The organism is Azorhizobium doebereinerae UFLA1-100 (assembly GCF_000473085.1).
GTDB lineage: Bacteria > Pseudomonadota > Alphaproteobacteria > Rhizobiales > Xanthobacteraceae > Azorhizobium > Azorhizobium doebereinerae.
The window spans coordinates 92,389-148,942 of the sequence record NZ_KI421497.1 but is presented as its reverse complement, the minus strand read 5'-3'; the positions used below and the strand labels follow the sequence as shown (position 1 = coordinate 148,942).

The following is a 56,554-nucleotide window of genomic DNA, read 5'->3' as shown; positions in this document are numbered from 1 at the left end:
CGCTCCACCTTGGCCGGCAGCGCCTCGGCGTCCACCAGGTCGACGAGGCGGATGGCGCGGCGGCCAACCTTGTCCTCGTAGGCCGGGCCGATGCCGCGCTTGGTGGTGCCGATCCGGGTGCCCGAATTGGTGCCCTCGCGCAGCGCGTCCAGCTCCCGGTGCAGCGCCAGGATGAGCGGCGTCGTCTCGGCGATGCGCAGGCGCTCGGGGCCCACGTGCACGCCCTGGCTCTCCAGCCGCGCCAGCTCGTCCACCAGCGCCTGCGGGTCGAGGACCACGCCGTTGCCGATCATCGAGAGCTTGCCCGGGCGCACCACGCCCGAGGGCAGCAGGGAGAGCTTGTAGGTGACGCCGTTCACCACCAGCGTATGGCCGGCGTTATGCCCGCCCTGGAAGCGAACCACGACGTCGGCCTGCTCCGAGAGCCAGTCGACGATCTTGCCTTTACCTTCGTCGCCCCATTGCGAGCCGACCACGACCACGTTGGCCACGGTGTGGGGTCCTTCCAGCTATCGGCCCCGAAGGGCCGCGGCCTCAAGGGGCCGTGCGAACACAGGAAAGCCCCGGCTTTGGTTCCGGGGCCTCGTCCGTGGGTCTTAAGCGATCAGGGGGGGTGTGGCAAGGTTCGCGACCGCCCCGCCGTCGTGTGTCTGTCATCCGCGCGCATCAGCCGCTGTTCCTGAGGCCGGCGGAGATGCCGTTGATGGTGAGCTGGATGCCGTGCAGCACATGGTCGCTCGCCGCCTCGCGCCGGTGCGCCTTGAGCAGTTCGACCTGCACGTGGTTGAGCGGATCGAGATAGGGGAAGCGGTTGCGGATCGAGCGGTCGAGCAGCGGGTTGGCCTCCAGCAGCTTCTTCTGCCCCATGATCGCCAGCAGGCTGGTGATGGAGCTCTGATATTCCGACGAGATGCGGCTGAAGATGCGGGCGCGCAGCTCCTCGTCCGGCACCAGCTCGGCATAGCGCGAGGCCACCGCCAGGCTGCTCTTGGCCAGCACCATGTCCATGTTGGACAACAGCGTGCGGAAGAACGGCCAGTCCCGGTACATGGACTGGAGGAAGGCGATGCCGTCCGAGGGCCGGGCCTCCACGAAGGCGGCGACGGCGGCGCCGAAGCCGTACCAGCCCGGCAGCATCACCCGGCATTGCGCCCAGGAGAACACCCAGGGGATGGCGCGCAGCGCCTCGATGGAGCGCGTCTTGTTGCGCGAGGCCGGCCGCGAGCCGATGTTCAGCGTGGCGATCTCGCTGATGACGGTGGACGACCAGAAATAATCCTCGAAGCCGGGGGTCTCGTAGACCAGGGCGCGATAGGCCGCATAGGCTGTCTTCGACAGGTCCTCCATGGCGGCGAGGAACTCCGGCCGGGGGCTCGCCTGCTCGGCGTCCAGCAAGGTGGCCTCCAGCGTCGCGGAGACCAGGATCTCCAGGTTCCGCCGGCCGTTCTCGGGGGTGGAGTATTTCGACGAGATGATCTCGCCCTGCTCGGTGATGCGGATCTGGCCGTTCACGGCGCCGGCCGGCTGGGCGAGGATGGCCTCGTAGCTCGGCCCGCCGCCCCGGCCCACCGAGCCGCCGCGGCCGTGGAACAGGCGCAGCTTCACCTTGTGGCGGGCGAACACCGCGATCAGACCGATCTCGGCCTTGTACAGCTCCCAGCCGGAGGAGACGAAGCCGCCGTCCTTGTTGCTGTCGGAATAGCCGAGCATCACCTCCTGCACGCCGCCCCGGCTGTCCACCAGCGCGCGATATTCCGGCAGCGACAGCAGGCGGTCCATCACCTCGGCGCAGTTCTGCAAATCGGGGATGGTCTCGAACAGCGGGATGATGTGCACCGCGCTCGTGCCGTGGGCGGTGACGAGGCCGGCCTCCTTGAGCAGCAGCGCCACCTCCAGCAGGTCCGAGACGCCCTCGGTCTTGGAGATGATGGCATTGGGGATGACCGCCGCGCCGAGCCGGGCGTGGGCCGCGGCGGCGGTGCGCAGGATGGCGAGTTCCGAGCCCGTTTCCTCCGCATAGGCGAGGAACGGCGAGGCGAGGGGGCGGGGATTGGCCAGTTCCGCCCGCAGCAGGGCGATGCGGCCGTCCTCGTCGCGCTCCCGATAGGCGGTGCCGGGGGCGGCCTGCTCCAGCAGGTCGGCCACGGTGCGCTCGTGGACGTCGGAATTCTGCCGCAGGTCCAGGCTGGCGAGGTGGAAGCCGAAGCAGTCCACCGCCCGGCGCATCTGCCTGAGCCGGCCGCGCGCCAGGATCTTCGAGCCGTTCTGCATCAGCGAGCGATGCACGATGTCGAGGTCGGCGCGGAAATCCGCCGGGCCGGGATAGGGCAGGCTGGCGCCGTCCGCCGGCAGGTCGCTCGCGGCGGTGTCGGCCGCGTGCTGGGCCGCCGCCGTGGCCTTCAGCCGGCCGAGGATACCCACGAGGGCGAGGCGGTAGGGCTCGTCGCGATGCTCCAGCGCCCGGTCGCCGGAGCGCTCGGCGAGGCCCGCCAGTTCGTCCGAGACGGCGACGAGGCGCTTGGCGAGGGACAATTCGGTGATGAGCTGGCCGACCTGGTCCTCGTAGAAGGCCATGGCGCGGTCGCGGTGCCGGCGCACGGTCTCGCCCAGCACGTCGGCGGTGACGAAGGGGTTGCCGTCGCGGTCGCCGCCGATCCAGCTGCCGATGCGCAGGAAGGGCGGGACCTCGCCCGCCTCGGCCTCGGCGCCGTCCAGCTCCTCCAGGTGGTCCTCGATGGCGCAGAGCAGGCGCGGCACCTCCGCGAGGAAGGTGTAGTCGTAATAGGACAGGCCGTTCGACACCTCGTCGAGCACGGTGAGCTTCACCTTGCGCAGCAGGGCGGTCTGCCAGAGCGTCAGCACCGCGCGGCGCAGGCTCTCGTCCTGGGCCTTCGCCTCCTCCGGCGTCGCCTGCACCCGCTCCTTCAGGTCGAGCAGGCCGACGATCTCCATCTCCCGGTTCAGCGTGCTCTTGCGGCGCACCTCGGTGGGGTGGGCGGTGAGCACGGGGCTCACCAAAGCCTGCGAGAAGAAGGCGCGCAGGGCGGGCGCGTCGATGCCCGCCTTCTCGGCCCGGGCGAGGGCGTTGGCCAGCGTGCCCGGGCGCGGCGCCGAGCCGGCGACGGCATGGGCGCGGTTGCGCCGGCTGTGGTGCTGGTCCTCGGCGATATTGGCGAGGTGGGAGAAATAGCTGAAGGCGCGGATGATCTGCACCGCCACCTCCGGCTCCATGCCGTTCAGCAGCGTGTTCAGCTCCTGGCGCGCCGCCTCGTCGGCGTCGCGGTGGAAGCGGATCGAGGTCTGGCGGATGGTCTCCACCAGATCGTAGATCGCGTCCCCCTCCTGCTCGCGCACCGTGTCGCCCAGGATCCGGCCCAGCAGCCGGATGTCGTCGCGCAGGGGCTGGTCCTTGTCCCCCCCGCCGGTTTCGTTTTCAGCCACCACAGCCCAGACCGCGCTCGTCATGCGTCCCCCATCTGCGTCAGCCGGGGCGGTGACCACGTCCAGCCGGTCCATTTAGAAGAGTTTTCGGGCCGAACGAAAGAGCCGGCGTGGCGGGGCGGGGGCTTTCCGCCTAAGGAGGGAAATCATCGTTTCCCGTTCAGATCGGGCCATTCCTCCCTTTGCGCGAGCCAAACAAGGGTGCGATGGTAACTGCTGGCCGAGGAATGGCAGGGTGGGTGGATTCATGTCATTCGCGCAGATGCGCCAGCGGATGCCTGGCGCGAAGGTGGACACCGCCCTGAATGCGGCGGTGCGGGCGGCGCGCCCGGCCCTCGTGACGGCGGTGGTCTTCAGCCTGTTCATCAATATCCTTGGCCTCACCGGGCCGCTCTACATGATGCAGGTCTACGACCGCGTGCTGAGCAGCCGGAACATCGCCACGCTGGTGGTGCTGACCATCCTCATCGCCATCCTCTACGCGGTGTGCGCCTGGCTGGAATCCCTGCGCTCGCGCCTGCTGGTGCGGGCCGGGCTGAAGTTCGACGAGGAAGTGAACGACCATGTGTTCGACGCCGTGCAGCGCGCCTCGCTGCGCAAGGCGTCGGCCTCTCATGTGCAGGCCCTGCGCGACACCGACACGGTGCGCGAATTCTTCTCCGGCGGCGGGCTGATCTCGCTGTGCGACCTGCCCTGGGTGCCGATCTACATCCTGTTCGCCACCCTGCTGAGCCCCTGGTACGGGCTGCTGGCGGTGCTGAGCTGCGTCATCTCCGGCGGCCTCGCGGTCGCCAACGACCGGGCCACCCGCAAGCTGCTGGATCAGGCCACCAAGGCCAATATCGCCGCCGCCAACCAGGCCACCACCACCTTCCGCAATGCCGAGGTGCTCCAGGCCATGGGCATGGTGCCGAACCTGCGCCGCCGCTGGATCGCCAGCCATGGCGACGCACTCGGCTGGCACGCGGTCGCCTCCGACCGGGGCGGCGCGCTGATGGCCGCCACCCGCTTCAACCGCATGTTCATGCAGAGCCTGATCCTCGGGCTCGGCGCCTATCTCGCCATCAATCGCGAGATCACCCCCGGCATGATGATCGCCGCCTCGATCATCGTCGGCCGCTGCATCCAGCCGATCGAGATGGCCATCGGCAACTGGAAGGCCATCGTCAACATGCGCTCGGCCTATGGCCGGGTGCAGGAGCTGCTGCGCGGCCTGCCGCCGCAAGGCAGCCGGATGCGGCTGCCCGCGCCGCAGGGCGCGGTGCAGGTGGAGAACCTCATCGCCCATGCGCCGGGCACCGAGTTCCCGGTGCTGCGCGGCATCAATTTCGCCGTGCCGGCGGGCTCTGTGCTCGGCATCATCGGCCCGAGCGCGGCGGGCAAGTCCTCGCTGGCCCGCATCCTGGTCGGGGTCTGGCCGGCCACTGCCGGGGCGGTGCGGCTCGACGGCTCGGACCTGCGCCACTGGGACCCCGAGCAGCTCGGCGGCCATCTCGGCTACCTGCCGCAGGACGTGGAGCTGTTCGCCGGCAGCATCGCCGACAACATCGCCCGCTTCGGCGAGAAGGACGAGGCGCTGATCGTGCAGGCGGCGCAGATGGCCGGCACGCATGAGATGATCCAGCGCCTGCCGCACGGCTACAACACCGACATCGGCGAGAACGGCGCCTCGCTGTCCGGCGGCCAGCGCCAGCGCATCGCGCTCGCCCGGGCGCTCTACGGCCTGCCGGCGCTGATTGTGCTGGACGAGCCCAACGCCAGCCTGGACGCCGCCGGCGAGCAGGCGCTGATCCTCGCCGTCCAGGCGCTGAAGAAGGCCGGGCGGACGGTGATCCTCATCACCCACAAGACCAACAATCTCAGCCTGTGCGATCTGGTGCTGCTGCTGAACGAGGGCAGCGTGCACGGCTTCGGGCCGCGCGACGAGGTGATCGCCAAGCTGCTCGGGCCGCGCCTGGTGCAGCCCGCCGCCGCGCCGCAGGGCGTCACGCCCGCCGCGGCGGAGGCCTGAGGGAGGACGCCATGTCAGAGACCCACGACATCCAGCGCGCCGAACCCGCCGCGGCCCCGTCCCCACCGCCTGCCCGGGCGGCGGCGCCCCAGCCGCCCGTGCCGGCATCGGCCCCGGCGCGCACCGATTTCTCGGCTGCGGCGCCGGCGGTGAGCAGTGATTTCCGCCGCGTGGCGGCCATCGGCTACGGCGTCATCTTCCTGACCTTCGGCGTTGGCGGCGCCTGGGCGGCGCTGGCCAATATCGACAGCGCGGTGATCGCCCAGGGCGTCGTCTCGGTGGAGAGCAAGCGCCAGGTGGTGCAGCATCTGGAAGGCGGCATCATCGTCGAGATCGACGTGAAGGACGGCCAATTGGTGAAGGCGGGCGACCTGCTGTTCCGGCTCGACCCGACCAGCTCGCAGTCCAATTACGCCGCCTTGCGCGGCCAGCTCGACACCCTGCTGGCCAACGAGGCGCGGCTGGAGGCCGAGCGGGCGCAGGCGGACCGCGTCACCTTCCCGCCGGACCTGCTGGACCGCGCCGCCCAGCCGCTGGTGAAGGCGGCGCTCGCCGACCAGGCGGCGCAGTTCCGCGACCGCAAGGCCTCGCTCAACGGCCAGATCGACATCCTGAACAGCCGCGCGCGGCAGGGCGAGACCGAGCTCGACGGCCTGCGCCGCGAGCGCGAGGCGCTGGACAGCCAGCTGTTCTATATCGACGACGAACTGGCCGGCATCCGCGCGCTGAGCGACAAGGGGCTGGTCTCCAAGCCGCGCCTCGCCGAACTTCAGCGCGAGAAGGCGCGCCTCCAGGGCCTCGTCGGCCGCAATACGGCGGATGCGGCGAAGGCGCAGAACACCATCGGCGAGATGAAGCTTCAGATCCAGCAACTGCTGCAGAAGCAGCAGGAGGACGTGGCGAGCCAGATGGTGGAAACCCGCCAGAAGATCTCCGACGTGCGCGAGAAGCTGGCGGTTTCGGAGAACGTGCTGAAGCGCGTGGACATCCGCGCCCCGCGCGCCGGCATCGTCCAGAACATCAACCCGAAGATCTACACCATCGGCGCGGTGGCCAAGCCGGGCGACACACTGCTGGAGATCGTGCCGCAGAATGACGAGCTGATCGTCGATGCCCAGGTGCCGCCCACCGACATCGACCGCCTGCATGACGGCGTGACCGGGGTGGAGGTGCGCTTCCCCGCCTTCCATTCGCGCACCACGCCGCTGATCCTCGGCGAACTGCGCTCGGTGTCGCCGGACCGGCTGATGGACGAGGCGACGCGCCAGCCCTATTTCCAGGCGGTGGTGGCGGTGGCCAACACCGACATTCCCGACGCCATGAAGACCCGCCTGCGCCCCGGCATGCCGGCCGAGGTGGTGTTCTCCACCGGCGAGCGCAGCGTGCTGAGCTATCTCACCCGCCCCCTGGTGGATGCGGTGACGCGGTCGATGCGGGAGAAATAGCCGGACCCGGCTTCAGCGCGGCCCGGCCAGAGGGGCGTCGGGGAAGCTGAGGCGGTCGGCGTCGCGGACTTGGTTCCAACGCCCGAGGAAGGTGGCGGCATCCGTTTCCGGTGCGGCGCCGGAGGCGGGCCCGCGCGCCGCGGCGAACGGCGTGGCGAGAACCGAGAGGCCGAGCAGGCGCATGCGCAGCGCCGCGTCCGCCGCCAGGAAGGGCGCGGGAAGCCCCGCAACGAAGCCGTTCACCGCCTCGAGATTGCTGCGCCGCGTGGCGATGAGCGGCGAGATGGGCACGGCGAACTCGCGATGCACGTAGCCCTGCTCGGGCCAGGTGCGCGGGCTGAAGCCGAACAGCGCGGCTGCGGCGTCCGGACGGTCGCGCCCGTCCGCGAGCACACGTCCGCTGGCCATGCCCACGGTGGGGTCGGCGGCGAGCCCGGCCAGCGCGTCGATCCAGTCCGTCCGGTCCGGTTCCAGGCCGGCGTCCAGGAACAGCACCAGCTCGCTCTCCGCCGCCTGCCACAGGGCGTTGCGGCGGCCGGCCTCGCAGGCGCCGGCGGCGGTGTCCACGGTGCGCCAACGGATCGGCCCGGCTTCGGCGCCGGCGGTGTCGAGGCGGGAATCCGCCAGCACCTCGATGCTCTCGGCCGGCCATGCGCCCCGGGCGAGGGCCGCCAGCGTCGGCGCGAGGCGGTTCGCGCCGTCCGGCGCGGGCTGGACGATGACGCTCACCCGCGGCGGCGCGGCGAAGGCGCGGCGCACCTGCAAGGTGCCCGGCCGCGCGCCGGGGCTGATCCGCCAGGGCGCGCCCGTCTCCGCGTTCCAGCGTTCGAGCACCGCCCGCCGCACCGCGGCCCGGCCGATGGCGGGGGCCATGATGTGGGCGAAGTGCAGCGGCAGCTGCTGCGCCACGAGACCGCACGACAGCGCGCGCAGGCCGATGTCATAGGCGGCGCTCAGCCCGAATTCCGGCCGCAGGCCGCCGAGCGCGGCCAGCGCGGCGCCCCGGATCACCAGCGGCAGACCGAGCGGATCGTAGGCGGCCAGCAGCATGAAGCCCGCGGCGGGCTTGGCCGCCGGCTGCGGGCCGAAGGGCACGCCGTCGAAGCCGTAGAACAGGTCCACGTCCGGCCGGGCGACGGTGGCGTCCCACAGCACCCGCCGCAGGCGGCGGCGCAGGAAGGTGAACGGCGTCGTCAGCACCACGAAGTCACCCGGGCCGGAGGGAATCCGCGCGGGCAGCTTCCGGCAGGGCAGCGAAATGGTGATGAGGCGGATGCGGCCTCCCCAGATGACGCCCATCAGGCCAGCCCGACGCCGGCGGCGATCTGGGCGAGGCTGGCGTCGATCCGGCCGGCGACGGCGACGGGCGACAGGTCCTGCGCGATCCGCCGCCGGGCCTGCCCGCCGAGGCTGGCGTCGCCCGCCTCCGCCAGGGCCGCGGCGTCCAGCAGGGCGGTGGTGAGGGCCGGGAGGTCCACTTCCGCCCAGACGCCGCCCTTGGGATACGGGCCGTCGTTCCGGGCCAGGGACACCTGCTTCCAGGCCACCGGGAAGCCGCAGGAGGCATCAAGGAAGTCGCGGCTGCCGCCGTAGTCGGTCGCCACCACGATCTTGCCGCGCGCCATGGCCTCGGCGATGGTCAGGCCGAAGCCTTCCGAGCAATGCGGCGAGGCATAGATGGCCGCCCGTTCCACCAGCGCGGACATCTGGTCCTCGCGCAGCGGCATGGTCAGCAGCGTGATCGCCGGGTCCGCGTCGGTGGCGGCGATCAGCGCCGCCCCGGCCTCGGCCGCGTGCTCGAGGTTCTTGGTCTTCAGCACCAGCTGCCAACCGCGCGCGCCGAGCCCGGAGGCGCCGAACGCCTCCACCAGGGCCATGGGCCGCTTGCGCGAGAGGAAGCTGGCGCCGTCGAAGGCGTACAGGATGGTGTGCCGGCCGGCGGGCACGCCGAGGTCCGCCGGGCGCACCAGCGGCGGCGGCGTCACCGGAACCACATGGGGGACGACATGCACCGGCCGTGCGGTGCGACGGGCGATGGCGGCGGCACAGAAGCTGCTGGGGGTCCAGATGGCATCGAGCGTGTCCATCAGCCCCTTCCACTCCAGCGGGGCGGTGTCCATCTCCCAGACGAAGGCGCCGACCCGCGCCCGCGCGCCGCGGACCACCTGCCATTGCGCCTCGGTGAGGAGCCGGTCCCAGCCATCGGGATTGATGCTGACGATGGCGATGTCCGCCGGGCCTTCGAAGCTGGCGACGTCGCTGGAGACCGGCAGCCGGGCGTGCACATGGAATGGCTGGTGGATGGGATGCAGGTTGATTCCATGCGCCGTGTGCCAGAGCGCGGAGATATGGCCGCGCGCGCCGACACCCAGTCCATTTGAATAATTCCAAGGGCCGATGAAGGCGAGACGAAGGGGCATCCCGGAAGAAGGCGAGCCCGCATGCTTCATTCCCGCCGTTCCCTCTGTCGGCGCATGGTCCCCTGACGCTGTTGGCATATAGGGCCTTCCGCGCCCGGTTCCAAGCGCTATGGCAGTGGGTTGTTGGCGCGCGCTCATGCGTCGCCGTTCGGCGTTGACACCGTTTCGGGCCACTCCTAGGGTGCCGCCCCCAAGGCTTCCCATGTTGCAAGCGCTGCTTGGTTTCGCGCGCAAATGCAACGGGGATCGACTTCTTGCCATCAAGGTGGAGCTTACCTCGATGAAGGTCCTGGTACCCGTCAAACGCGTGGTCGATTACAACGTAAAAGTACGGGTGAAATCCGACGGCACCGGTGTCGAGCTCTCCCACGTCAAGATGTCGATGAATCCGTTCGACGAGATCGCCGTGGAAGAAGCGCTGCGTCTCAAGGAGGCGGGCATCGCCACCGAGGTGGTGGCCGTGTCCATCGGCCCGGCCCAGGCGTCCGAGACGCTGCGCACCGCGCTCGCCATGGGCGCGGACCGCGGCATCCTGGTGAAGACCGATGCCACGGTGGAGCCGCTGGCGGTGGCCAAGATCCTCAAGGCGGTGATCGCCGAGGAGGCTCCCCGGCTGGTGATCCTCGGCAAGCAGGCCATCGACGACGACGCCAACCAGACCGGCCAGATGCTGGCGGCGCTGCTCGGCTGGGGCCAGGGCACGTTCGCCTCGAAGGTGGTGATCGACGGCGATGCCGTGCTGGTGACGCGCGAGATCGACGGCGGGGCGCAGACCGTGCGCCTGGCGCTGCCGGCCATCGTGACCACCGACCTGCGGCTCAACGAGCCGCGCTATGCCTCCCTGCCCAACATCATGAAGGCCAAGAAGAAGCCGATCGACGAGAAGTCGCCGGACGGCTATGGCGTCGACGTGGCGCCGCGCCTCAAGGTTCTCACCACCGCCGAACCCGCGGGCCGCAAGGCCGGCGTGAAGGTCGGCTCGGTGTCCGAACTGGTGGCGAAGCTCAAGGACGAGGCGGGAGTGATCTGATGGCGACGCTGCTTCTCGCCGAACACGACAACAAGGCCCTTAACGGCGTCACCGCCAAGGCGCTGACCGCCGCCACGGCGCTCGGCGCGCCGGTGCATGTGCTGGTGGCCGGGCAGGATGCCAAGGCCGTGGCCGAGGCCGCCGCCGCCCTCTCGGGCGTGGACAAGGTGCTGCTGGCCGACGACGCGCTCTATGCGCATCGCCTCGCCGAGCCGCTGGCCGCGCTCCTGGTCTCGCTCGCCGGCGGCTACGACGCCATCGTCGCGCCCTCCACCAGCATGACCAAGAACGTGCTGCCGCGCGTCGCTGCACTGCTGGACGTGATGCAGGTGTCGGACATCATCAAGGTGGTCTCGCCCGATACGTTCGAGCGCCCGATCTACGCCGGCAACGCGATCCAGACGGTGCAGAGCACGGATGCCAAGAAGGTCATCACCGTGCGCACCGCCTCCTTCGCCGCCACCGGCGCCGGCGGCTCGGCCGCCGTCGAGGCGGTCGGCGCGCAGGCTGATCCCGGCGTGTCGTCCTTCGTGGACGAGAGCCTGGCTGTCTCCGACCGTCCCGAGCTGACCGCCGCTAAGATCATCGTGTCGGGCGGCCGCGCCGTCGGCTCGAAGGAGAAGTTCGGCGAGGTCATCGAGCCCCTGGCCGACGTGCTTGGCGCTGCCGTGGGCGCATCGCGCGCGGCGGTGGACGCGGGCTATGCTCCGAACGACTGGCAGGTGGGCCAGACCGGCAAGGTCGTCGCCCCCGAGTTGTATGTCGCCATCGGCATCTCCGGCGCGATCCAGCATCTCGCCGGCATGAAGGATTCGAAGGTGATCGTCGCCATCAACAAGGACGAGGAGGCGCCGATCTTCCAGGTGGCCGACTACGGCCTCGTGGGTGACCTGTTCGCCATCGTGCCCGAGCTGAAATCCGAAATCGCCAAGGTCAAGGGCTGACCTTGAGACTGGCGCGGGCCTCGCCCGCGCCGCCACCAAACAAGAGCCGAGAGACACCAGCACCATGCCGCTCGAGATCAAGAAGGTCGGAGTGATCGGAGCCGGGCAGATGGGCAACGGGATCGCCCATGTGTGCGCGCTGGCCGGCTTTGACGTGGTGCTGAACGACCAGGACCCGGAACGGGTCCGCTCGGGGCTTGCCACGATCAATGGCAACATGGCCAAGCAGGTGTCCAAGGGCACCGTCACCGAGGAGGCCCGGCAGGCGGCGCTGAAGCGCATCGTCACCGCCGAGGCCACCGAGCAGCTGGCGGAATGCGATCTGGTGATCGAATCCGCCACCGAGAAGGAAGACGTCAAGCGCAAGATCTTTGCCGGCGTCTGCGAGGTGCTGCGCCCGGACGCCCTGCTGGCCAGCAACACCTCGTCCATCTCCATCACCCGCCTCGGCGCCTCCACCGACCGCCCCGAGCGCTTCATCGGCATTCATTTCATGAATCCGGTGCCGCTGATGGAACTGGTGGAACTGGTGCGCGGCATCGCCACCGACGACGACACCTTCGAGAGCGCCAAGGCCTTCGTCACCAAGCTGCACAAGACCTATGCGGTGGCGGAGGACTTCCCGGCCTTCATCGTCAATCGCATCCTGCTGCCGATGATCAACGAGGCCATCTATACGCTCTATGAGGGCGTCGGCTCCGTGGACGCCATCGACCGGGCCATGAAGCTCGGCGCCAACCATCCCATGGGTCCGCTGCAACTGGCGGATTTCATCGGCCTCGACACCTGCCTCGCCATCATGCAGGTGCTGCACGAGGGGCTGGCCGACTCGAAGTACCGGCCGTGCCCGCTGCTGGTGAAATATGTGGAGGCCGGCTGGCTGGGCCGGAAGACGCAGCGCGGCTTCTACGACTATCGCGGCGAGAAGCCGGTCCCCACCCGCTGAGGCATCCTCAGCCCCGCCCGCAGCAAGCCCGCCGCACCGGCGGGCTTTTTGTTGGGGCTCAGATGCCCTTGCCCGTCGCCTGCCTGATCAGCGCCTGCGCGTCCGGCGAGGCCCATTCCGCAGGTCCCGCCAGATAGCCGATCTCGCAGCCCTTGGCGTCCACCAGCAGTGTGGTGGGCAGGCCGAAGCCGCGCCCGACGCTGCGCAGGGCCTGGAAGGTCTTGGTGTCGGGATCGGCATAGAAGCCGAGCGAGGCGACGCCGATCTCCGAGAGGAAGGCGTGCGGCTTCTTCGGGTCGCGCGTGTCGAGATTGATCGCCACCACCTGGAAATCCTTGCCGCCCTGCGCCTTCTCCAGCGCGTCGAGGGCCGGCATCTCCTTGCGGCACGGCACGCACCAGGTGGCCCAGAGATTGACCAGCAACGTCTTGCCCTTGAAGTCGGCCAGCGTCACCGGCTTGCCGGCGGCATCCGCGAAGGCCAGCGGCGGCAGGCGGCGGGGCGTGGTGGCGAGGCTGAGCGCGGCCAGTTCGCCCTTGGCCAGCGGGGCGAGACGCTTTGCCGCGTCTACCGCGCCCTGGCAGTCCGGGTCGGCGAGGGCGGCGGTGGCGGCCGGAATCGTGCCGTCGGCCTGAGGTTTCGTTGCGGACGCATTGCCCGGAAGGCCCTTCATCCCGTATAGGGCGAGCGCGCCGACCATGGCCCCCGCCACCGTCGCTCCCGCCACCAGACCGATCATGCGCCAGGGCCCACGGCGGGCCGGGCGTGCCTCGGCCGGGGCCGGGGCCGCTGCGGGGTCGCTGTCCGGGCGTGGGTTGAGATCGGTCATCGGAGGTCCGTCATGAGCAACAAGATGTGGGGCGGGCGGTTTTCCACCGGGCCGGACGCCATCATGGAGGAGATCAACGCCTCCATCGGCTTCGATCAGCGTCTTTACGCCCAGGACATCGCCGGCTCCAAGGCCCATGCCGCCATGCTGTCGGCCCAGAAGATCATCGCGGCGAAAGATGCCCAGAAGATCCAGAAGGGTCTAGACACGATCCTGTCAGAGATCGAGAGCGGCAAGCTCTCCTTCCGGCGCGAGCTGGAGGACATCCATATGAACGTGGAGTCCCGCCTCGCCGAGCTGATCGGCGCCTCCGCCGGCCGCCTGCACACCGCCCGCTCGCGTAACGACCAGGTGGCGACCGACTTCCGCCTCTACGTCCGCGACACGGTGGACGCCCTCGACGCCCAGCTGGCCGATCTCCAGACGGCGCTGGCGGAGAAGGCGCTCGCCCATGCGGCGACGGTGATGCCCGGCTTCACCCATCTGCAGACCGCCCAGCCGGTCACCTACGGCCACCATCTGATGGCCTATGTGGAGATGCTCGGCCGCGACCGCAGCCGCTTCGCCGACGCCCGCAAGCGGCTGAACGAATCCCCGCTCGGCTCGGCCGCGCTCGCCGGCACCTCCTTCCCCATCGACCGGGACGCCACCGCCGCCGCGCTCGGCTTCGACCGGCCGACCGCCAATTCGCTGGACGCCGTGTCCGACCGCGACTTCGTGATGGAGACGCTGTCCGCCGCGTCGATCTGCGCCATCCATCTGTCGCGCTTCGCCGAGGAAGTGGTGATCTGGACCTCGCCGTCCTTCAGCCTGGTGAAGCTGTCGGACGCCTTCACCACCGGCTCGTCCATCATGCCGCAGAAGCGCAATCCGGACGCCGCCGAGTTGGTGCGGGCCAAGGCCGGGCGCATCATCGGCGCGTTGACCGGCATCCTGGTGGTGATGAAGGGCCTGCCTCTCGCCTATGCCAAGGACATGCAGGAAGACAAGGAAGGCGCGTTCGATGCCTTTTCCGCCCTCTCCCTGGTTATCGCAGCCACCGCCGGCATGGTGCGCGACATCGAGCCCGACACCGCGCGCATGAAGACCGCCGCCGGCCAGGGCTATGCCACCGCCACCGACCTCGCCGACTGGCTGGTGCGCACGCTGGGCATCCCGTTCCGCGAGGCGCATCACGTCACCGGCCGCATCGTCGGCTTCGCGTCCGAGCGGAACCTGCCGCTGCACCGTGTCCCCTTGGAGGACATGCAGGCCGTCGAGAAGCGCATCACCCAGGATGTGTTCTCGGTGCTGACCGTCACCAGCTCGGTGCGCAGCCGCACCAGCTATGGCGGCACCGCGCCGAGCCGGGTGCGGGCCCAGGCGCGCCGCTGGCTGAAGAAGCTCGGCGCCGCGTGAGCGCGCCGCGCTTCTCCCCCGCCTTCCGCGAGCAGCTCCAAGCGCTGTTCGCCTGGCGGCGGGATGTGCGCGCCTTCCGCACCGACCCCTTGCCCGCGGGCCTGCTGGATGAACTGGTCGCCACCGCCTGCCTCGCGCCGTCGGTGGGTCTCAGCCAGCCCTGGCGTTTCGTCGAGGTGACGGAGCCGGGCCGCCGGGCGGCGATCCGGGCCAATTTCGAGGCCGCCAACGCCGCTGCCCTCGCCGCGCAGGCGCACCACCGGCAGGCGGCCTATGCCCGGCTGAAGCTGGCCGGGCTCGACGAGGCGCCCTGCCATCTGGCGGTGTTCGCCGATGCCGGGACGACCCAGGGCCACGGCCTCGGGCGGCGCACCATGCCGGAGGCGGTGGATTATTCCGCCGTGCTCGCCATCCATACGCTCTGGCTCGCCGCCCGCGCGGCGGACGTGGGGGTCGGCTGGGTCTCCATTCTGGATCCCGCCGGCGTGGCGGCGGCGCTCGACGTGCCGGAGAGCTGGCATTTCGTGGGCTATCTGTGCATCGGCTATCCGCAGGCCGAGCAGGAGACGCCGACGCTGGAGACCGCGGGATGGGAGCATCGCCGCCCCGCCGGGAGCTTTCTGCTGCGGCGGTGAGCGGCCCGGCGCGGCCGGGGGCTCGCCTTTGCAGTGCCGGTCGCTATAGTGGCGGCGATCTTGCCCGAGGTGTTCCGTGTCCCGACGCTTTCGCATCCCTGCCCTTGTCATGGTCCTGACCTGCGCCGGGGCTCTGGCCGGTTGCGGCGTGAAAGGCCCGCTGGAGCCGCCGCCGTCGAGCGCGACGACGCCCGGCGCCAAGACGTCCCAGGGCAGCGCCGCGCCCGCCGCGCCGGTGCAGCAGGCCACCACCTCGACGGACCAGAGCACCCCGACCGCCGACACATCGAGCTCCACCTGGGGCTTCCAGCCGGACACGGGGGTGAACAGCGCCACGTCCTCCACCGGCACGTCGCTCGCCACCGGCCGCTCCACCAGCGCCACGAGCAATGCCTCGACGGTGGGCTCGGCCAGCGGCCGGACGAAATCGACCAGCGGCACGACCAGTTCGGCGCCGGTCAATCTCGACCAGGTCAAGAAGCCGAACACCCCCTTCATCCTCGACGGCCTGCTCTGATCGCGCCTGCGCCGACATGGGTGGTGCAGATGATCGCGCCGTGAAGTCATCCCACACTCTGTGCTAGGGAACGCGGCACCGTTCAGCTCGCAGCGCCGGCTGGGCGGGCCGCGCTCCGGCCCCCGCGAGGCTCAGAGCGCCGTTCCAAGGCCGCTGGTGGAATTCGCGCAGGCTTGCCATGCACCATTTCGTTTATCACGACGGCCGTCTCCGGGCCGAGGACGTCGACCTGACCACCCTCGCCGAGGAGGTGGGCACGCCGTTCTATTGCTATTCCACGGCCACCCTGGAACGGCATTACCGCGTGTTCCGCTCCGCCTTCGCCACGCGCGAGATGCTGCTGTGCTACGCGCTGAAGGCCAATTCGAACCAGGCGGTGATCTCCACCCTGGCGCGCCTGGGCGCCGGCGCGGACATCGTGTCGGGCGGCGAGATGAAGCGGGCCCTGGCCGCCGGCATCCCCGCCGAGCGCATCGTCTTCTCCGGCGTGGGCAAGACCCGCGACGAGATGGCCGCGGCGCTGGAGGCGGGCATCCTGTGCTTCAACGTGGAGAGCGAGCCGGAGCTGGTGGCGCTGTCGCAGGTGGCCGGGGCCATGGGCCGCACCGCCCCGGTATCCATCCGCATCAATCCGGACGTGGATGCCAGGACCCACGCTAAGATCTCCACCGGCAAGTCCGAGAACAAGTTCGGCATTCCGATCTCCCGCGCCCGCGAGGTCTATGCCGAGGCGGCCAAGCTGCCGAACCTCGCCATTTCCGGCGTCGACATGCACATCGGCAGCCAGATCACCGACATGGCGCCGTTCGAGAATGCCACCGTGCTGCTGGCTGAGTTGGCCCGCGACCTGCTGGCCGCCGGCCACCGGCTGCACCATCTCGACCTCGGCGGCGGGCTCGGCGTCCCCTATGCCGCCTCGGACCCGGTGCCCCCGGCGCCGGAGGCCTATGCGGAGGTGATCACCCGCGCCCTGGGCGGGCTCGACCTGCCTCTGGTGTTCGAGATGGGCCGCATGATCGTCGCCAACGCCGGCATCCTGGTGACCCGCGTGCTCTATGTGAAGCACGGCGAGGGCAAGACCTTCGTGATCGTGGACGCGGCCATGAACGACCTGATCCGCCCGACGCTCTACGAGGCGCACCATGACGTGCAGCCCGTCCAGAAGCGGCCGGGCGCCGCCGTGCGGCGGGTGGACGTGGTGGGGCCGGTCTGCGAGACCGGCGACTATCTCGCCCTCGACCGCGAGCTGCCGGAAGTGATGCCGGGGGACCTGCTGGCGATCATGACCGCCGGGGCCTATGGCGCGGTGCAGGCCTCCACCTACAACACCCGCCCGCTGGTGCCGGAAGTGCTGGTGCACGGGCCGCAGGCGGCAGTGGTGCGCCCGCGCATCGATGCCGATGCGCTGATCGCGCTCGACCGCGTACCGTCCTGGCTGGCCTGAGGGCGAGCCGGCATCCGCCCGGCCTCAGGGCCGGGTGGAGCCCCGCGGCTTGAGCTGCATGAGGTCGGCTTCCGACTGCGGGCGGGCGAAGTGGAAGCCCTGCACCTCGTCGCAGCGGCCATTGCGCAGCCAGGCATATTGGGCGGCGGTCTCCACGCCCTCGGCAGTCACCGCGAGGCCGAGCGCCCGGCCGAGCCCGAGGATGGCCTCGACGATGCCCTGGGCGTCCCGGCTCTGGTCGAGATCGCCGACGAAGCGCCGGTCGATTTTGATCCGGTCGAAGGGAAAGTTCCGCAGGTAGTTCAGCGAGGAATAGCCGGTTCCGAAATCGTCCATGGCGAGCTGGACGCCGAGCTTCTTGATCTTCTGGAGCACCTCGAGCGCCTTCTCGGTGTTCGCGATCAGCACGTTCTCGGTCAGTTCGAGCTCCAGGCGCCATGGCGGCAGGCCGCTGTCCTTCAGCGCCGATTCGATGGCGCTCACCAATTGGTCCCCCTGGTGGAACTGTACCGGCGAGACATTGACCGAGACGCTGAGATCGGGCCATTTCGCGATCGTCGCGCAGGCACGGCGCAGCGCCCATTCGCCGAGCGGGACGATGAGGCCGGTGGTTTCCGCCAGCGGGATGAACTGGTCGGGGCTCAGCAGCCCGAAGCGGGGATGGAGCCAGCGCACCAGCGCCTCCACGGCCACCACCTCCAGGGTCGCGGTGTCATAACGCGGCTGGTACAGCAGCACGAAATCCTCGCTGCCGACGGTGCGCCGCAGGTCGTGCTCAAGGGTGCGCTTGGTGCGGACCTGCTCGTTCATGTCGGCGGTGAAGAAGGCGATGCCGCTGGGGTCCTCGGTTTGGGCGTGCTGCATGGCCAGCTCGGCGCAGCGCAGCAGCCGTTCCGGCTCCGCCGCATCCGCAGGCGCCAGCGCCACGCCGATGGCGCAGCCCACATGCACGTGCGCGGCCTCCGCCAGCGTGAACGGCGCGGTCACCGCGTCGCGCAGCCGGGCGCACATGGCCTCGATCGCGGCCACGCTGCTCGGCGCGCTGGCCACCAGCGCGAACTCCTCGGCGCCGAGCCGCGCCACGAGGTCGTTGTCATGGATGTTCTGGCGCAGCCGCTGGGCGGTCTCCACCAGCAGGTCGTCGCCGGCCGGCAGTCCGTAGCCGTCGGTCACCTGCTTGAAGTTCATGAGGCTGATGCGCAGGGTGGCGACCATGCGTTTGCCCTCGGAGGCGCCGCTGAGCGCCCCGGCGAGGAATTCCATCAGCAGCGCCCGGTTCGGCAGGCTGGTGAGGGGATCGTAGAGCGCCAGGTGCTCCACCTGCCGGTGGGCCTCCATCTCGGCGGTGATGTCTGTGGCGGTGCCGCGAAAGCCCGCCAGCGCGCCATCGGCGGTGCGCACTGCCTTGGCCGCCACCCGGCACAGCCGCATGGAGCCGTCGGCGGTCACATAGCGGCAGATGAGCGGCGTCAGCGGCCGGCCGGCCGGCTGGGAGATCCAGGCCGTCAGCGGGCCGTCCGTCGCGTTGAGCACGAGGTCGAGCGGCTGGCCCATAAGCTCCGCCGCCTTGCGGCCGGTCAGGATTTCGAAGCGCTCGGACAGATAGGTGAGGGCGAGGCGGGGGTCGGCCTCCCAGATCCAGTCGGACGCGGCCTCCGCCACGTCGCGGAAGCGGGCTTCGCTGGCGAGCAGCGCCTCGCGGTTGACGCGCATCTGGCGGTTGGCTTGCTCGATATTGCGGGCGTTGGCCGAGGCATGGGCCAGGGCCAGCCAGGTGAGTAGAACGAAGGCCCCACCGCAGGCCACCAGCCAGGGCATGACCGCCAGGGTGACGGAATAGCCTGGCGCGGGCGTGGTCCAGCTCAGCGCCACGGACGGCCCGTTCAGGGTGGGCAGGGTCATCGGCGGCGATGCCGGGTCCGAGGCCATGGAATCCACCAGCCGGAGGTCGAACAGGGCCGTCTGCCTGCTGATGCGGGCGAGGACGTCGCTGCCGAGGAAGCGGATGAAGACCAGTAGCGTCTGCGGCCCGCCGGTGAGCTGCACCGTGGGGTCGGCCCCTGGCGTGACCGGGGCGATGCCGAGGAGGGCGGGCTTGCCCTCGACCCAGAAGAGCCCGTGCACCGAGCCGGAGCGGGCCTCGGCGAACATGGCGGGCACGCCGATGGGCAGGTGGTCGGCATCGGGATCACGCTGGCGCCCGTTGCGCAGGTCATAGACGACCTTGTCGTCCGGCCCGACCACGTACACCTGATCGATGCCGATCAGGTGGTAGATCTTGGGGCCGAGATTGTCCCGCAGGTAGGTCCATTCCAGATCGAACGCGACATGCAGGTTGCGATAGCTCTCGCCGCTGTTGGCATAGGCGTTGAGCGTCCTCGTCAGGCGCACGTCCTCGGCGGCGAGGACGCCGCGGATCAGCATTTCGGTGCGTGCGCGTGAGCGGGCATCTTCCTGCTGCGCCGAATGCAGCAGGATGGCGGCGGAAACGACATAGGTCGCCGCCACCAGGATGGCGATGGCGGGCAGGGTCCATCTGGCAAAGATCGTCGCGCTCGCAGCGTCCCGCGACCCCAACCAAGAACGCAACATGAGCCATCCCGACCTTTGGAGGGTCGGTCATCCTAAGTGGCGGATGGAAGCCACCGCCAGTGGCGCCAGGGTTGCGTTGCGACAGAATGCCCCACAAAGCTGTCGCCCGGGAGCCGTGGCGGCGCCCGGGGCCTAGTCCCGCCGTCTCATCGCGCGGCGGGAACCATTGCGGTCGTTCCATTCGGTTTTGACGCTGCGTCCCACGGGGCGCTGTGCCATCCGTGTTAACCATGATGTGCGCCGCAGGCGGTTCTCTACGACAAAAATCATCCCGGTTGCGGCCGGTGATCCCGCTCGGCGCCCATTTCCGGCCAATGCCGTCAATCGGCGGGGCCAAAACCCCGCCGCAAGGCCGGCGATCAGGGATGGGCCGAGGTGGCGCCGGGGTCGGGCCGCGTGCGCGCGGCGAGGTCGAGGTCCACCCGGACCAGCGTCGGGTCGTCGCTGCCCGGGCTCACCTTGAAGCCGAGGTCCTGCGCCAGGTGCAGCATGGGCAGATTCTCCCGCAGGACGTCGCCGAAGATCCGGGCGAGCCCGCGCTCCTGGGCATAGTCGAGGATCTCGTTCATCAGCCGGTAGCCCAGCCCGCGCCCTTTCATGTCCGAACGCACCATGATGGCGTATTCCGCCGCCTCGTTATCCGGGTCGGCGATGATGCGGACGACGCCGAGGATCTCGCCATCCGGCGCCACGGCGACCAGCGCCATCTCGCGGTCGTAGTCGATCTGCGACAGGCGGGCGGCCATGAGGTGGGGAAAGTCCTTCAGCGAGCCGAGGAAGCGCATGCGCACGTCGCGCGGGTCGGAGCGGCGCACCATCTCGCCGAGCGCCGGCTCGTCCTCGGGGCGGATCGGCCGCAGCAGCAGATCCTGGCCGTCGGTGAGGGTGATGAGCCGCGTCATGGCGGTGGGGAAGGGCTTGATGGCGAAGCGTCCGGTCCCCGCGCTGCGGGCCGGATGCACGACGATGCGCGCGTCGAGCGCGATCACGCCGTGCTCGTCGGCGAGGAGGGGATTGATGTCCAATTCGCCGATCTGCGGCAGGTCGCCCAGCAGTTCGGCGATCTTCACCAGCGTATTGGCGATGGCGTCGATGTCGGCCGGAGGGCTGTCGCGGTAACCGGCAAGGCGCCGGGCGATGCGGGTGCGCTCGATCATCTCGCGGGCGAGGCGACCGTTGAGCGGCGGCAGGGCGACCGCGCGGTCGGCGATCACCTCCACCGCCGTCCCGCCCTCGCCGAACAGCACCACCGGGCCGAAGGTCTCGTCATTGGCGATGCCGGCGATCAGCTCCACCGCCCGCTGCCGGTGCACCATCCGCTGCACCGTGAAGCCCTCGATCCGGGCCTGCGGCAGGCGCTCCTTCACCGCCGCCAGCATCAGGCTGGCGGCTTCCTCCACCTGGATCGGCGAGCGCAGGTCCAGCCGCACGCCGCCCACGTCCGATTTATGAATGATGTCGTCCGACAGGATCTTGAGCGCCACCGGCCCGCCGAAATTGGCGGCGAGCACGGCGGCCTCCTCGGGGGTCCGGGCGATCTGGGTCTCCACCACCGGGATGTCGTAGGCGGCGAGCACCGCCTTCGCCTCCACCTCGGTGAGGATGCTGCGCCCCGCCGCGACCACCGCATCGACCACCTGCTGTGCCTTGCCCCGGTCGGGTTCGTCGAAGGAGCGCGCGGGCGGGGTCTCCATCAGCATGGTCTGGTTGCGCTGGTAGGAAACGAGGTGGCCGAACGCCCGCACCGCCTCGTCCGGCGTGTCGTAGGTCGGGATGCGGCGGGCGGCGAAGCGGCGGCGGGCCTCTGCGGCTGCTTTGTCGCCCAGCCAGCAGGTCAGCACGGGGGCGCGCGAACGGTGGGACAGGACGTCGATGACCGCGTCCGCCGCCTCGGCGCTGTCGGCCATGGCGGTCGGACAGTTGAGGATGAGCGTGGCGTCGGAGCCGGGGTCCTCCAGCAGCGCTGAAAGGGCGTCGGAATAGCGCTTGCCGGGCGCATCGGAGGCGATGCCCACCGGATTGCTGCGCGACCAGCGCGGCGGCAGCAGGCGTTCGAGGCGGGCCATGGTTTCGGGGGCCAGCACGGCGAGTTCGCCGGGGGCCTCCTCCAGCGCGTCGGTGGCGAGAACGCCGGCCCCGCCACTGTTGGTGAGGATGGCGAGGCGCCCGCCGGCCAGCCGGATGCCGGACGCCAGCGTGGTCACCGCCTCGAACAGTTCCCGCAATTCATAGACCCGCAGCATGCCGGCGCGCCGGAAGGCGGCGTCATAGACCGCGTCGGAACCGGCGAGCGCCCCGGTGTGGGAAAGCGCCACGCGGGCGCCGGCGACGCTGCGCCCGGCCTTGATGACGATCACCGGCTTGGCGCGCGCGGCGATGCGGCCGGCGGACATGAATTTCCGTGCGTCGGTGATGTGTTCCACATAGAGTACGATGGCCCGGGTGGCGGCGTCGAGGGCGAGGTGGTCCAGCATGTCGCCGAAGTCCACGTCCGCCTTGTCGCCCAGCGAAGCCACGTGGGAGAAGCCGACACCGCGCCCGTCGGCCCAGTCCAGCACCGCCGTGGCGAGTGCCGCGGACTGGCTGAGGAAGGCCACATCGCCCTTGCGCGGCATGATGTGCGCATAGCTGGCGTTGATGTGCGGCCCGGTGGAGATGAAGCCGAGGCAATCAGGGCCGATGATGCGCAGCAGGTGCGGCCGTGCGGCGTCCAGCATCTTCTGCCGCAGGACCGGCCCGTCGGGGCCATCGTTCGGGCCGAACCCGCCGCTCAGCACGATGGCGGCCCGGCAGCCCTTGGCGCCGAGCGCGGCGATGGCGGCAGGCATGCCGTCGGCGGGGCCGGTGAGGACGGCGAGGTCGACCGGGATCGGCAGGTCAGCGACGGAAGCGTAGTTGAGCGAGGAGCGCACCGCGCGCTCCTTGGGATTGACGCTCAGGATCGGTCCGTCGAAGCCGCCCTCGAACAGGTTCTTGGCGACGACCGCGCCAATGGAGCCGGGCCGGTTTCCGGCCCCGACCAGGGCAATGGCGCCGGGATGGAACAAGGCGTCGAGATTGCGCGTCGTCATGGGCGACCTCTGGTCTGGGCGCGGTGGCGGCCGGTGGACCGCCGACAGAATGCCGGATCCGCGCGCCGACCTTAAGCCCGCCCCGATGCCTGGTCCTTGAGGGGAGATAACTTCGCGGCCGGGCGGCGGCCGGTTGGCCCGCGCCATGCCCGGATTGTCGGAAAAGCGTGCGCTGCCAAGCCCGGGGAGGCGGTGAGGCCCTATTGGCCGGGGCGCCGGAAGGTGTCGCGGACCGCGTCGCTCAAGGCATTGGAGAACAATGGCTTCTCCACGATGGCGATGCCCGCTGACGTGGCACGCCGCCGCACTTGCTCGGTGGGGTGGCTGGTGATGAGGATGGCCGGCCAGGCGACATGGCGCTGCTTCAGTTCGCGCAGCAGGTCCAGGCCGTTGATGCCCGGCAGATTGTAGTCCACCACCAGGCAGCCGCTGAGCGGCAGGTCCGCCATGTTCTGATGAAGGATTTCGTCCGCCGTCGCGAAAATGCGCACGTCGAACCCTTCCAGCTCCAGGGCGAACTTCAGCGACCCGCGAACTGCGGGGTCGTCATCCACCACGACCACCACCGGAGAGGTGGGGCCTTCAGTGGCTTTCTCATCGCCAATCAAGAGCATACGGGCCTCATACGGGCTGTGCCTTCACGACACGCCCGGAGGCAGCAAGCATCATGGCGGCGGGGCATGCCGGCCTTGAGGTAGATCAAGTGCGGGAGGCCGATCTACTGACGGACCGAGGAATCGGTCGGCGCCACGCCGGCGAGCAAGGCCATGCGCACGAGTTCCGGGAGGCTGGCGGCCTGCATCTTGGTCATTACGTTGGCGCGATAGACCTCCACCGTGCGCGGGCTGATGCCGAGGTCGTAGGCGATGGTCTTGTTGGCGAGACCGCTCACCAGGCATTCCAGCACCTGGCGTTCGCGCTGGGACAATGCGGCGATGCGCCGGCCGACCTCGCTGCGCAGGTCCTCCTGCCGGCCTTCCTCCGCATTGCGACCGAGGCAGGCCTTCACTGCCGAGACGATCGCATAGTCGTCGAACGGCTTCTCGAGGAAGTCCGCCGCGCCGAGCTTCATCGCCTCCACCGCCAGGGGCACGTCGCCGTGGCCGGTCATCACGATCACCGAGATGCGGGCACCGCGCTCCTTCAGCTCCTTGAGCAGCTCGACGCCGCTCATGCCGGGCATGCGCACGTCGGTGACGATGCAGCCCCGGTCGAGCGGCACGCCCGCCTCCAGGAAGGCCAGGGCCGAGACATGCTGCTGGACGGTGAGGCCGGAGCTCTCCAGCAGGAAGGCGAGGGATTCGCGCACGGCATCGTCATCGTCGATCACATGCACCGGAAGCGCATCAGACATTTTGCATGGCCTCCTCGTCCACCGTGCGCAGGGTGAAGCGGAAGATGGTTCCGCCTTCCGGGTTCGGCTCGGCCCAGATGCGTCCGCCGTGCGCGTCGATGATGGTGCGGGAAATGGACAGCCCGACCCCCATGCCGTGGGCCTTCGTGGTGACGAACGGCATGAACAATTGGGACCGCATCTCCTCGGAGACGCCGTGGCCGGTGTCGGAGACGGAAATGGTGACCATGTCGTCGTCGGCTGCCTGGGTCTGCACGAGGAGCTGGCGGCGAGGGGCTTCCATCATGGCTTCAAGGGCGTTGCGCATAAGATTGAGCAATACCTGCTGAACCTGCACCTTGTCGGCGAGCACGAGGTCGCAGGCAGGGTCGAACTGGTAGCGCACCTGGATGCTGTGCTCCTTGGCGCCGACAAGGGCCAGCGCGCTTGCTTCCTCCACCAGCTTGGAGATGCTCTCCAGCCGCCGCTCGCTCTCGCCCCGGGACACGAAATCCCGCAGGCGGCGGATGATCTGGCCGGCGCGCAGGGCCTGTTCGGCGGCCTTGTCCAGGGCGCCCTGGAGCATGGGAATGCGGCGGGCGTCGCCTTCTTCCAGCAGACGGCGGGAGCCCTTGATGTAGTTGGCGATGGCCGACAACGGCTGGTTCAGCTCATGGGCAAGGGTCGAGGCCATCTCGCCGAGGGCGGTGAGGCGGGAGATGTGCACCAGCTCCGCCTGGAGTTCCTGGAGCCGGGCTTCGGTCTCCTGGCGCTCGGTCAGGTCGCGGATGAAGCCGGTGAAGAAGCGTCCCGAGACGGAATGCATCTCGCCCACCGCCAGCTCCATGGGGAAGGTGGCGCCATCCTTGCGCTCGCCCGTCACCACCCGGCCGATGCCGATGATGCGGCGTTCCCCGGTGGCGAGGTAGCGGCTCAGGTAGCCGTCGTGATGCTCGCGGTGCGGGCTCGGCATGAGCATCGCGACATTGTGCCCGATCACCTCCGAGGCGGCATAGCCGAACAGGCGCTCGGCGGTGATGGAAAAGGACTGCATGGTGCCCTGCTCGTCGATCACCACCATCGCGTCCGGCACGGTGTCGAGGATCGAGGACAGGTGCGCCTCGCGCGCCAGCAGGGCGCGGTCGCGGGCCACCGCGTCGATGCGGGTGCGGCGCAGCCGCTCGCCGAGGATCGCGACGCCCGCGCCCGCCAGGGTGAACAGGGCCAGGGTCTGCCAGTCCGCGATCGCGGTGTCGGCGGCGGCGATGCCGAGTACCAGAATGCCCGCGCTGGCGGCGAGCGTGGCGGTAAGGCCGGAGATCAGCCCCCGCCAGCTCGCCAGCACCACCAGCACGAGGAGCACGAGCAGGGCGCGGCTGTCGAACGGGGGGGTGCCGAGCGCGGCGGCGAGGGCGACCACGATGACGGCGGCCGCGGCCCCGGGCAGTGCGCGGCGCAGCATGGCGGGCAGGCTCTGCGCCATCTGCTTGGCCTTGGGGGGCAGCGCCTGGGTCGGCGTCTCGCTCATTTGTCCTCGTCTCGTCCACCAATCGGAAGGATCTGCGGCCGGCGCGGTCGCCACCGGAACCGGGCGATCACGACCAATGTCCTAAGTAGAACTACTTAAGGGCTGCGCCCTAAGGAGTGAATCCGAATTTTTGTAATCCCGTCAAAGAGCTATCCCTGAATTCACAGAAATTCGGAGATGAGTTCGATGTCGATCGCCCCCAGCGTCATCGCCCATATCGCTCCCGTGCCGCCCCAAGCCTATGCGCATCCGATGCCATCCGGAAGGTGGAATGAGATGGCGAAGGGTGCCTGCACCGAGGACAGCGCGCGGCCGGCCCATGTGGTTGCGGCGCTTGGCGCGCCAGTGACTTTCGCCCGCAACAGCGAGATTTTCGGCGACGATCAGGCTGCCGAGAATGTCTATGTGGTGGTTTCCGGCGTGGTGCGCATCTGCAAGCTGATGGGGGACGGTCGCCGCCAGATCGAAGCCTTCTGCCTGCCGGGCGATGCCTTCGGCTGGGAGACCGGCGAGCGCTACCGCTTCTCCGCCGAGGCCGTGAGCGAATGCCGTCTGGTCCGGGTCAAGCGCTCTGTGCTCTTCGCCCGCGCCGGCACCGACCCGGAGCTGGCCTGCGCCCTGTGGGCGCTGAGCTTCGCCGAATTGCAGCGGGCGCAGGAGCATCTGCTGCTGCTGGGCCGCAAGACCGCCCAGGAGCGCGTCGGCTCCTTCCTTCTCGACCTCGCCCGCCGCTCCGGCACCACCAATGCCTCGCACGTGACCGAGTTGCAGCTCGCCATGTCCCGCCAGGACATGGCCGACTTCCTCGGCCTCACCATCGAGACCGTGTCGCGCACGCTCACCTATCTGGAAGAGCAGGGCACGATCTCGCTTCCTTCCTCGCGCCGCGTTCTCCTGCGCGACCGTTCGGCCCTGCGCCGGCTGGACTCCTGAGCATCCATTTCCCGGCCGCCACGCGCGGCCGGTTCGGTTCCTCCCCACCTCAGATCGCCGCCGCGTGCCGCTTTGGCCCGGCGGCGTTTTCTTGTGCCGGCAGGTAAGCGTCGAACACGGCGGCCACGGTGCGGGTGAAGATGCGCGCCGGGGCGGGAACGGTCAGCACGGCATCGGTCCGCGCCACGAGGCCGTCCGCCTCCAGCGCCGCGAGGCGCGTGATCTCGGCGGCGAAGGTGTCGGCCGGGAAGCCGTGGCGGTCGAGGACGGCCGCCAGATCCACCTCCCCGTCGCACATCAGGCGCTCGATGACATCGCGCCGCAGCCGGTCCTCGGCGGTGAGCGCGAGGCCGCGCGCGATCGGCAGCCGGCCGGCCTCCAGCGCCGCGTGCCATGCGGGCGTCGCCGGCAGGTTCTGCACATAGCCCTGCGGCAGCATGCCGATGGCGGAGGCGCCGAAGCCCAGCAGGATCGGCGCGTCGTCGGTAGTATAGCCCTGGAAATTGCGCCGCAGCGTGCCTTCGCCGGCGCGCCGGGCCATGGCGTCGTCCGGCCGGGCGAAATGATCGAGGCCGATGGCCACGTAGCCTTCCGCCTCCAGCAGGGCGGTAATCGCCTGCGCCTGGGCGAGGCGCTCGGCGGCACCGGGCAGGCTCTGCTCGGGAATCAGCGCCTGGTGCTTCTTCATCCAGGGCACGTGGGCATAGCCGAACACGGCGATCCGGTCGGGCGCCAGGGCGAGCGCGGTGCGCACGGTCTCCAGCACCGAGGCGACGGTCTGGTGTGGCAGGCCGTAGATGAGATCGAGATTGAGCGAGCCGACGCCCGCCGCGCGCAGGGCTTTCGCGGCCTTCTCGGTCTCCTCGAATGACTGGTGGCGGCCGATCGCCTCCTGCACGGCGGGATCGAAATCCTGCACGCCGAGGCTGGCCCGCGTCAGGCCGGAGGCGGCGAGCGCGGCGACCATCTCGTCGCTCAGCACCCGCGGATCCACCTCGATGGCGAGCTCGGCGTCCGCGTCCACGTCGAAATGCGTGCGGATGTCGGCCATGATGGCGATCATGTCGGCGCCGGAGAGCAGGGTCGGCGTGCCGCCGCCCCAATGCAGATGCGAGACCTTGAGCCGGCCGGGGATGAGCGCGGCGACGCGGGCGATCTCGGTCCGGAGCCGCTCCGCATAGGCCGCCACCGGCGTATAGCGGCGGGCGACGGAGGTGTTGCAGCCGCAATAGAGGCACAGCTCGGCGCAGAACGGCACGTGCAGATAGATCGAGGCGCGCGCGCCATCAGGAAGCGCCGCCAGCCAGCCGGCATAGACCTCGCCATCCACCTGCGGGCCGAATTGCGGCGCCGTCGGATAGCTGGTGTAGCGCGGGACCGGGCGGCTGTAGCGCGCGACGAGGTCCTGCAACGGACGGGGGCCGGACGTGACGGCGACAGGGCCGGCAGCGCGGACGATGGCATGGGCGGCGGTCATGGGCATATCATGCCGGATCGCGCGCGAAAGCGCCTTGATGCAACGCAAGCGGGCTTCCGGCGGCGGGTGGGCGGGAGCCTTTCCGGCGCCTTACCAATCCAGCGCGGGCCGGAGGTCAGGGTCGTAGAGCGCGGCGAGCCGCCCCGCCGCGGCGCGCGCGAAGCGCAGGGTCAGTGCCTTGCGGGTGGCGGCGGCCAAGGGATGGACCGGCGGGGGGCGCAGCATCTCCGCGCCGAAGGCATCGCCCACCAGCAGCCCCACGTCGTCCGGCAGGATCTCCGCCGGGAAATCCAGCGGCACCGCGAACAGCAGGTGGTCGCAATAGGCCCGGTATTCCGGCCACTTGCCGTCGGTGCGGAAGTCGATCACCGAGGACTTGATCTCGATGATGGTGACGATGCCCTTGGCGTCGAGCGCGATGATGTCGGCCCGCCGGCCGCTCACCAGCGAGAATTCCGGAAGGCCGAATTGGCCGTGCGCGCTGAGGAAGCGCAGCACGCCCCGTTGCACGGCCTGCGCGGTGGGGGACTGGCGTCCGTCCGGACGGGGCGGAGGCTGGGACATGCTCAAAACCGGACCTGCTGCACGGCGTGCCGGGCCTTGCGCCCGCCCGCCGCGTGCCGCCGCGCCTCGCGGGCGCGCAGGATCGCGGCGTTCAGCTCGCCGCCGAAAATGAAAGCGGTGGCGGTGAGATAGAGGAAGACCAGCGCGATCATGACCGAGGCGAGGCCGGCATAGGTGGTGACGTAATTGCCGGAGAATTCGCCCAGATAGAAGCCGAAGGCGGTGGCGGCGACGAGCCAGAGCGTGAGCGTGACCGCCACGCCCGGCAGCACGTCGAGGAACCGGCGGTGGCCGGCTGGCAGCCACAGATGGGCCATCAGCAGCGCGGCGATGAGGATGACCGTCGTAGTGCCGAAGCGGGCGATGGTGACGACGCCGCCGAGCGGCTTCAGGGCTGGCAGGTTGTTCACCAGCGTCTGCCAGATCAGCGGGCCGAGAATCACCAGGAAGGACAAAGCCAGCATGGCGGCCGCGCCGACGATCACGAACAGCGTCGAGCCGAGGCGCAGGCGATACCAGGCCCGATGCTCCTTCACCCCATAGGCGCGGTTGAGGCCAATGCGCAGGCTCTCGATGCCGTTGGACGAGAAGTAGATGGCGAGCGCCACGCCGGCGGTCAGCACGTCGGCGCGCACCTGGTTGACCACGTTGTGGATCTCGCGGGCGATGGGCTCGGCCACCTGCTCCGGCCAAGTCTCCAGCATCAGCTGGATCGCCTCGTTGGCCAGCGGCCGCAGGTCGAGCACGCCGGCGAGCGCGGTGAGAAAGATGAGGAACGGGAACAGCGACATGAGCAGGGAGAGGGCGATGTGGCTGGCGATCGCCCAGCCGTCGTCCGCGAGGAAGGTCCATACCGCGTCCATCACCACTCGATAGGCCCGTAGCAGCATGGTTTCCCGTTCCGCGTGACATCCGTCGCGACGCATCATAAGCCAAGAGTACCCGGCGAGGATGCCCGGGTGCAGCCGCGCCCCTGGGAATAATCCGGGTTCGCCCGTTCCGGTTCACGCCTGCCATCTGGTTCGTGCCGCATGCCCCTCCCGTCGTGGTTCATGTCCTCCCTCCTGCCGCGCCTCAGGGCGCTGTGGCCGGCCTTCGACATCGCCCACCTGCGCCTTGCGGTGCGGGCGACGGTGGCCGCGCTGCTGTCCTATGGCATCGCCTGGTGGCTGGACCTGCCGAAGGGCTATTGGGCGGTGCTCTCCGCCATCCTGGTGGTGCAATCCTCGCTCGGCGCCAGCGTGGCGGTGGCCACCGACCGTGGCCTCGGCACCATCGCCGGCGGCATCATCGGCGTGGGGCTCGCCATGCTGGCGGGGCCATCGCAGAACCTCACCGTGCTGCTGCTTACGGTCGGCACCCTCGTCACCGCGCTGATGTCCGCCTACCGGCCGAGCTTCAAGCTGGCGCCGGTCACCGTGGTGGTGGTGATGCTGGCCGACCCCACGCATGCCCAGCCGGTGATCTCCGGCCTGCAGCGGGTGTTCGAGATCGGCCTGGGCGGCATGGTGGGCGTCGCCTGCGCCCTGTTCGTCTTTCCCACCCGCGCGCTGTTCCTGCTGTTTCCACATGCGGCCGACGCGCTGGATGCCTGCGCCGCTTTGCTGGAGCAGGGCCGGGCCGGCCTGCTGGACGGCACGCTCGATCCGGCGGAGGTGGACCGGCTGAACGCCGAGGCTCGCGTCACCCTGCGGGCCGCCGACCTGCGGGTGGGCGAGGCGCGGCGGGAGCGCGCCGGATGGCTGGCCGGGCAGCCGGACGCCGCGCCCATCGTGCGGCTGTGCCGCCGGCTCTGGCATTCCGTCATCATCCTGATGCGGGTGGCGGACCAGCCGCTGCCGGAGACCCTGTCTGCCCCCGTCCGTCCCGCCCTCCAGGCGGCGCTGGCGGCGCTCGCCACCGAGTGCCGCGATCTGGCGGAGAGCCTGCGCAGCGGCAATCCGGTGGGCCTCGGTGCACCCAGCGACAGCGCCGCGGCGATGGCGGCGGCGGTGGCCGCGCTGGCGGCGGAGATGGACCGGGCCGGCACGGCGGGGCTGCTGCGGGCGGACGGGGCGAGCCTCACCCGCCTCTATACGGCCGTGGCCGGTTGCACCCACGTGCAGGAAAACCTGGTGGAACTGCGCACCCAGCTCGCCGCCTACCGGGCCGATCAGGCGGACGAGACGGCGGCCTGAGCGGCTGACAGGGCGTACCGCGCGCGGCGCGGGCCGCAATCTCCCGTTGCGTCCGGGCCATCCCGGCGCAAGGATGGGCAAAATACCGCAATGCACAACTTTGGGGAGTTCCGTCCGATGCCGAGCAGCCTTGCCCTTCGCACCGCGCCCGAGGCGGGCGCCGATGTCGTCGAGCTCGTCCGCACCGCATTGCCGGCCCTGGAGCGGGTGCTGGCGGAGGCGATCTCCACCGTCCGCGCGGCGGTGAGCGAGGGCGAGAAGCTGTCCGCGACCCTGCTGGAGCAGGAGCAGCGCGCGGTGCACGGCCTGTCCTGGCTTGCCACCTATGTCTTCGGTGTGCGCGAACTGGTGCATTATGCCGACCGTCTGGGCGAGAGCGGCAAGTTCGGCGAGGCCGAGCGGCTGATCGTGCAGATCGGCGCTGGCGAATACACCGCCCAGATCCTCGGCGGCATCGCCATGAGCCAGGGCGAGATCGTGCGCCTGGAGGACCTGTTCCTCACCGACGAGAGCATCGCCGCGCTGCGCGAGACCGAGGCGGTGGCGACGCTGGCGCGCCATGGCAATTCCGCCGCCGCCCGCGCGGCGCTGGCCGCGATCATTCGCGCCGCCCACGGCGCCGTCACGGTGGGCGATGCCGGGCTCGACGAGACGATGGAGGCCATGCGCTCCGAGATCCGCCGGTTCGTCGAGGCGGAGGTGGCCCCCCTTGCCCACGACTGGCATCTGAAGAACGACTACATCCCCATGGAGGTGGTCTCCGGCCTCGCCGAACTCGGCGTGTTCGGCCTCACCATCCCGGAGGAATTCGGCGGCCTTGGCCTGCCGAAGGAGGCCATGTGCGTGGTCACCGAGGAATTGTCGCGCGGCTACATCGGCGTCGGCTCGCTCGGCACCCGCTCGGAGATCGCCGCCGAACTGATCCTGGGCGGCGGCACCGAGGCGCAGAAGGCGCATTACCTGCCCAAGCTCGCCTCCGGCGAGATCCTGCCCACCGCCGTCTTCACCGAGCCGAACACCGGCTCGGACCTCGCCTCGCTGCGCACCCGCGCGGTGAAGGAGGGCGAGGGGGATGCGGCGGTCTACAAGGTCCATGGCAACAAGACCTGGATCACCCATCCGGTGCGCGCCGACCTGATGACGCTGCTGGTGCGCACCGATCCCAGCCAGCCCGGCTATCGCGGCCTCTCCATGCTGCTGGCCGAGAAGCCGCGCGGCACGGACGCGGATCCTTTCCCGGCCAAGGGCATGACCGGCGGCGAGATCGAGGTGCTCGGCTATCGCGGCATGAAGGAGTTCGAGATCGGCTTCGACGGCTTCGAGGTGCCGGCGGGCCAGTTGCTCGGCGGGGTCGAGGGGCAGGGCTTCAAGCAGCTCATGAACACGTTCGAGGCGGCGCGCATCCAGACGGCGGCGCGCGCGGTGGGCGTGGCGCAGGCGGCCATGGAAGTGGGGCTGCGCTATGCGGAGGAGCGCGTCCAGTTCGGCAAGCCGCTGATCGCCTTCCCGCGCGTGGCGGACAAGATCGTGATGATGGCGGTGGAGATCGCCATCGCCCGCCAGATCACCTATTTCGCCGCGCGGGCCAAGGACGAGGGCCGGCGCACGGACCTGGAAGCGGGCATGTCCAAGCTGCTCGGCGCCCGCGTCGCCTGGGCGGCGGCGGACAATGCATTGCAGATCCACGGCGGCAACGGCTTCGCGCTGGAATATCCGGTGTCACGCCTGCTGTGTGACGCGCGCATCCTCAACATCTTCGAGGGCGCGGCGGAGATCCAGGCGCAGGTGATCGCCCGCCGCCTGCTGGAAGGCGGCAACTGACGCTCAGCGCCCCGGCACGGCGTCCGGCCGCTCGATGGCGGTGATGGCGTCGTTCATGGCCTTGGGCGAGATGGCGATGAAGCCGTCGAACGGCCCGCTCATCTCCATGATGAGAAAGAGCGAGCCGGCGATGGACAGCGAGCAGAGGAAGAAGGCGCCGATGCTCACCGGGTTGGGCGGGGCGAACAGGCCGAAGCTCAGGAAGATCAGCGTCAGCCAGATGACCAGCACCACCGTGAAGACCGGCGGGATGGCGGTCACGCTCTCCTCCAGCACCGTCCAGCGGGTGGTGACCAGCGCGTTGAAGCGGGCAGCGCCTCGCTGCGCATCTGGCGCTGCTCGTCGGTCGCGGGCGCCAGCCCATGCAGGACGCTGTCGAGGCGGGCCATCAGGACCTCCGAGGATGCATCTTCGCTGGGTTGCGGCAAGCCCGCTTCGTCCCAGGTCTCGGCCCTCACCGCCCGGCTGTAGCCGTCCAGCAGCGCGCGCGCTGGGATCGCCTCCGGTCCATAGTGGCGCAGGGTGCTGTCGAGCGCGCGGATATAGGTGGCATAGGTGTGCACGTCGCGGTCGGTGGTGTCGAACGCGCCCTTCACCGACGCCGTCATCAACCCGAGGATGAGCGAGGCCATGGCGGCGATCATGCCGACGCCCAGCTTCACGGCGTCCTGCGTCTCCTTCGAGACATGCTGCGCCGGCAGATACCGGGCGGCCAGCATCGCGCCCATGGCGGCGGAGAACATGCAGACGAAGGCGATGGCGGCGACGGCCCAGGAGTTCATGCGCGGAGAATCCTTGAAAGCGCCGGGTCGAGAGCCGCCAGATCCGGCCTCATGGCGCCCGGTCCGCCACCAATGCGGCGGCGAGCGCGGCGATATGGCGATGGTTGGTGCCGCAGCAGCCGCCCAGCAGGCGCAGCCCGTAGTCGCGCCGCAGGCCCAGCATCTCGCGGGCGAAGTTGTCGGGCGCGCCCTCGTCCAGCGTCGTGAGCTTCGCCAGTTCCTCCGGCGGCAGCGTGGAGGCATTGGCCTTGAGCCCGGCGACGCGGCTCGCGAGGGGGCCATTCGGCGCCGTGGCCGCGCGGGCGGCGCGGAAGCGGGTGGGGTGGGTGCAGCCGACCATGAAGTCCACGGGCGGCGGGACCACCGTCGCATCAATGCGGGCGATGGCATCGGCGAAGGGCGTGCCGTCCATCAGCCGGCCGTCGGGGTCGATCACCGGGGCCAGGACATAGGGCAGGCCGGTGGCGGCCATGGCCTCGGCGACGCCTTCCAGTTCGGCCGCGCCGGCGAAGGTGGGGGCGTAGAGCAGGTCGACGCCGGCGCCGGCCAGGATCTCCGCCTGTTCCCGGTGGTAGGCCCGCGCGGTGGCGCGGTCGGGAGCGCCGGCGGGATCATAGCCATCGGCGCGCGGGCCGATGACGCCGGCGATCACCACCCGGTCGCCGAGACCGGCTTCGGTCCGCAGGCCGTCGAGGAAGCGCACCGCTTCGCCATTCACCCGCGCCACGTCGCCGGGCGCATCGAAGCCGAGGCGGGAGAGGCAGTCGCGATGAGCGCGCCAGGTCGGCGTGCCCATTTGCATGGGCAGGCCCGACGCGGCGGCGATCGCCAGGTAGGAGCGGTAGATGTCGGCGAGGATCTCCCGTTCGCCGGGGCGGAACAGCGGAAGGAAGGCGGCGAACTCAGGCAGGTCGAGGCCGGCTTCGTAGATCAGCCGGGTCTCAAGCCCGCCGTCCGCCAGCCAGACGGGATCGCTTGCACGCAGCCGCGCGAAGCGCTCCGCCGCCATGGATCATTCCGCAGCCTTGGGGGCGGCGTGCGGCGCCGCGCCCGAGGAGGCGTCGCCTTCCGCTGCCAGCTTCGCCTCGGCGTCTTCCTGGGTCTTCAGCACGTCGGGATGCGGCATGGACATGATGTTGTAGCCGCTGTCGACGAAGTGGATCTCGCCGGTGACGCCGCCCGACAGCTCGGACAGCAGGTAGAGGGCGGAGCCGCCCACCTCGTCCAGCGACACGGTGCGGCGCAGGGGCGCGTGGCGCTTCTGGTAGTTGAACATCAGCCGGGCGTCGGCGATGCCGGCCCCCGCCAGGGTGCGGACCGGGCCGGCGGAGATGGCGTTCACCCGCACGCCCTGCGGGCCGAAGTCGGCGGCGAGGTAGCGCACGCTCGCCTCCAGCGCCGCCTTGGCAACGCCCATGACGTTGTAGTTGGGCATCACCCGGGTGGCGCCGCCATAGGTCAGGGTGATGATGGAGCCGCCCTCGGTCATCAGCTCCGCCGCCCGCTTGCTCACCTCGGTGAAGGAGAAGCAGGAGATCAGCATGGTGCGGGAGAAGTTCTCCCGCGTGGTGTCTGCATAGCGGCCCTTCAGCTCGGACTTGTCGGAGAAGGCGACCGCATGCACCAAAAAGTCGATGCTGCCCCATTCGGCCTTCAGGGCGGCGAAGAGGGCGTCGACGCTGGCCAGGTCTTCGACGTCGCACGGCATCATCACCTTGGCGCCGAGGCTCTCGGCCAGCGGGCGGACCCGCTTGGCCATGGCTTCGCCCTGATAGGTGAAAGCAAGCTCCGCGCCCTGACCGGCCAAGGTTTTCGCGATCCCCCAGGCGATGGAATGGTCGTTCGCCACGCCCATCACCAGGCCGCGCTTGCCCTTCATCAGGTCGTGCATTGCCGATGGTCCTCAGTTGCCACGTTGCAACGGCGATAGCAGACCTGCGGGTCCAGCGCCATGCCGGCGGCGATCACCTGAAGTTTCCAATCCTGACGGCGCCGGGCGTCCTCAGGCGTCGATGTGCTTCAGGACCAGGCTGGCATTGGTGCCGCCGAAGCCGAACGAGTTCGACAGCACGCAGGCGAGCTTGGCATTGTCGATGCGCTTGCGCACGATCGGCATGTCCGCGAACGCCGGGTCCAGTTCCTCGATGTTGGCGCTCTCGCAGATGAAGCCGTTCTGCATCATCAGCAGCGAGTAGATCGCCTCCTGCACGCCGGTGGCGCCGAGCGAATGGCCGGTCAGCGACTTGGTGCCGGAGATGGGCGGGCACTTCTCGCCGACGCCGAACACCTTGCGGATGGCTTCGATTTCCGGCGGGTCGCCGGCCGGGGTCGAGGTGGCGTGCGGGTTGATGTAGTCCACCGGGATCTTCACCGTGGACAGGGCCTGGCGCATGCAGCGCTCGGCGCCCTCGCCGGATGGGGCGACCATGTCGTAGCCGTCCGAGGTGGCGCCGTAGCCGGCGATCTCGCCATAGATCTTGGCGCCGCGCGCCTTGGCGTGCTCCAGCTCTTCCAGCACCAGCACGCCGGCGCCGCCGGCGATGACGAAGCCGTCGCGGTTCACGTCATAGGCGCGGGATGCCTTGGCCGGGGTGTCGTTGTATTTGGAGGACATGGCGCCCATGGCGTCGAACAGGACGGACAGGGTCCAGTCCAGTTCCTCGCAGCCGCCGGCGAACATCACGTCCTGCTTGCCGTACTGGATCATCTCGTACGCATTGCCGATGCAATGGTTGGACGTCGCGCAGGCGGACGAGATGGAATAGTTCACGCCCTTGATCTTGAACCAGGTGGCGAGCGTCGCCGAGGCCGTGGAGGACATGGCTTTCGGCACCGCGAACGGGCCGACGCGCTTCGGCCCCTTCTCGCGGGTGATGTCGGCGGCTTCCACGATGGTGCGGGTGGACGGGCCGCCCGAGCCCATGATGATGCCGGTGCGCTCGCTGGAGACCTCGCTGGCCTCAAGGCCCGAATCCAGGATCGCCTGGTCCATGGCCACATGGTTCCAGGCGGTGCCGCCGCCGTGGAAGCGCATGGCGCGGCGGTCGACCACGGCGCTGGCGTCGAGGGTCGGCGCCCCCTGCACCTGGCAGCGGAAGCCGAGGCGGGCGAATTCGGTGGCGGTAGAAATGCCGCTCTTGGCCTCGTGCAGGCTGGCCAGCACTTCCTGTGTGGAATTTCCGATAGACGAGACGATGCCCATCCCGGTGACGACGACGCGCCGCATGTCACCTCCCAGTCAAAACCTCCGGCGCTTCCCGCACCGGGGAGCCCGCCGCCGCCTATGCCGTCCGGCAAGGGCAGCGCGGGCGAAGCCCAAACAGTGGCGGACCGGAACGGTCCGCGCGGAGCCCGGATCAGCCCGGACAGGAAGCCGGGCGCCGGGTGTGGTCATGCTGCGGATGGCGTCATCCAGCCAGCGTCCGCCCCATTCCCGAGGGGGATGGCAGAGGATCGTGGCGAGGCGGTGTCAGGCGCCCGTCGATCCCGGAGCCATGCCCGGAGCCATGTCGGTCTGGAACAGACCCACCTTCAGATCCTTGGCGCGATAGATGATCTCTCCATCCGCCGACAGCCAGCCATCGGCGATGCCGAGCACCAGCTTGGAGCGCATGACGCGCTTCAGGTCGACGCCGTAGACCACGTTCTTCATGGTCGGCAGCACCTGGCCGGAGAACTTCAGTTCCCCGAGGCCCAGCGCCCGGCCGCGGCCGGGCGAGCCCAGCCAGCCGAGGAAGAAGCCGACCATCTGCCAAAGCGCATCCAGGCCCAGGCAGCCGGGCATCACCGGGTCGCCCTTGAAGTGGCACGGGAAGAACCAGAGGTCCGGATTGACGTCGAGTTCCGCGCGCACCATGCCCTTGCCGTAGGCGCCGCCGGTCTCGGAAATTTCCGAGATGCGGTCAAACATCAGCATGGGAGGTAAGGGAAGCTGTGCATTCCCGGCACCGAACAGCTCGCCCCGTCCGCAGGCGAGGAGTTCCTCGTAGTCGAAGCTGGTCTGCCGGTCCGCCATTCTCTCTGCTGTCGCCATGCTGTCCACAAGGAGTGATTTCATAGGCCTTTTGAGCCGCGCCCGTCGCCGAACGCCGGCACTCCCTATCATAGGAGGCATCGCGCTCAAAGTCATGAAAGCGTCACGCCTCCGCTTGCGACGCTCGGAAACATGGCGCGTGCGCAGCGGTCGCGGCGGGCGGCTGGTGGATGGCACGTAATCGCCGCACGCGCGTTGACCAGCGGGGGCGCATTCCCTTCCCGGGCCATGCCACGCACAATAGCGGATGCGGGAATCGCCCGTCCGCGGATGGGTAAAGAGACGCAGGTCAGACGATCAGATGAAACGGGGTGAAGGCGGGGCCGCAGCCCGGCGCGCCGACCCGGCTCATAGCGAGGAGGTCCGGATGCTGAAGCAGTTCCAGCAGTTCGCCATGCGGGGCAATGTCGTCGATCTCGCCGTCGGCGTCATCATCGGCGCCGCGTTCGGAAACATCGTCACCTCGCTGGTGGGCGACGTGTTCATGCCGATCATCGGCTCGGTGAGCGGCGGCCTCGATTTCTCCAATTACTTCCTGCCGCTGTCCTCCGCCGTGACGGCCGACAATCTGGCCGATGCCAAGAAGCAGGGCGCGGTGCTGGCCTATGGCAACTTCATCACCATCGCGATCAACTTCATCATCGTGGCGGCGATCCTGTTCTTCATCGTGCGGGCGATCAATTCGCTCAAGCGCGACGAGGAGAAGAAGCCCGCCGCGCCGCCGCGCTCGGAACTGCTGCTGGAGGAGATCCGCGACCTGCTGGCCCGCGACGTGGCCGCGCGGGGCGGGGAGGAGCGCCCGGCCCCGCAGGTCTAGCGCCGGGGGCGCGTCCTCAGCCGCTCAGCGAAAGTCGGCGCCCACCGCCTCGGCCACGTGGCTGAAGCCGTCCGCCTTCAGCCGCGCGGCGAGGTCGGCCTTGATGCGCGGCACGAGGCCCGGCCCGTGGAACACGAGGGCGGAATAGATCTGCACCAGGTCGGCGCCGGCGCGGATCTTGGCATAGGCGTCGGCGCCGGACGAGACGCCGCCCACGCCGACGAGGGGAATGCGCCCGCGCACGATGCGGTAGAGCGCGCCGAGCCGCTCCGTGGAGAGGGCGAACAGCGGCTTGCCGGACAGGCCGCCGGTCTCGCCCTTGTCGCGGCTGCGCAGGCTGGCCGGGCGCGACAGCGTGGTGTTGCCCATGATGATGCCGTCGACGCCGAGTTCGAGCGCCACCTCGGCCACCGCCTCCAGCGCGGCGTCGTCGAGGTCCGGCGCCACCTTCACCAGCAGCGGCGGCCGCGCGGCCACCTCGGGAATGCTTTCGTTGCGGGCGGACAGGGCATGGCCGATGAGCGCGGACATCTCCGCGCGCGCCTGCAGCAGGCGCAGCCCCGGCGTGTTGGGCGAGGAGATGTTGCAGACGATATAGTCGGCGAGGCGGCAGGTGGCCGAGACGCCGGCGACATAGTCCTCGCTCGCGTCCTCGGTCTCTTTGTTCTTGCCCACGTTGGCGCCGACGATGCCGGGCAGGCCCGCCGCGCGCCGGCGGCCGAGGTGGTAGATGAAGGGCGCGAGGCCCTCCGAATTGAAGCCGAAGCGGTTGATGACCCCCTGGTCCTCGTCCAGCCGGAACAGCCGGGGCTTGGGGTTGCCCGGCTGTGGGCGCGGTGTCACCGAGCCCACCTCCACGAAGCCGAAGCCCAGCGACAGCAGGGGGTCGATGATTTCCGCATCCTTGTCGAAGCCCGCCGCGAGCCCGATGGGATTGGGAAAGTCGATGTTCCACACCCGCGTCGCCAGGATGGGGGAATCGGGCCGGCGGTCGGCGGGCACGAGGCCCTTCTTCAGCGCGCGGATCGACAGGCCATGGGCCCGCTCGGGGGAGATGAGCGGCAGCAGGGGGCGAAGGAGGGGGTAGAGATCCATGGTCCGGCGGCTACTCGCTCAGCTGCGAGGCGCCGCCATGGGCCTTCGACCAGGCGTGCGGATCGTTGAGGAAGGATTCGATCTCCGCCACCTGGGCGGCCTCGAAGCGGTTCATGGTCTTCACCGCGGCGAGGATGTCCCACCAGGTGCACAGATGGTGCAGTTGCAGGCCCGCCTCCTTCAGGATGTCCTTCGATTCGTTGAAGATGTCGTAATAGAAGAAGACGAAACAATGGTCGCAGGTGGCGCCCGCATTGCGCAGGGCCTGGACGAAATTCACCTTGCTGCGGCCATCGGTGGTCAGGTCTTCCACCAGCAGCACGCGCGATCCGGCGTCGAGATGGCCCTCGATCTGGGCGTTGCGGCCGAAGCCCTTGGGCTTCTTGCGCACATATTGCATCGGCAGCATCAGCCGGTCGGCGATCCAGGCGGCGAACGGGATGCCCGCGGTCTCGCCGCCGGCCACGGTGTCGAACTGCTCGAAGCCGATCTCGCGGTAGAGCGTGGAGATGGCGAAGTCCACCAGCGTCTGGCGCACGCGGGGGAAGGAGATCAGCCGGCGGCAGTCGATATAGACCGGGCTCGCCCAGCCGGAGGTGAAGATGAAGGGCTCGCCGGAGGAGAAGCGCACCGCTTCGACTTCCAGCAGCATGCGCGCCGTAAGCTGGGCGACGGTGGCCTTGTCGGTGAAAGCGGTGACGGTGGACATGGGTCGCGGCGCCTCGTTCAAACAGTAGCTGGGCGCATATATCAGAGCCGGCGGCGGGATACAGGGCCTTGCGCGACATAGATGGCCTGCGCGGGCGCGGGAGCGGCGAAATGACCGGGTCGGGAGGGCATGGGGTGGCGGACGACGTGTGGCAGTTGGTGGATTCCTCCACCGTCGGCGGCATCGAGACCCATATCGGCGTCCTGGCGGGCGCCCTGATGCGCGAGGGCCTCGCCGTGCGCGTCGTGCTACTCGCGGACCACGGCGCCAACCCGTGGCTGGCGCAGCTCGACGCGGCGGGGGTGCCGCACCGCACGCTGGCGGGCGGCTTCGGGCCGCTGCTGGCGGCGCTGCGGCGGGACCGGCCGGGCGTGCTGCACACCCATGGCTACAAGGCCGGCATCCTCGGCCGCCTCGCGGCGCGCCTCGCGGGCGTGCCCTGCGTGTCCACCTTCCATGCCGGGGAGCGCGGGCCGTTCCCGGTCTCCCTCTACCAGGCGGTGGACGCGGCCACCTCCTGCCTCGCCCGCCGCATCGCGGTGAGCCGGCCGATCGCCGCGGCGCTGCCGTTCGGGGCCGAGGTGATCGGCAATTTCGTGCCGGTCCCGGCCGCGCCGCCCGCCGCGCCGCGCCCGGATACGGTCGGCTTCGTCGGCCGCTTCAGCCCGGAGAAGGGGCCGGACCTGTTCTGCACGCTGGCGTCGCGCTTCTTCGGCACGGGACTGACCTTCGAAGCCTTCGGCGACGGCGCGATGCGGGCGGACCTGGCGGCGCGCGCTCGCGCTGTGGTCTTCCATGGCCTTGTCACCGACCCGGCGCGGATCTGGCCGCGCATCGGCCTGCTGCTGATGCCGTCCCGCGCCGAAGGGCTGCCCCTGGCGGCGATCGAGGCCATGGCGGCGGGCATCCCGGTGGCGGCGAGCGCGGTCGGCGCGCTGCCGGAGCTGATCCGGCCGGGCGAGAATGGCTGGCTGTTTCCGCCGGGCGATCTCGACGCCATGGCGGCGGCGGTGGAGGCCTGGCGGCAGCTCGACGGCGCCGGCCGCGCGGCCATGGGGGAAGCCGCCTGGCGCACGGCGCGGGAGGGCTATGCGGCGGACCTGCTGGCCCCGAAGGTGCGCGCCGTCTACGCGGCGGCGGGCGCGCGCCGGGTTTCCGTACCGGGGTAAGCTGCGGATGTCTCGTCCTCCGGCCATCCTGCGTATAGACTGCGCGACTTCTGGGAATCGCCGCCATAGAGGCCGCTGGACGTGACCGAACGCACCCATTTTCCGGCCGGAAAACCGGACCAGCCAGCCTGGCGCCGCGAGGGGCACTGGGTGCAGATCATCGTCGCGTTGGCGTGCGTCGGGTTCATCTTCTATTCCTGGATGGCGAAGCCGGGCCTGGAAATGCCGTTGCTGCTGGCCAGCGGCGCGGTCCTCGTGGTGCTCGCGTTCAAGCGTCCGTCGGTGCCCTGCATCATCTTCGTGTGCTTCTCGTTCCTGCGCATCCACGAAGCCTTCCCCGTGCTCAGCGACCTGCATATCCCGCAGCTGCTGGCCCAGCTCACCATCGTGGTGATGTTCTGGCATCTGGTGCTCATGCGCTCGATCCGTCCCTACTGGTCGAGCGAGATGACGGCCTTCGTCGTCTTCTTTCTGATCGTGACGGCTTCCGCCTTCACCTCCTCGGGGCGCGACCTCTCATTCAAGTTCTGGTCGGACACCTTCGTGAAGGTGGCGATCATGACCTTGCTCATCACCTGGACCACCCGCAAGGCGGCGGATTTCCAGCTGGCGGTGCAGACCATCATTCTTGCCGGCATCGCCGTGTCCTGCGTCGCCATCTACAACAAGGTGAACGGCATCGGCCTGGTGGAGGGCACCCGTGTCACCATCGGCCGCGCCGTCGGATCGGTGCTGGGCGATCCGAACGATCTCGCCCTGGCGCTGCTGTTCCCGCTGAGCTTCGCCGGGGCCGCGGCGGTGGGGCGGACCCATTTCATGAACCGGCTCTACGGCGCGGTCGGCTTCGCCTTCGTGGTGGCGGCGATCGTCTGCACCCAGAGCCGTGGCGGCCTGCTTGGCCTTGCCGCCGTCACCGGGGTGATCGGCAGCCGGTTCGTGAAGAACAAGATGCTGCTCATCGTCGGCGCGGTGGTGGTGATGGGGCTGCTCTATGCGGTGGCGGGCATCTCCGGCCGCTCGTCCGGCGGCGCCGCCGAGCAGGGCATCGACGAATCCTCCGAGGGCCGGCTCAACGCCTGGACCACGGCCTGGAACATGGTGAAGGCCCATCCGCTGCTGGGCGTCGGGGTCAACACCTTTCCGGCCAACTACTTCTTCTACACCAACGAATGGGACGGCCATGAGCACGCGGTCCATTCCACTTGGTTCGGCGTGCTGGCGGAGACCGGCTTCCTCGGCTTCGGCGCCTTCATCACCATGGTGGCGATGCTGATGCGCCGCAGCCTGAAATGCCTGAAGGCCGCCACCGATCCGGGCACCGACCCCCGGCTCCAGGTGGCCGCGCTGGCGCTGACCTCCGGCCTCGTCGGCTTCTGCGTGTCCGGCACCTTCCTCACCCAGGGCCTCGCCTGGCCGCTCTATGTCATCCTGGCGATGACCGTGGCGCTCGCCCGTGCGCTGGCCGAGCCGGAGCCGGCGGTCCTGACCGCGCCGCCGCCGCGCGCCTTCGGCACGGTGCCGCTGGCGCCGCCGCCGGAGGCGGCCGTGCCCTTGGCCCGGCCCGGCGAATGAGCGCCGATCTCGTCGTGTTCGGGGAGGATTGGGGCAGTCACCCGTCCTCGACCCAGCATCTCGTCACCCGCCTTGCGCGCTCGCGCCGCGTGCTGTGGGTGAATTCCATCGGCCTGCGCCGTCCGCGCCTCGACGCGCACGACCTGCGGCGGCTGGCGGGCAAGCTGAAGGCCCTGGTGGCCGGACGCGGCGCCCCCCGGCCTGCGGCGGCGACGCTTCCGGCCGGTCCCGCCGGCATCGTCTCGCCCATCGCCATCCCCTGGCCTGGCAGTGCGCTGGCGGAGGCGGCGAACCGCGTGCTGCTCGGCCGGCAGGTGCGCGGCGCCATGGCGGCGGCGGGCATCAGCCGGCCCATCCTGTGGGCCTCGCTGCCGAGCGCGGTCAGCGTCGCCGGGGCGCTCGGGGAGCGGGCCCTGGTCTATTATTGCGGCGATGATTTCGGCGCGCTCACCGGCGTCGATCACGCCCCGGTGCTGGAGATGGAAGCCCGGCTCGCCGCGCGTGCGGACCTGATCGTGGCGGCGAGCGCGGCGCTGGCGGCCCGGTTTCCCGGCCGCAACGTGCTGCTGCTGCCGCACGGGGTGGATGCGGCGCTGTTCGCCGCCCCCGCGCCGCGCCCGGCCGACCTGCCGTCGGGGCCGGTGGCCGGCTTCTACGGCAGCATTTCCGACTGGCTGGATATCGCCATGCTGGTGGCGGCGGCCCGTGCGCTCCCCGGCTGGACGTTCGTGTTCGTGGGGCCGGTGCGCACCGACGTGTCGGCGCTGGAGGGGCTGCCCAACGTGCGCTTTCTCGGCCCGCGCCCGCACGATGCGCTGCCGGCCTATGTGCAGCATTGGGACGTGTCGCTCATCCCGTTTCGCGACACGGCGCAGATCCGCGCCTGCAATCCCTTGAAGCTGCGGGAATATCTGGCCAGCGGCACGCCCATCGCGGCGACGCGCTTTCCCGCGCTCGCCCCCTATGAGGACGTGGTGGCGAGCATCGCGCCGGGCGGCGATCTCGCTGCCGCCATTCGCGCGGCCGCCGCAGACCCCCGCGCCGCCGAGCGGCGGGCGGCGGTGGCGGCGGAAGACTGGGACGCCCGCGCGGCGGTGCTGTCCGCCGCGCTGGACCGGCTGTAGCTACTGCGCCGGGGCGGTGCTCGGCGTCGGGGCCGGGCTGGGCTGCGGCGCGGGCGCCGTGGCGCTGGGGCTTTCGGGCGCGGCCGTGCCGCGCGCGGTGGCGGTGCCGGCATCGGCCGGGTTCACGCCCTGGGCCGTGGGGCCGGGCGTCCCCGCCGCAGGCGTCGGCGCCGTGGTGCCGCGATTGGCGTCCGGAGCCGTCTTGTCGGTCTTCATGATGTCCGACTTGGCGGCGGTGTTGGTCTGCTGCACCCGCTTGGTGGACTTGGCCTTGTGCGGCCGGCTGTTCTGCGGGATGCCGAGCACCCCCTTCACGCCGCCCGCGACCCCGCCGGCCACGCCGCCGACGACCCCGCCGACCGCGCCACCGACCGGACCGGCGACATTATTGCCGGTCGCCGCGCCTTCCTGGGCGCCGCGAACCACGCCTTGCGCGGCCACGGGACCGGCGGCAAGGGATAGCCCGACCAGGGCAATGATGATCTTTGACTTCATGGCAAAGCTCCTCCTGCCGACTCAACGGGGCCGGACGGAGAGGGTTCCCCAGCGGCGCCCGGATGCGACGGGACGGCTGCCGGCCTGGGCCTGATTCCCGGCTTACTTCAGGCGCTCGGCCATGGCATCGACGATGCGGCGGGCAAGGGCGTCCTCGCCGCCTTGGGCCTGCGCATAGGCGAGGCCCGCCTGCGCGGTGCGGGTCCGCAGGTCGTCGTCCCGCCACGCCCGGTCGATCATCGCGGCAAGGGCGGCGGGATCTTCCGGCGGCACGGTGAGCACCTCGCCGGCAAAGATGTCCGACATGCCCGGGCCGGCGCTGCCGATCACGCATTTGCCGAGGCCCATGGCGTTGAGCGCGGTGGAGATGCCGGAGGCGACGATGGAGGACCGAAGTACCGGGATGACCACCAGCCGCGCGCCGGCCAGCATGCGCAGCTGGGCGCCCTGGCTGCCGTCGTCGTCGAGCTGCGCCACGTTCGCCGGCAAGGCGTCCAGCGGGCGGGAGAAGCGCGCGCCGTGCCGCCCCAGGTCGGCGGGGTCCACCCGGGCGATGGCGCCGGGATAGGGCAGGCGTTCCATGGCGGCGAAGAAAGTGTCGAAGTCGCGCAGCGAGCGGCCGAAGCACAGCACATAGTCCTGCGCCATCGGCGCCGCCGCCACGTCGGCGGGCGCGAGATTGACCTTGAACGGCACGTAGACGCAGCGCTCCGGCGCGATGCCGAACACCTCGGTGAGGCCGCGCGTGTCGGCGAAGAAATTGATGTAGAGGTCCGCGCGCGAGATCAGCGCCCGCTTGAACGGATGGAGCAGCCGGGCCTTGCGGGTGCCGGGCCGCCGCAGCACCAGGTCGGACGCCACCAGCGGCCGCCGCCCCGGCGGCCAGAGCAGGTTGGCGAGCGCCATGCCCATGGTCAGGCCGGGGTCGCAATTGACCAGATAGACGCTGTCCGCCGGCTGCCCGGCCGCGCGCATCTCGGCCACCGTGCCTGCCAGGACCCGGGTGCCGCTTCGCCCGTTGTGGGCCTGCCACTGCGCGGGGACGGCCGGCCAGTTGGTTACGATGCGCATGGCGCGGCGTCTGCGTGGGAGAGGAGCGGGGCGGGCGTCGTCATGGCCGCGCCTCCTCCAGCCAGGGCGGCAGGCTCGCCTTCAAGGGCGGGGCGGCGCCCGGGGTGCAGGTGCCGGGGCGCTTCCACAGGCAGGCGGGGCCGCGCGTGCCGTTGGCAAAGCACGCCACCTGCTCGAAGCCGAGGCCGGCGAAGTCTTCCAGCGGCTGGCCCGGCAGCTCGGTGGTGGCGAGGATGTAGTTGAAGGCGGCGTTCCTCGCCTTGAAGTCGGGATCGGCGGCGGTGATGCCGTAGAGCCCCTTGTCGGCGTTGAGATAGACGTAGCCTCCGCTCAGCCACCAGGAACTGCCGGGCGCGATGGCGAGGCCGCAGCTCGCCGGGTCCGCATTCACCGCGCGGGTGGCGAGGATGGTGCCCCGGCCGAGCGAGAAGGTGGCGGCGAAATAGCCGAAGCCGCCGAGCAGGCCGGAAGTGAGCGCCACGAAGACGAAGCCGATGCCGGCGATGCGCCAGCGCGGCGTGCTCGCCTCCCACAGCCGCAGCGCCAGCAGCGACCCGCCGATGCCGGACAGCACCAGCACGAACGGCACGCCGGGATAGAGATAGCGCGGGTGCTTCATGGCGATGAGTTCGAGCACCGCCAGATTGAAGGCCGGGATGGCCAGCAGCAGCGGCAGCCGCTTCACCGCCACCCAGGCGGTCAGCACGATCAGCGCGAAGGCGCCGGACCAATAGGCGAGGATCCAGCCGGGGTAGTGATACCAGGGTACGAAGCCGAAGCGGCCCTCGCCGGTCTCGCCGATGCTGGCGGACTGGTATTTCACGTATTTGATGATCGACTGGAACGGCATGCCCCAGGTGGCCCAATCCAGCAGGCCGAGGAACAGCAGCGGGCCGATGCCGCCGAGCACGAAGGCGGCGTAGCGGCGGATGTCCAGCCGGGCGACCCAGACGCCCACCAGCAGGACGATGGGGCCGAGCTGGATGCGGAAGGCCAGCGCCGCGCCCAGGAACAGGCCGGCCCAGACCAGGCGCCGGAAGCTGCGGGCGGGGCCGTCGGGATAGGCGAGGTAGACGCCGGGCACGAGCAGGAAGGTGGCGATGGTGTCCTGTAGCGGCTGGCCGGCGTAATAGACCGTCTCGAACCAATAGGCGGCGATCGCGCCGCAGACCACAGCGCCTACCGTGCCCGCCGCGCGCCAGCCCCACAGGAAGGCGGGCGGGATCACCAGCAGCGAGACCAGGCTGCACACCGCCGCGGCGCCGAAGATCTGCGCCTGCGCCTGCCCGCCCAGCAACCGGGCGGCTTCCATGCCGGGCAGGATCAGGCCCGGCACCAGCCAGGGGCGGGCGCCGGAGACGAACTCCCAGGGCAGCAGCCCGCGCCCGTACATCAGCTGGTGCGCCTGCTCCAGATACTGGAAGGTCACGTCCGCATAGCTCATGTTCGGAGCGAGGTGGAAGACGGCCAGTTTGACCGCGTAGGAGCTCGCCAGCAGCGCGCCGAGGACGAGCCAGAGCGAGGCCGGCAGCGGCGCCCGCCGCTCGTTCGCTGCCGCAGTGTCCGGTCCCGTGCCCATGCTTCGCCCCCGCGCTGTCCGTCCGATGACGTGCCGCATGTGGGCGGTCGGGCGCAACCCCCAAGCGGTGGAGGATGGCGCCGCGTAACCGGAACGGGTCGCAAAAAATCCGTGTTTGAGCGACAGTGACGCCGGACTGCGCTTGCGTCGGGAGTATGTGCGTGGCGGTGCGGGGATTGGCCAGGGAATGCGATGCCGCCGGGCGTGGGCCCGGACTGCGGCGTCTGGTGTGGTTCGCCCCGCTGGTGCTTACCCTGGCCGGCTGCCAGACCGCCCCCCAGGATCCCACGGCGATGATTCCGGCCAATATTCAGGCGACCGTCATGGCCGAGGACCATCTGCGGCAGGCGCGCGAGGCCGCCAACAGCGGCGACCCCAGCGCGTCGCCGACCACGGTCGAGGCCATGCTGGCCCGCGCCCGCACCGCCGAAAACGCGGCGCCCGCGCCGGCCGAGGGCGCTGCTGGCGCGCCGCCGGCGGGGGCCGGCGCGGGGTCGGCCCGCGCTGCCGCCAGTGCCACGGGCGCGGGGCCGGCCGGCGCAGCGCCGTCGGCGACGCCGAAGCGCCCGGCACCGGGCCGGGAGTTCGAGATCGTGTTCGACGGCAGCGAGGACAAGCCGAGCGCCAAGGCGCAGGCTGCTTTCGCCGCCGCCTGGAAGGCCGGCAAGGTGCCTGATAAGGCAAAGGTAATGATAAGTGCAGGTCCTGCCTCCGCAGCCTCGGCTTTCGACCAGGCCCTGCTGGCGAACCGACGCCTGCGCACGGTAAGATCGCTGCTGCCGGCGGAGATCGACGCCAAGCAGCTCTATGATCCCGACATGCCTCCGGACACCGTCCGGATCGTGGTCGGGACGACGGATTGACGGACCATGTTCGAGACCACGTCGGATACCTTCGCCTATATCGTCCAGGTGGCCTGGCGGCGGCGGTACCTGGCCCTCATCCCGATCCTGCTGCTGCCGCCGCTGGCGCTGGTGGCGGCGAGCCTCGCCCCGTCGCGCTACGAGGCGCGGATGACGCTGCTCGTCCAGGAGCCTTCGAAGCTCAACCCGATCCTCAACGACATCGCGGTCAATCCCAACCTCAAGGAGCGCATGTCCGCGCTGATTGCGCTGGCCCATTCCGAGGTGGTGCTGGGCAAGGTGCTGGAGGATCTCCACCGCGTCACCCCGGAGACCAGCGCCAAGGCCCGCGATGACTTGGTGCGCTCGCTGTCAGAGGCGGTGAGCATCCAGCTTGTCGGCACCGACATCGTCGAGATGCGAGTGCGCAGCCTCGATCCCAATTCGCCCGCCCAGACCCTCCAGGCCCTGTCGCGGCGCTTTGTCGAGCGCATCGTCTCGCCCGAGCGGACCGCGGTGCAGGACAGCGAGCGCTTCCTGAAGGACCAGATGTCCGAGCGCCGCCGCTCGCTGGACGAGGCCGAGCGGGCCTTCCTCGATTTCAAGACCGCCAATGCCGACAAGCTGCCGGCGCTCTACAACAACACGGTGCAGCGCCTCGCCGGGCTGGAGCAGCAGCTTGAGACCAAGCAGATGGACCTTTCCATCGCCGGTGCCACCATGGAGGACCTGCGCAAGCGCCTCGCCACCACCAATCCGCTGATCGGCCGCATCGAGGAGAACATCATCCAGGCGTCCAGCGAACTGGCCAGCCTGCGCTCGCGCTATACCGACCAGCACAGCATGGTCCAGGCCGCCGAATGGCGGTTGCAGCGCCTTGAGGAGGAGCGCCGGCACCTCCTGAGCGACAGCCATGCGATCGATTCGTCCGACCTCGACCGGCTGTGGAATCTCGCCGCCGGCATCGGCGGCAGCACCGCCAGCGGGCAGGCGAAGGACAATGAGAACCGCAACGCCACGCCGCTGCTGGTCTCCCAGCTTCAGCGCCTGCAGGAGCAGCAGGCCAAGCGCGTCGGCCTTGAGAACGAGGTCGAGCAGCTGAAGAAGGTGATCGCCGCCCTCCAGCGCGACATCGCCGAGTTCGGCCCCATCGAGCAGCAGCAGCAGCAGCTCGACCGCGCGGTCACCTTCGCCCGGGAGAATTACGAATCGCTCGCCAAGCGCTACGAGATGGCCCGCGTCACCGGCGCGCTCGGCCTGTTCGAGGCGCCGGAGCGCGTGAAGGTGCTGGAAGCGCCCGCCGAACCGGCGTCGAAGGTGTCGCCGGGCTATTTCCTGTACCTGCTGGCGGGCGTGTTCTGCGGCGGCGCGGTGGGCGCGGCGCTGGCGGCGGCGAGCGAGCTGCTGGACACGCGCCTGCGCCGGCCGGTGGATTTCGCCCGGGTGCTCGGCGTTCCGGTCATCGCCCGCATCCCCCGCATCGAGGCGCCGAACCGCATGCGGACGGCCTGATCGGTCCGCCGGTCAGAGCTTGGTGTTGAGCAGCTTGCTGTTGCGCACCGCGGCGATGAAGCGGTCCACCAGCCCGGGGGCGATGGGAGCGAAGCGCTCCGCCTCGTCGGCCATCTCCTCGCCCGGGGTGGGGTTGAAGCGATCATTCACGACGATGCCCTGGAGCGGGGCATTGGCCTGGCGCAGGGAGGCGGCGGCGCGGTTCAGCGCGCCGCGGGTGACGCGCCCCGCCAGACAGACGATGATCACGCTCTCGCAGGCGGAGGCGACCGCCGTCACCGGCACGGCGACGCGCTCGCGCGGCTCCACCGGGGCGAGGTCCAGCACGATGGCGTCATAGGTCCGCAGCAGCCGGTCCAGCATGTTGCGGATGGCGACCGCGTTGCGGAAGGCGAAGCTCATCTCCGGCATGGGCGCGGCCATGAGGCGGTCGAAGCCGCGCGGGTCCGGCAGGATGAAGTCGCTCAGGTCCGCGTCCTCCGGCGTCCAGGTGGTCGCCTGGGCGGGAACGGCGGCGGTGGGGTCGGCGAGGCCGACGAGCAGCGTCCGGCTCTGGCGCTGCGAGCGCTCGGCAAGCGCCCCGGCCATGGTGGACACGCCGCTGTCGCTGAGCACGCCGGTGACCCCGACCACCCGCGCCCCTTGGCCGAATGTGGCGAGGAAGACCGTCTCAACCTCGCGAAGACCTCTGCCCCACATTCCTTCCTCCAGTCGCGGCAGGCGTGGATGCGGCCCCGCACGGTCAGATGTCACAATGGGGTTTGCCGTACCGAAAGCAACCCCGGGCGCCGGTTTCGTCCCCGGCGCGGCGGCGCGCCGGGGTGGAGCGGCGTTCAGCCGCCGGACAGGTAGGCGATCAGCGAGATGATCGGCAGGACGTTCTGGATGCCGTCCACGAAGATCTTCCAGCCGCTCTGCGAGGTGGTGGGCACGTAGACCGTGTCGCCCGCCTGCACCACCGGCAGTTGCCGGATGTCGCCGGTCTTGGCGAACTGGATCAGGTCGAACACCCGGGCCTGTTCGCGGCAGCAGCCGAGGTTCACCACCACGATCTTCTGCTGATAGGCCTCGTTGGTGGGCCCGCCCGCCTCGGCCAGCAGGTCGAGCAGGGTCATGCTGTTGTCGAAGCGGTAGCGGCCGGGCTTGGCGACGGCGCCGAGCACGCGCACCGTGCTCTCCTTGCTGTCGTCGAACCAGTCCTTGTTGGTGCGGTCGGGGACGAAGATGACGTCGCCGGTCTTCACCTTGGGCAGCAGCTTCTCGTCGCCGGTGGCGAAATACTGCGCCAGGTTGAGCTGCGTCACCTTCGAGCCCGGCAGGCCGCGATGGGAGATGCGCACGTTGCGCAGGTCCGCGGTGCCGGTGGGGCCGTTGGCGGCGGTCAGGATGTCCAGGAAGCTCATGTTCTTGTTGAACGCGTAGCGGCCTGGGATCTGCACCTGACCCATGATGTAGATGACGTCTTCCTTCGCCATCTGCACCCACTTCGCCTTGTTGTCGATGGGCGATTCCGGCAGCGAGGGCATGCGGATCACGTTGCCGGCGCGGATCTTCGGCAGCTGCGACAGCGACCCACCGGTGGAGAGGAAGGCCTGGAGGTCGAAGGACAGCGGGTTCGCGGTGTCCTTCTCGGACTGGAGGATCTGCAGGTGCGCGATGTCCGCGCGCTGGTTCGGGCCGCCGGCCTCGCCCAGCAGGTCGAGCAGGCTCATCTCGTCCGACCATTCGTAGCGGCCGGGCTTGTTCATCTCGCCGATGACCTGCACCGCGCGGGACGGCGGGATCTTCAGCCAGGACGGCCGGTCGGAAGATTCGATCTTCTCCGGCACGAAGATGGCGTCGCCCGGCAGGATCAGCGGCAGCGGGACGCGGTTGCCTTCGGTATAGGCCGTGAGGTCGAACCGCTCGGTGCCGCCGTCCGCCTTCAGGATGCGGATCTGGCGGGTCTCCGCGTAGCGCGTCGGGCCGCCGGCATTGGCCAGGATCTCGATCAGGCGCGCATCCGGCGGGGCTTCCAGCGGGCCGGGGCGGTTCACTTCGCCGATCACATAGACCGTGCGCACCGAGCGGCGGATCTCCTCCTCCTGCTTGGGCACGAAGATGGTGGCCCCGGGCTTCAGCGCCGGCAGCAGCTTGTCGTCGCCGGTGTCGAGATAGCGGCGCAGGTTGAAGACGATGGGCTCGCCGCCGTTGATGACGCGGATCTGCTCGGTGGAGGCGTAGCGGGTGACGCCGCCGGCGCGCATGATCATGTCGACGACGGTGAGGCCTTCCTTGTAGCCGAAGGAGCCGGCGCGGACGACTTCGCCGAACACCTTGACCGCGCTCGTCGTATCGGCGGCGTCGCCCTGGTCGGCCAGTGTGCGGGCGTCGAAATTGATCTGCACGTTGCCGGTGGCCGGGGAGGACGGGACGAAGATCACGTCCAGCGGCTGCAATTGCGGGATCAGGCGGGTGTCGCCTGTGTCGAGATACTTCTTGTAGTCGAAGACGCTCGTGCGGTTGCCGCGGCGCAATTGCAGCTTGTCGAGCTGGGCGCCCTGCAGCAGCCCGCCGGCGGCGGTGATGGCCTGCTGGATGCCGGCGTCCACCGGCAGGTTGACCTCGCCGGGATTGGCGACGTAGCCGAGCACGGTGACCAGCAGCCGGCGCTCCTTGAGCTCCACTTGGAGGCGGCCGAGGTCGCGGTAGGCGCGGGCGAGGGCGTCATGCACCAGCACGATGGCCTCGGGCAGGGTGCGCCCGACCACGTCCACGTCGCCCACTTCCGGCAGGGAGACGCGGCCGTTACGGTCGACGAGGAAGTCCTTGTTGAAGGCGGCCTCGCCCGGCATGACGATGCTCAGCACATCGCCGACCCGCAGGCGCAGGCTCGGCTGGGCGGTGGCGGCCTGCTGGGCGAAGACCGCCGTCGGCAGCGCCAGCATCAGCAGGGCGAACAGGGCGGCGAGGACGTGGCGGGCGGCGGGGGGGTTCATCTCATCTGCTCCCGCCGCTGGCGGCGCGGCGCGGAAGCTGCCGCTCGATGGCGGCGAACTTCTGCTTCAGCCGGGCAATGTCGATTTCCGCGTCCTCGCCGAACGTGCCTTCGGATTCCCGCCGGATCTGGATCAGCAGGGCCTCGGCGTCGGCGGTGTCGGCGGCGGCGTAATAGCGGGCGTTGCGGCCGATCAGCCCGACCAGCTGGTCGGAGAGATGGTCGATGCGGGCATCGGTGGAGGGCCGGCGCTCGGCCAGGCCGCCGGCGCCGTCCGGCGGCCAGGCGGTGTAGGTGCTGGTTTCGCAGCCGGCCAGCGCCAGGGTCGCGGCCAGGGCGGCGACCAGCGCCAGCGGGGAGGCGGGGGGGAAGACGCGGCCGGTCATGGGCGGCCTCCGTCGATCAGGTCCGACAGCCGCAGGTGGGTCAGCAGCTGGAGCGGCTGGCCGCGCGCGCCGGTCAGGCGCAGCTTGCAGCCCGCTACCCGGAGCCGCTTGTACAGGAAGACGATCCCGCCGACGCCAGATGAATCCATGAACTCCACCTCTGCGAGGTCCAGCACGACGTCCTCGGGGCTGCCGCCCAGACTTTCGAAAGTGGTCTTGAGTTCAGACATGGCGGCGGCGTCCATGTCGCCGGCGATTTTGACCATCTTCGCCATGCTGGCCCCCGCGCGAAACCCAAGGCGACGGCTGAGCCGGCCTCGCCGAACGTTGTCCGGTCAGGCGTTGCAGGCGCTACCCAATGGGTAAGCCCACGCCCGACTCGCGACACCGTCCTTAACCATCGCCAGAACAAACGATTTACCTTAATAAGCGGTAAAGCGTTGCTGGTGGGTCGACGTAAAACGGGTTGAGGGTGGCAGCCTTGCCGGACGGCATCGTTCAGATCGTGCAGCGCCTCACCCCCGGCGGGCTTGAGGTTCTGGCCATAGACTTGTCGCTCCGCCTCGGCGGCGAGAACGTCATTTTCAGCCTCGAGTTGACGGAGGCGGAGATGACGCGCCGCTGGCCGCTGCTCGGCACCCTGCCGCTGCGAATCACCGGTTTCGGCAAGCCCGCCGGCCTCCATCCGGGACTGATCCTGAAGCTCGCGCGCGAGCTCAAGGCGGCGGCGCCACGCGCTGTCCTCACCCACCATGTCGGGCCGATGCTCTATGGCGGCCTCGCCGCGCGCCTCGCCGGCGTGCCGGTCATCGCCCATGTGGAGCACGACGTCTGGCACTATGCCAGCCGCAGCGACCGCTGGATCGCCAGGCTGGTGGGCCTGCTGGCGCGCCCGCAGGTGGTGGCGGTGTCCGAGGCGGTGGCGGCGGCCATGCGCAAGCTCATGCCGTGGTCGCGGATCTCGGTCATCCGCAACGCCGTGGACACCGCCCGTTTCGCTCCCGCCGGGAAGGCGGAGGCGCGCTCCCGGCTCGGCCTGCCGCTGGACCGGGCCATCGTCGGCGCCGCCGGCCGCCTGGAAGAGGTGAAGGGCCAGGACGTGCTGCTGCGCGCGCTGGCCCTGCTGCCCGGCGTGCTGCTGGTGCTCGCGGGCGACGGCTCCCAGGCCGAGGCCTTCCAGGCGCTGGCCGTCGATCTCGACATTGCCGAGCGGGTGATGTTCCTCGGCTACCGCAGCGACATGGAAGTGGTCTATCCGGCCTTCGACGTGGTGGCGCTGCCGTCCCGCGCCGAGGGGCTGCCGCTCTCGGTGCTGGAGGCGCAGGCCTGCGACATCCCGGTGGTGGCGAGCGACGTCGGCTCGGTGCGCGAGGGGCTGGCGCCGGGGGCGAGCCGCCTCGTGCCGGCGGGCGACGCGCCGGCGCTGGCGTCGGCGCTGGCCGACCTGCTCGCCCATCCGCCCGCCGTCGGGCCGCGCGGCTTCATCACCGAGCAATTCTCCTGGGAGCGCATGGTGGCGGCGTATCGGCGCCTGCTCACGCCATGATCCTCGCGCAGGTCCTGTTCTGGCTCAGCCTGCTGGGCGTCGCCTATCACCATGTGATGTTTCCGGTGCTGCTGCGGGCGCTGGCCCGGCGCCGCCCCGGACGGCCGGGCCCCGCCCCCGTGCCGGACGCCGCCCTGCCGCCGGTGACGCTGGTGATCCCGGCCTATCAGGAAGCCGGCTTCATCGCCCAGAAGCTGGAGGACTGCGCCCGGCTCGACTATCCCCGCCACCTCCTGAGGGTGATCGTCGCCTGTGACGGCTGCACCGACGGCACGCCGGAGCGCGCCGCCGCGGCGCTGGCCGCGCCGGCCTGCGCCGGGCTGAACGCCGAGGTCCGGGCGTTCGCGCAGAACCGCGGCAAGGTGGCGGTGCTCAACGAGGTCATCGCCGGCCTGCCGCCGGGCATCGTCGGCCTCACCGACGTGTCGGCCAGCCTGTCGACGGACGCGCTGCGCCGTGCGGCGGCGCATTTCGCCGATCCGGCGGTGGGCGTGGTGGCCGCGACCTATGCGCTGCGCGAGGCGGGCAGCACGGGGGAGGCGGGCTATTGGCGCTACCAGACCGCCATCAAGGCGGACGAGGCGGCGCTCGCCGCCCCGGTGGGGGTGCACGGCGCCTTCTATCTGTTCCGCCGCGAGCTGTGGGAGAGCCTGCCCGCCGACACCATCAATGACGACGTCATCCTGCCCATGCGCATGGTCGCGGGCGGCGCACGCGCGGTCTATGACCGGGCCATGGTGGCGACGGAGGAGGAGCGTACCCACCGCACCCAGGAGTTCCGCCGCCGGGTGCGCATCGCCTCCGGCAACGTGCAGCAGGCGCTGCGCCTGTGGCGGCTTGCCGATCCGCGCCGGCCGGGGCTGGCCTTCGTCTTCCTGTCGGGCAAGGCGCTGCGGGCCTTCGCCCCGCTGCTGCTGGTGGTGATGTTCGCCGCCAACGTCGTGCTTGCCTTCTCGCCGTCACTCCTCTACCGCCTCCTGCTGGCCGGGCAGGTCGCCTTCTACGGGCTGGCGCTGTTCGCCATCGCGAATCCAGGCCGGCGCCTGCCACGGGTGCTACGGTTCGCGGGCTATTTCGTGGAAGGCCATGCGGCGGGACTGGTCGGCGCGGCGCGCCAGATCACCGGGCGCGACACCGGCCGGTGGCGCCGGGCGAGCGAGAGTTCAGCGATCATGGGCGCGTCGGGGGATCAGGAACTGGACTACGTGCATCCCCTGGTGCGCGTCGGCAAGCGCGCCTTCGACATCGTGGTCGGCCTGGTGGCCTTCCTGGTGCTGGCGGTCGCCTTCATTCCCGTGGCGCTGGCCATCCGCCTCACCTCCAAGGGGCCGATCTTCTACCGCCAGATCCGCGTCGGCCGGTCCACCGGCACGCGCACCGAGTTGTTCTATCTCTACAAGTTCCGCACCATGTATGTGGATGCGGAGGCGCGTACCGGCCCGGTGTGGGCGACCGCCAACGATCCGCGCATCACCCCGGTCGGCCGCTTCATGCGCAAGACCCGCATCGACGAGCTGCCGCAGGCGATCAACGTGCTGAAGGGCGACATGTCCATCGTCGGCCCGCGCCCGGAGCGGCCGGCCTTCTTCATGAAGCTGGAGAAGGAGATTCCCTTCTATGTGGAGCGCACCCATGGCCTGCGTCCCGGCATCACCGGCCTCGCGCAGGTGAACCAGGGCTATGACGGCTCCATCGAGGATGTGCGCTCCAAGGTCGGCTACGACCACGCCTATGCCATGCGCCTGCTCGACCCGTGGGACTGGCTGAAGACCGACGTGTGGATCATCCTGCGCACCGTCTCGGTGATGGTGCTGGGCAAGGGGCAGTAGGACAGGCCGGCGGGCTCACGCTTCCGCCGCGTGGCGGAACGGATCGCCCGGCCGCGCCCGGTCGTAGACGCAGCGCCCGGCGACATAGGTGGCCGCCACCGCCCGGTCGTCGCCCAGCGTCATCAGCGCGAACAAGTGGTCGGCGATGTCGGTGCTGCGCGCGGTGCGCAGGGCCATGAGGTCCGTGGCCTTCAGGTCCAGCACGCAGACATCGGCCTCATAGCCCGCCTCCAGCCGTCCCAGCCGGTGGTCGAGATGGAGCGCATGCGCCCCGCCCAGCGTCGCCAGATAGAAGGCCTTCAGCGCGTCCAGCCGGTCGCCCCTGAGGGCCGCCACCTTGTAGGCCTCGTTCAGGGTGGCGAGGGCCGAGAAGCTGGTGCCCGCCCCCACGTCCGTGCCGAGCCCCACCCGCACCGGGCGGCGGGGATCGAGCGCGTCGAACAGGCGGAACAGGCCGGAG

47 protein-coding genes and 1 pseudogene (2 of these 48 running past the window's edge) are annotated in these 56,554 nt (G+C 70.1%); 20 read left to right on the top strand and 28 right to left on the bottom strand.

Annotated features, from left to right (window positions below):
• Together YU1_RS0126960 and ppc are read right to left on the bottom strand one after the other, a co-directional pair.
• Positions 1-491, bottom strand: partial view of an adenylosuccinate synthase gene (locus YU1_RS0126960; protein ID WP_029006669.1) — the start only. It extends 802 nt beyond the left edge of the window; 491 of the gene's 1,293 nt are visible here — the first part of the coding sequence; it begins with the start codon at positions 489-491; its stop codon lies off the left edge, out of view.
• Between the two features lie 175 nt (positions 492-666).
• Positions 667-3,465, bottom strand: a complete 2,799-nt coding sequence (ppc, locus tag YU1_RS0126955; RefSeq protein WP_029006668.1) for a phosphoenolpyruvate carboxylase — start codon at positions 3,463-3,465, stop codon at positions 667-669.
• Between the two features lie 223 nt (positions 3,466-3,688).
• Here ppc and YU1_RS0126950 point away from each other — a divergent pair, with 223 nt between their 5' ends.
• Positions 3,689-5,452, top strand: coding sequence for a type I secretion system permease/ATPase (locus YU1_RS0126950; protein ID WP_245263470.1), 1,764 nt, complete (start codon positions 3,689-3,691; stop codon positions 5,450-5,452).
• 11 nt (positions 5,453-5,463) lie between these two features.
• Positions 5,464-6,897, top strand: a complete 1,434-nt coding sequence (locus YU1_RS0126945) for an HlyD family type I secretion periplasmic adaptor subunit (RefSeq protein ID WP_051357459.1) — start codon at positions 5,464-5,466, stop codon at positions 6,895-6,897.
• A 12-nt stretch (positions 6,898-6,909) separates the two neighbouring features.
• On the opposite strand, the gene YU1_RS0126940 is transcribed toward YU1_RS0126945, so the two are convergent.
• Both YU1_RS0126940 and YU1_RS0126935 read right to left on the bottom strand, forming a co-directional pair.
• Positions 6,910-8,196, bottom strand: coding sequence for a glycosyltransferase family 2 protein (locus YU1_RS0126940; protein WP_029006665.1), 1,287 nt, complete (start codon positions 8,194-8,196; stop codon positions 6,910-6,912).
• Entirely contained in the window at positions 8,196-9,317 is a 1,122-nt protein-coding gene (locus YU1_RS0126935) for a glycosyltransferase (protein WP_029006664.1), read from the bottom strand. The genes YU1_RS0126940 and YU1_RS0126935 overlap by 1 nt, the downstream gene beginning before the upstream one ends.
• Positions 9,318-9,597: 280 nt before the next feature.
• Between YU1_RS0126935 and YU1_RS0126930 the strand changes: the two genes are divergently transcribed.
• The 3 genes from YU1_RS0126930 to YU1_RS0126920 all read left to right on the top strand — a co-directional run bounded on the left by YU1_RS0126930 (position 9,598) and on the right by YU1_RS0126920 (position 12,237).
• Complete coding sequence (locus YU1_RS0126930) at positions 9,598-10,347, top strand: electron transfer flavoprotein subunit beta/FixA family protein (RefSeq protein ID WP_029006663.1); 750 nt, start codon at positions 9,598-9,600, stop codon at positions 10,345-10,347.
• Positions 10,347-11,291 (top strand): electron transfer flavoprotein subunit alpha/FixB family protein, encoded by a 945-nt coding sequence (locus YU1_RS0126925; protein WP_029006662.1) that lies wholly within the window; start codon positions 10,347-10,349, stop codon positions 11,289-11,291. Before YU1_RS0126930 ends, YU1_RS0126925 begins: the two co-directional genes overlap by 1 nt.
• 64 nt (positions 11,292-11,355) lie before the next feature.
• Complete coding sequence (locus YU1_RS0126920; RefSeq protein WP_029006661.1) at positions 11,356-12,237, top strand: 3-hydroxybutyryl-CoA dehydrogenase; 882 nt, start codon at positions 11,356-11,358, stop codon at positions 12,235-12,237.
• Between the two features lie 58 nt (positions 12,238-12,295).
• Here the strand turns inward: YU1_RS0126920 and tlpA are convergent, their stop codons facing one another.
• Entirely contained in the window at positions 12,296-13,066 is a 771-nt protein-coding gene (tlpA, locus tag YU1_RS0126915; RefSeq protein WP_029006660.1) for a thiol:disulfide interchange protein TlpA, read from the bottom strand.
• Positions 13,067-13,078: 12 nt separating this feature from the next.
• Here tlpA and argH point away from each other — a divergent pair, with 12 nt between their 5' ends.
• The 4 genes from argH (at position 13,079) to lysA (ending at position 17,060) form a co-directional block, all read left to right on the top strand.
• A complete protein-coding gene (argH, locus tag YU1_RS0126910; RefSeq protein ID WP_029006659.1) occupies positions 13,079-14,464 on the top strand; it encodes an argininosuccinate lyase in 1,386 nt (461 codons plus the stop codon).
• On the top strand, positions 14,461-15,099 hold the full coding sequence (gene bluB, locus YU1_RS0126905; protein ID WP_029006658.1) for a 5,6-dimethylbenzimidazole synthase: 639 nt from the start codon (positions 14,461-14,463) through the stop codon (positions 15,097-15,099). The genes argH and bluB overlap by 4 nt, the downstream gene beginning before the upstream one ends.
• 76 nt (positions 15,100-15,175) lie before the next feature.
• A complete protein-coding gene (gene lptM, locus YU1_RS34200; RefSeq protein ID WP_198019096.1) occupies positions 15,176-15,616 on the top strand; it encodes an LPS translocon maturation chaperone LptM in 441 nt (146 codons plus the stop codon).
• Between the two features lie 178 nt (positions 15,617-15,794).
• Positions 15,795-17,060 carry a diaminopimelate decarboxylase gene (lysA, locus tag YU1_RS0126895; protein ID WP_029006656.1) on the top strand — a complete coding sequence of 422 codons (1,266 nt, stop codon included), beginning with the start codon at positions 15,795-15,797 and terminating at the stop codon, positions 17,058-17,060.
• A 24-nt stretch (positions 17,061-17,084) separates the two neighbouring features.
• Here the strand turns inward: lysA and YU1_RS31620 are convergent, their stop codons facing one another.
• The 5 genes from YU1_RS31620 to fixL form a co-directional block, all read right to left on the bottom strand.
• Complete coding sequence (locus YU1_RS31620) at positions 17,085-19,652, bottom strand: bifunctional diguanylate cyclase/phosphodiesterase (RefSeq protein WP_084540172.1); 2,568 nt, start codon at positions 19,650-19,652, stop codon at positions 17,085-17,087.
• Positions 19,653-20,011: 359 nt separating this feature from the next.
• Complete coding sequence (locus YU1_RS0126885; RefSeq protein ID WP_029006655.1) at positions 20,012-22,723, bottom strand: bifunctional acetate--CoA ligase family protein/GNAT family N-acetyltransferase; 2,712 nt, start codon at positions 22,721-22,723, stop codon at positions 20,012-20,014.
• Positions 22,724-22,923: 200 nt separating this feature from the next.
• Positions 22,924-23,337 (bottom strand): response regulator transcription factor, encoded by a 414-nt coding sequence (locus tag YU1_RS0126880; RefSeq protein ID WP_051357454.1) that lies wholly within the window; start codon positions 23,335-23,337, stop codon positions 22,924-22,926.
• Positions 23,338-23,441: 104 nt separating this feature from the next.
• Positions 23,442-24,077 carry a response regulator FixJ gene (fixJ, locus tag YU1_RS0126875; RefSeq protein ID WP_029006653.1) on the bottom strand — a complete coding sequence of 212 codons (636 nt, stop codon included), beginning with the start codon at positions 24,075-24,077 and terminating at the stop codon, positions 23,442-23,444.
• Entirely contained in the window at positions 24,070-25,584 is a 1,515-nt protein-coding gene (gene fixL / locus YU1_RS0126870; protein WP_029006652.1) for a two-component system sensor histidine kinase FixL, read from the bottom strand. Before fixL ends, fixJ begins: the two co-directional genes overlap by 8 nt.
• Positions 25,585-25,860: 276 nt before the next feature.
• Between fixL and YU1_RS0126865 the strand changes: the two genes are divergently transcribed.
• Entirely contained in the window at positions 25,861-26,517 is a 657-nt protein-coding gene (locus YU1_RS0126865; protein ID WP_198019095.1) for a helix-turn-helix domain-containing protein, read from the top strand.
• A gap of 49 nt (positions 26,518-26,566) precedes the next feature.
• Here YU1_RS0126865 and hemN read toward each other — a convergent pair whose 3' ends face one another.
• The 3 genes from hemN to YU1_RS31615 all read right to left on the bottom strand — a co-directional run bounded on the left by hemN (position 26,567) and on the right by YU1_RS31615 (position 29,448).
• Entirely contained in the window at positions 26,567-27,994 is a 1,428-nt protein-coding gene (hemN, locus tag YU1_RS0126860) for an oxygen-independent coproporphyrinogen III oxidase (protein ID WP_156922528.1), read from the bottom strand.
• A gap of 90 nt (positions 27,995-28,084) precedes the next feature.
• Positions 28,085-28,558, bottom strand: coding sequence for an MmcB family DNA repair protein (locus YU1_RS0126855; protein ID WP_035716831.1), 474 nt, complete (start codon positions 28,556-28,558; stop codon positions 28,085-28,087).
• A gap of 2 nt (positions 28,559-28,560) precedes the next feature.
• A complete protein-coding gene (locus tag YU1_RS31615) occupies positions 28,561-29,448 on the bottom strand; it encodes a YihY/virulence factor BrkB family protein (protein WP_198019093.1) in 888 nt (295 codons plus the stop codon).
• 141 nt (positions 29,449-29,589) lie between these two features.
• Between YU1_RS31615 and YU1_RS0126845 the strand changes: the two genes are divergently transcribed.
• Together YU1_RS0126845 and YU1_RS0126840 are read left to right on the top strand one after the other, a co-directional pair.
• Positions 29,590-30,735: an FUSC family protein gene (locus tag YU1_RS0126845; RefSeq protein ID WP_084540171.1), complete on the top strand. Its 1,146-nt coding sequence runs from the start codon at positions 29,590-29,592 to the stop codon at positions 30,733-30,735.
• A gap of 117 nt (positions 30,736-30,852) precedes the next feature.
• Positions 30,853-32,556 carry an acyl-CoA dehydrogenase family protein gene (locus YU1_RS0126840; protein ID WP_029006647.1) on the top strand — a complete coding sequence of 568 codons (1,704 nt, stop codon included), beginning with the start codon at positions 30,853-30,855 and terminating at the stop codon, positions 32,554-32,556.
• 3 nt (positions 32,557-32,559) lie between these two features.
• Here the strand turns inward: YU1_RS0126840 and YU1_RS35010 are convergent.
• From YU1_RS35010 to fabA, 5 genes and pseudogenes are all read right to left on the bottom strand, one after another.
• A pseudogene (locus YU1_RS35010) lies at positions 32,560-33,275 on the bottom strand (bestrophin-like domain).
• Between the two features lie 112 nt (positions 33,276-33,387).
• Positions 33,388-34,347, bottom strand: coding sequence for a homocysteine S-methyltransferase family protein (locus YU1_RS0126825; protein ID WP_051357453.1), 960 nt, complete (start codon positions 34,345-34,347; stop codon positions 33,388-33,390).
• A 3-nt stretch (positions 34,348-34,350) separates the two neighbouring features.
• Positions 34,351-35,229 carry an enoyl-ACP reductase FabI gene (gene fabI / locus YU1_RS31610; RefSeq protein WP_035716829.1) on the bottom strand — a complete coding sequence of 293 codons (879 nt, stop codon included), beginning with the start codon at positions 35,227-35,229 and terminating at the stop codon, positions 34,351-34,353.
• Positions 35,230-35,340: 111 nt separating this feature from the next.
• The gene (gene fabB / locus YU1_RS0126815) at positions 35,341-36,564 is read right to left on the bottom strand and encodes a beta-ketoacyl-ACP synthase I (protein WP_029006643.1); all 1,224 of its coding nucleotides are present in this window, start codon (positions 36,562-36,564) and stop codon (positions 35,341-35,343) included.
• Between the two features lie 243 nt (positions 36,565-36,807).
• Positions 36,808-37,353: a 3-hydroxyacyl-[acyl-carrier-protein] dehydratase FabA gene (fabA, locus tag YU1_RS0126810; protein ID WP_029006642.1), complete on the bottom strand. Its 546-nt coding sequence runs from the start codon at positions 37,351-37,353 to the stop codon at positions 36,808-36,810.
• Between the two features lie 385 nt (positions 37,354-37,738).
• On the opposite strand from fabA, the gene mscL reads away from it, so the two are divergent.
• Complete coding sequence (gene mscL, locus YU1_RS31605) at positions 37,739-38,188, top strand: large conductance mechanosensitive channel protein MscL (protein ID WP_051357451.1); 450 nt, start codon at positions 37,739-37,741, stop codon at positions 38,186-38,188.
• Between the two features lie 24 nt (positions 38,189-38,212).
• Here mscL and YU1_RS0126800 read toward each other — a convergent pair whose 3' ends face one another.
• Complete coding sequence (locus YU1_RS0126800; protein WP_029006641.1) at positions 38,213-39,283, bottom strand: quinone-dependent dihydroorotate dehydrogenase; 1,071 nt, start codon at positions 39,281-39,283, stop codon at positions 38,213-38,215.
• 10 nt (positions 39,284-39,293) lie between these two features.
• Positions 39,294-39,992 (bottom strand): orotate phosphoribosyltransferase, encoded by a 699-nt coding sequence (locus YU1_RS0126795; protein ID WP_029006640.1) that lies wholly within the window; start codon positions 39,990-39,992, stop codon positions 39,294-39,296.
• Between the two features lie 110 nt (positions 39,993-40,102).
• Here YU1_RS0126795 and YU1_RS0126790 point away from each other — a divergent pair, with 110 nt between their 5' ends.
• The 3 genes from YU1_RS0126790 (at position 40,103) to YU1_RS0126780 (ending at position 43,857) form a co-directional block, all read left to right on the top strand.
• Positions 40,103-41,161 (top strand): glycosyltransferase family 4 protein, encoded by a 1,059-nt coding sequence (locus tag YU1_RS0126790; RefSeq protein ID WP_084540170.1) that lies wholly within the window; start codon positions 40,103-40,105, stop codon positions 41,159-41,161.
• Between the two features lie 81 nt (positions 41,162-41,242).
• Positions 41,243-42,733, top strand: a complete 1,491-nt coding sequence (locus YU1_RS31600; RefSeq protein WP_051357449.1) for an O-antigen ligase family protein — start codon at positions 41,243-41,245, stop codon at positions 42,731-42,733.
• Positions 42,730-43,857 (top strand): glycosyltransferase, encoded by a 1,128-nt coding sequence (locus YU1_RS0126780; RefSeq protein ID WP_029006638.1) that lies wholly within the window; start codon positions 42,730-42,732, stop codon positions 43,855-43,857. Before YU1_RS31600 ends, YU1_RS0126780 begins: the two co-directional genes overlap by 4 nt.
• Here the strand turns inward: YU1_RS0126780 and YU1_RS34195 are convergent, their stop codons facing one another.
• From YU1_RS34195 to YU1_RS0126765, 3 genes are all read right to left on the bottom strand, one after another.
• Positions 43,858-44,352: a hypothetical protein gene (locus tag YU1_RS34195; RefSeq protein ID WP_198019091.1), complete on the bottom strand. Its 495-nt coding sequence runs from the start codon at positions 44,350-44,352 to the stop codon at positions 43,858-43,860.
• 102 nt (positions 44,353-44,454) lie between these two features.
• The gene (locus tag YU1_RS0126770; RefSeq protein ID WP_029006637.1) at positions 44,455-45,423 is read right to left on the bottom strand and encodes a glycosyltransferase family protein; all 969 of its coding nucleotides are present in this window, start codon (positions 45,421-45,423) and stop codon (positions 44,455-44,457) included.
• A gap of 40 nt (positions 45,424-45,463) precedes the next feature.
• On the bottom strand, positions 45,464-47,002 hold the full coding sequence (locus YU1_RS0126765; protein WP_029006636.1) for a glycosyltransferase family protein: 1,539 nt from the start codon (positions 47,000-47,002) through the stop codon (positions 45,464-45,466).
• Positions 47,003-47,163: 161 nt separating this feature from the next.
• On the opposite strand from YU1_RS0126765, the gene YU1_RS0126760 reads away from it, so the two are divergent.
• Positions 47,164-47,865 carry a hypothetical protein gene (locus YU1_RS0126760; RefSeq protein ID WP_156922526.1) on the top strand — a complete coding sequence of 234 codons (702 nt, stop codon included), beginning with the start codon at positions 47,164-47,166 and terminating at the stop codon, positions 47,863-47,865.
• A gap of 6 nt (positions 47,866-47,871) precedes the next feature.
• Positions 47,872-49,356: a GumC family protein gene (locus YU1_RS0126755; RefSeq protein ID WP_029006634.1), complete on the top strand. Its 1,485-nt coding sequence runs from the start codon at positions 47,872-47,874 to the stop codon at positions 49,354-49,356.
• A 12-nt stretch (positions 49,357-49,368) separates the two neighbouring features.
• Here the strand turns inward: YU1_RS0126755 and YU1_RS0126750 are convergent, their stop codons facing one another.
• The 4 genes from YU1_RS0126750 to YU1_RS0126735 form a co-directional block, all read right to left on the bottom strand.
• Positions 49,369-50,055: a P-loop NTPase family protein gene (locus tag YU1_RS0126750; protein ID WP_029006633.1), complete on the bottom strand. Its 687-nt coding sequence runs from the start codon at positions 50,053-50,055 to the stop codon at positions 49,369-49,371.
• 134 nt (positions 50,056-50,189) lie between these two features.
• Positions 50,190-52,334, bottom strand: coding sequence for an SLBB domain-containing protein (locus YU1_RS0126745; protein ID WP_035716827.1), 2,145 nt, complete (start codon positions 52,332-52,334; stop codon positions 50,190-50,192).
• A 1-nt stretch (position 52,335) separates the two neighbouring features.
• Entirely contained in the window at positions 52,336-52,719 is a 384-nt protein-coding gene (locus YU1_RS0126740) for a hypothetical protein (RefSeq protein ID WP_029006631.1), read from the bottom strand.
• Positions 52,716-52,994 (bottom strand): STAS domain-containing protein, encoded by a 279-nt coding sequence (locus tag YU1_RS0126735; RefSeq protein WP_029006630.1) that lies wholly within the window; start codon positions 52,992-52,994, stop codon positions 52,716-52,718. The genes YU1_RS0126740 and YU1_RS0126735 overlap by 4 nt, the downstream gene beginning before the upstream one ends.
• A gap of 197 nt (positions 52,995-53,191) precedes the next feature.
• Between YU1_RS0126735 and YU1_RS0126730 the strand changes: the two genes are divergently transcribed.
• Both YU1_RS0126730 and YU1_RS0126725 read left to right on the top strand, forming a co-directional pair.
• Positions 53,192-54,265, top strand: coding sequence for a glycosyltransferase (locus YU1_RS0126730; protein WP_029006629.1), 1,074 nt, complete (start codon positions 53,192-53,194; stop codon positions 54,263-54,265).
• Positions 54,262-56,094, top strand: a complete 1,833-nt coding sequence (locus YU1_RS0126725) for a sugar transferase (protein WP_051357446.1) — start codon at positions 54,262-54,264, stop codon at positions 56,092-56,094. The genes YU1_RS0126730 and YU1_RS0126725 overlap by 4 nt, the downstream gene beginning before the upstream one ends.
• 15 nt (positions 56,095-56,109) lie before the next feature.
• Here YU1_RS0126725 and guaD read toward each other — a convergent pair whose 3' ends face one another.
• Positions 56,110-56,554, bottom strand: partial view of a guanine deaminase gene (guaD, locus tag YU1_RS0126720; RefSeq protein WP_029006627.1) — the end only. Its footprint extends 914 nt past the window's final position; the window shows 445 of its 1,359 coding nt (coding positions 915-1,359); its start codon lies off the right edge, out of view; it ends in the stop codon at positions 56,110-56,112.

What these genes read in the sequence shown, in the direction of transcription:
- ppc (WP_029006668.1), bottom strand. Translation starts at nt 3,465, where the DNA reads ATGACGAGCGCGGTCTGGGCTGTGGTGGCTGAAAACGAAACCGGCGGG.
- YU1_RS0126950 (WP_245263470.1), top strand. Translation starts at nt 3,689, where the DNA reads ATGTCATTCGCGCAGATGCGCCAGCGGATGCCTGGCGCGAAGGTGGAC.
- YU1_RS0126945 (WP_051357459.1), top strand. Translation starts at nt 5,464, where the DNA reads ATGTCAGAGACCCACGACATCCAGCGCGCCGAACCCGCCGCGGCCCCG.
- YU1_RS0126940 (WP_029006665.1), bottom strand. Translation starts at nt 8,196, where the DNA reads ATGGGCGTCATCTGGGGAGGCCGCATCCGCCTCATCACCATTTCGCTG.
- YU1_RS0126935 (WP_029006664.1), bottom strand. Translation starts at nt 9,317, where the DNA reads ATGCCCCTTCGTCTCGCCTTCATCGGCCCTTGGAATTATTCAAATGGA.
- YU1_RS0126930 (WP_029006663.1), top strand. Translation starts at nt 9,598, where the DNA reads ATGAAGGTCCTGGTACCCGTCAAACGCGTGGTCGATTACAACGTAAAA.
- YU1_RS0126925 (WP_029006662.1), top strand. Translation starts at nt 10,347, where the DNA reads ATGGCGACGCTGCTTCTCGCCGAACACGACAACAAGGCCCTTAACGGC.
- YU1_RS0126920 (WP_029006661.1), top strand. Translation starts at nt 11,356, where the DNA reads ATGCCGCTCGAGATCAAGAAGGTCGGAGTGATCGGAGCCGGGCAGATG.
- tlpA (WP_029006660.1), bottom strand. Translation starts at nt 13,066, where the DNA reads ATGACCGATCTCAACCCACGCCCGGACAGCGACCCCGCAGCGGCCCCG.
- argH (WP_029006659.1), top strand. Translation starts at nt 13,079, where the DNA reads ATGAGCAACAAGATGTGGGGCGGGCGGTTTTCCACCGGGCCGGACGCC.
- lysA (WP_029006656.1), top strand. Translation starts at nt 15,795, where the DNA reads ATGCACCATTTCGTTTATCACGACGGCCGTCTCCGGGCCGAGGACGTC.
- YU1_RS31620 (WP_084540172.1), bottom strand. Translation starts at nt 19,652, where the DNA reads ATGTTGCGTTCTTGGTTGGGGTCGCGGGACGCTGCGAGCGCGACGATC.
- YU1_RS0126885 (WP_029006655.1), bottom strand. Translation starts at nt 22,723, where the DNA reads ATGACGACGCGCAATCTCGACGCCTTGTTCCATCCCGGCGCCATTGCC.
- YU1_RS0126880 (WP_051357454.1), bottom strand. Translation starts at nt 23,337, where the DNA reads ATGCTCTTGATTGGCGATGAGAAAGCCACTGAAGGCCCCACCTCTCCG.
- fixJ (WP_029006653.1), bottom strand. Translation starts at nt 24,077, where the DNA reads ATGTCTGATGCGCTTCCGGTGCATGTGATCGACGATGACGATGCCGTG.
- fixL (WP_029006652.1), bottom strand. Translation starts at nt 25,584, where the DNA reads ATGAGCGAGACGCCGACCCAGGCGCTGCCCCCCAAGGCCAAGCAGATG.
- YU1_RS0126865 (WP_198019095.1), top strand. Translation starts at nt 25,861, where the DNA reads ATGGCGAAGGGTGCCTGCACCGAGGACAGCGCGCGGCCGGCCCATGTG.
- hemN (WP_156922528.1), bottom strand. Translation starts at nt 27,994, where the DNA reads ATGACCGCCGCCCATGCCATCGTCCGCGCTGCCGGCCCTGTCGCCGTC.
- YU1_RS0126855 (WP_035716831.1), bottom strand. Translation starts at nt 28,558, where the DNA reads ATGTCCCAGCCTCCGCCCCGTCCGGACGGACGCCAGTCCCCCACCGCG.
- YU1_RS31615 (WP_198019093.1), bottom strand. Translation starts at nt 29,448, where the DNA reads ATGCTGCTACGGGCCTATCGAGTGGTGATGGACGCGGTATGGACCTTC.
- YU1_RS0126845 (WP_084540171.1), top strand. Translation starts at nt 29,590, where the DNA reads ATGCCCCTCCCGTCGTGGTTCATGTCCTCCCTCCTGCCGCGCCTCAGG.
- YU1_RS0126840 (WP_029006647.1), top strand. Translation starts at nt 30,853, where the DNA reads ATGCCGAGCAGCCTTGCCCTTCGCACCGCGCCCGAGGCGGGCGCCGAT.
- YU1_RS0126825 (WP_051357453.1), bottom strand. Translation starts at nt 34,347, where the DNA reads ATGGCGGCGGAGCGCTTCGCGCGGCTGCGTGCAAGCGATCCCGTCTGG.
- fabI (WP_035716829.1), bottom strand. Translation starts at nt 35,229, where the DNA reads ATGCACGACCTGATGAAGGGCAAGCGCGGCCTGGTGATGGGCGTGGCG.
- fabB (WP_029006643.1), bottom strand. Translation starts at nt 36,564, where the DNA reads ATGCGGCGCGTCGTCGTCACCGGGATGGGCATCGTCTCGTCTATCGGA.
- fabA (WP_029006642.1), bottom strand. Translation starts at nt 37,353, where the DNA reads ATGGCGGACCGGCAGACCAGCTTCGACTACGAGGAACTCCTCGCCTGC.
- mscL (WP_051357451.1), top strand. Translation starts at nt 37,739, where the DNA reads ATGCTGAAGCAGTTCCAGCAGTTCGCCATGCGGGGCAATGTCGTCGAT.
- YU1_RS0126800 (WP_029006641.1), bottom strand. Translation starts at nt 39,283, where the DNA reads ATGGATCTCTACCCCCTCCTTCGCCCCCTGCTGCCGCTCATCTCCCCC.
- YU1_RS0126795 (WP_029006640.1), bottom strand. Translation starts at nt 39,992, where the DNA reads ATGTCCACCGTCACCGCTTTCACCGACAAGGCCACCGTCGCCCAGCTT.
- YU1_RS0126790 (WP_084540170.1), top strand. Translation starts at nt 40,103, where the DNA reads ATGACCGGGTCGGGAGGGCATGGGGTGGCGGACGACGTGTGGCAGTTG.
- YU1_RS0126780 (WP_029006638.1), top strand. Translation starts at nt 42,730, where the DNA reads ATGAGCGCCGATCTCGTCGTGTTCGGGGAGGATTGGGGCAGTCACCCG.
- YU1_RS34195 (WP_198019091.1), bottom strand. Translation starts at nt 44,352, where the DNA reads ATGAAGTCAAAGATCATCATTGCCCTGGTCGGGCTATCCCTTGCCGCC.
- YU1_RS0126770 (WP_029006637.1), bottom strand. Translation starts at nt 45,423, where the DNA reads ATGCGCATCGTAACCAACTGGCCGGCCGTCCCCGCGCAGTGGCAGGCC.
- YU1_RS0126765 (WP_029006636.1), bottom strand. Translation starts at nt 47,002, where the DNA reads ATGGGCACGGGACCGGACACTGCGGCAGCGAACGAGCGGCGGGCGCCG.
- YU1_RS0126755 (WP_029006634.1), top strand. Translation starts at nt 47,872, where the DNA reads ATGTTCGAGACCACGTCGGATACCTTCGCCTATATCGTCCAGGTGGCC.
- YU1_RS0126750 (WP_029006633.1), bottom strand. Translation starts at nt 50,055, where the DNA reads ATGTGGGGCAGAGGTCTTCGCGAGGTTGAGACGGTCTTCCTCGCCACA.
- YU1_RS0126745 (WP_035716827.1), bottom strand. Translation starts at nt 52,334, where the DNA reads ATGAACCCCCCCGCCGCCCGCCACGTCCTCGCCGCCCTGTTCGCCCTG.
- YU1_RS0126740 (WP_029006631.1), bottom strand. Translation starts at nt 52,719, where the DNA reads ATGACCGGCCGCGTCTTCCCCCCCGCCTCCCCGCTGGCGCTGGTCGCC.
- YU1_RS0126735 (WP_029006630.1), bottom strand. Translation starts at nt 52,994, where the DNA reads ATGGCGAAGATGGTCAAAATCGCCGGCGACATGGACGCCGCCGCCATG.
- YU1_RS0126725 (WP_051357446.1), top strand. Translation starts at nt 54,262, where the DNA reads ATGATCCTCGCGCAGGTCCTGTTCTGGCTCAGCCTGCTGGGCGTCGCC.